This window comes from Roseibium sp. TrichSKD4 (genome assembly GCF_000148725.1).
GTDB lineage: Bacteria > Pseudomonadota > Alphaproteobacteria > Rhizobiales > Stappiaceae > Roseibium.
Window position 1 is genome coordinate 1 of record NZ_GL476320.1, and the last position, 55,302, is coordinate 55,302.

The 55,302-nt window shown below is 49.7% G+C and carries 62 protein-coding genes, 2 tRNA genes, 2 pseudogenes and 1 riboswitch (1 of these 67 only partly in view); of the genes and pseudogenes, 47 read left to right on the forward strand and 19 right to left on the reverse strand.

The window, feature by feature from the left end:
* A pseudogene (gene tnpB, locus TRICHSKD4_RS20455) lies at positions 1-339 on the reverse strand (IS66 family insertion sequence element accessory protein TnpB); the annotation flags it as partial.
* Positions 336-605, reverse strand: a complete 270-nt coding sequence (locus TRICHSKD4_RS20460; protein WP_009465502.1) for a hypothetical protein — start codon at positions 603-605, stop codon at positions 336-338. The gene TRICHSKD4_RS20460 and the pseudogene tnpB, both read right to left, overlap by 4 nt.
* Between TRICHSKD4_RS20460 and TRICHSKD4_RS32410 the strand changes: the two genes are divergently transcribed.
* The 6 genes from TRICHSKD4_RS32410 to TRICHSKD4_RS31300 all read left to right on the forward strand — a co-directional run bounded on the left by TRICHSKD4_RS32410 (position 583) and on the right by TRICHSKD4_RS31300 (position 4,479).
* The gene (locus tag TRICHSKD4_RS32410; RefSeq protein ID WP_009468853.1) at positions 583-840 is read left to right on the forward strand and encodes a hypothetical protein; all 258 of its coding nucleotides are present in this window, start codon (positions 583-585) and stop codon (positions 838-840) included. The genes TRICHSKD4_RS20460 and TRICHSKD4_RS32410 overlap by 23 nt on opposite strands.
* Before the next feature lie 62 nt (positions 841-902).
* Complete coding sequence (locus TRICHSKD4_RS20465) at positions 903-2,351, forward strand: calcium-binding protein (RefSeq protein ID WP_009468854.1); 1,449 nt, start codon at positions 903-905, stop codon at positions 2,349-2,351.
* A gap of 136 nt (positions 2,352-2,487) precedes the next feature.
* Positions 2,488-2,679, forward strand: a complete 192-nt coding sequence (locus TRICHSKD4_RS32415) for a phage tail protein (protein ID WP_083782849.1) — start codon at positions 2,488-2,490, stop codon at positions 2,677-2,679.
* A gap of 240 nt (positions 2,680-2,919) precedes the next feature.
* Positions 2,920-3,127, forward strand: a riboswitch (cobalamin riboswitch).
* 103 nt (positions 3,128-3,230) lie between these two features.
* On the forward strand, positions 3,231-3,452 hold the full coding sequence (gene nrdH, locus TRICHSKD4_RS29610) for a glutaredoxin-like protein NrdH (RefSeq protein WP_040617439.1): 222 nt from the start codon (positions 3,231-3,233) through the stop codon (positions 3,450-3,452).
* Between the two features lie 3 nt (positions 3,453-3,455).
* Positions 3,456-3,809 carry a class Ib ribonucleoside-diphosphate reductase assembly flavoprotein NrdI gene (locus TRICHSKD4_RS29615; protein ID WP_083782850.1) on the forward strand — a complete coding sequence of 118 codons (354 nt, stop codon included), beginning with the start codon at positions 3,456-3,458 and terminating at the stop codon, positions 3,807-3,809.
* Positions 3,772-4,479 carry a hypothetical protein gene (locus tag TRICHSKD4_RS31300; RefSeq protein WP_208993206.1) on the forward strand — a complete coding sequence of 236 codons (708 nt, stop codon included), beginning with the start codon at positions 3,772-3,774 and terminating at the stop codon, positions 4,477-4,479. Before TRICHSKD4_RS29615 ends, TRICHSKD4_RS31300 begins: the two co-directional genes overlap by 38 nt.
* A gap of 339 nt (positions 4,480-4,818) precedes the next feature.
* Here the strand turns inward: TRICHSKD4_RS31300 and TRICHSKD4_RS20485 are convergent, their stop codons facing one another.
* Together TRICHSKD4_RS20485 and TRICHSKD4_RS20490 are read right to left on the reverse strand one after the other, a co-directional pair.
* On the reverse strand, positions 4,819-5,034 hold the full coding sequence (locus tag TRICHSKD4_RS20485) for a hypothetical protein (RefSeq protein ID WP_009468859.1): 216 nt from the start codon (positions 5,032-5,034) through the stop codon (positions 4,819-4,821).
* Between the two features lie 3 nt (positions 5,035-5,037).
* Positions 5,038-5,262: a hypothetical protein gene (locus TRICHSKD4_RS20490; protein WP_040617289.1), complete on the reverse strand. Its 225-nt coding sequence runs from the start codon at positions 5,260-5,262 to the stop codon at positions 5,038-5,040.
* Between the two features lie 587 nt (positions 5,263-5,849).
* Here TRICHSKD4_RS20490 and mobC point away from each other — a divergent pair.
* On the forward strand, positions 5,850-6,269 hold the full coding sequence (mobC, locus tag TRICHSKD4_RS20500) for a plasmid mobilization relaxosome protein MobC (RefSeq protein WP_009468863.1): 420 nt from the start codon (positions 5,850-5,852) through the stop codon (positions 6,267-6,269).
* Positions 6,266-9,103 carry a Ti-type conjugative transfer relaxase TraA gene (gene traA, locus TRICHSKD4_RS28480; RefSeq protein WP_009468864.1) on the forward strand — a complete coding sequence of 946 codons (2,838 nt, stop codon included), beginning with the start codon at positions 6,266-6,268 and terminating at the stop codon, positions 9,101-9,103. The genes mobC and traA overlap by 4 nt, the downstream gene beginning before the upstream one ends.
* Positions 9,104-9,112: 9 nt before the next feature.
* On the opposite strand, the gene TRICHSKD4_RS20510 is transcribed toward traA, so the two are convergent.
* The 5 genes from TRICHSKD4_RS20510 to TRICHSKD4_RS20530 form a co-directional block, all read right to left on the reverse strand.
* Positions 9,113-12,454 (reverse strand): Eco57I restriction-modification methylase domain-containing protein, encoded by a 3,342-nt coding sequence (locus TRICHSKD4_RS20510; RefSeq protein ID WP_009468865.1) that lies wholly within the window; start codon positions 12,452-12,454, stop codon positions 9,113-9,115.
* On the reverse strand, positions 12,451-15,666 hold the full coding sequence (locus TRICHSKD4_RS20515) for a helicase-related protein (protein ID WP_009468866.1): 3,216 nt from the start codon (positions 15,664-15,666) through the stop codon (positions 12,451-12,453). The genes TRICHSKD4_RS20510 and TRICHSKD4_RS20515 overlap by 4 nt, the downstream gene beginning before the upstream one ends.
* Complete coding sequence (locus tag TRICHSKD4_RS20520) at positions 15,650-15,847, reverse strand: helix-turn-helix domain-containing protein (RefSeq protein WP_009468867.1); 198 nt, start codon at positions 15,845-15,847, stop codon at positions 15,650-15,652. The genes TRICHSKD4_RS20515 and TRICHSKD4_RS20520 overlap by 17 nt, the downstream gene beginning before the upstream one ends.
* Before the next feature lie 390 nt (positions 15,848-16,237).
* A complete protein-coding gene (locus TRICHSKD4_RS20525; protein ID WP_139052239.1) occupies positions 16,238-16,945 on the reverse strand; it encodes a hypothetical protein in 708 nt (235 codons plus the stop codon).
* 56 nt (positions 16,946-17,001) lie between these two features.
* Positions 17,002-17,292 carry a hypothetical protein gene (locus TRICHSKD4_RS20530; protein ID WP_208993153.1) on the reverse strand — a complete coding sequence of 97 codons (291 nt, stop codon included), beginning with the start codon at positions 17,290-17,292 and terminating at the stop codon, positions 17,002-17,004.
* A gap of 260 nt (positions 17,293-17,552) precedes the next feature.
* On the opposite strand from TRICHSKD4_RS20530, the gene TRICHSKD4_RS20535 reads away from it, so the two are divergent.
* The 4 genes from TRICHSKD4_RS20535 (at position 17,553) to TRICHSKD4_RS30915 (ending at position 19,210) form a co-directional block, all read left to right on the forward strand.
* On the forward strand, positions 17,553-18,119 hold the full coding sequence (locus TRICHSKD4_RS20535) for a recombinase family protein (protein ID WP_009468870.1): 567 nt from the start codon (positions 17,553-17,555) through the stop codon (positions 18,117-18,119).
* Positions 18,120-18,172: 53 nt separating this feature from the next.
* Positions 18,173-18,442 carry a type II toxin-antitoxin system ParD family antitoxin gene (locus tag TRICHSKD4_RS20540; RefSeq protein WP_009468871.1) on the forward strand — a complete coding sequence of 90 codons (270 nt, stop codon included), beginning with the start codon at positions 18,173-18,175 and terminating at the stop codon, positions 18,440-18,442.
* Between the two features lie 6 nt (positions 18,443-18,448).
* Entirely contained in the window at positions 18,449-18,754 is a 306-nt protein-coding gene (locus TRICHSKD4_RS20545) for a type II toxin-antitoxin system RelE/ParE family toxin (RefSeq protein WP_009468872.1), read from the forward strand.
* 291 nt (positions 18,755-19,045) lie between these two features.
* Entirely contained in the window at positions 19,046-19,210 is a 165-nt protein-coding gene (locus TRICHSKD4_RS30915) for a hypothetical protein (RefSeq protein ID WP_009468873.1), read from the forward strand.
* Between the two features lie 138 nt (positions 19,211-19,348).
* Here TRICHSKD4_RS30915 and TRICHSKD4_RS20555 read toward each other — a convergent pair whose 3' ends face one another.
* From TRICHSKD4_RS20555 to TRICHSKD4_RS20580, 6 genes are all read right to left on the reverse strand, one after another.
* Positions 19,349-19,774, reverse strand: a complete 426-nt coding sequence (locus TRICHSKD4_RS20555; RefSeq protein WP_009468874.1) for a hypothetical protein — start codon at positions 19,772-19,774, stop codon at positions 19,349-19,351.
* Positions 19,771-20,295: a hypothetical protein gene (locus TRICHSKD4_RS20560; RefSeq protein ID WP_040617293.1), complete on the reverse strand. Its 525-nt coding sequence runs from the start codon at positions 20,293-20,295 to the stop codon at positions 19,771-19,773. Before TRICHSKD4_RS20560 ends, TRICHSKD4_RS20555 begins: the two co-directional genes overlap by 4 nt.
* Before the next feature lie 15 nt (positions 20,296-20,310).
* Positions 20,311-20,880 (reverse strand): hypothetical protein, encoded by a 570-nt coding sequence (locus tag TRICHSKD4_RS20565; RefSeq protein WP_009468876.1) that lies wholly within the window; start codon positions 20,878-20,880, stop codon positions 20,311-20,313.
* Positions 20,873-21,439 (reverse strand): J domain-containing protein, encoded by a 567-nt coding sequence (locus tag TRICHSKD4_RS20570; protein WP_009468877.1) that lies wholly within the window; start codon positions 21,437-21,439, stop codon positions 20,873-20,875. The genes TRICHSKD4_RS20565 and TRICHSKD4_RS20570 overlap by 8 nt, the downstream gene beginning before the upstream one ends.
* 487 nt (positions 21,440-21,926) lie before the next feature.
* Entirely contained in the window at positions 21,927-22,334 is a 408-nt protein-coding gene (locus tag TRICHSKD4_RS20575) for an ankyrin repeat domain-containing protein (RefSeq protein WP_040617294.1), read from the reverse strand.
* Positions 22,331-23,245, reverse strand: coding sequence for a hypothetical protein (locus tag TRICHSKD4_RS20580; protein WP_009468881.1), 915 nt, complete (start codon positions 23,243-23,245; stop codon positions 22,331-22,333). The genes TRICHSKD4_RS20575 and TRICHSKD4_RS20580 overlap by 4 nt, the downstream gene beginning before the upstream one ends.
* A gap of 64 nt (positions 23,246-23,309) precedes the next feature.
* Between TRICHSKD4_RS20580 and TRICHSKD4_RS20585 the strand changes: the two genes are divergently transcribed.
* From TRICHSKD4_RS20585 to TRICHSKD4_RS32420, 11 genes and pseudogenes are all read left to right on the forward strand, one after another.
* Positions 23,310-24,098: a hypothetical protein gene (locus TRICHSKD4_RS20585; RefSeq protein ID WP_009468882.1), complete on the forward strand. Its 789-nt coding sequence runs from the start codon at positions 23,310-23,312 to the stop codon at positions 24,096-24,098.
* Between the two features lie 23 nt (positions 24,099-24,121).
* Complete coding sequence (locus tag TRICHSKD4_RS20590; RefSeq protein ID WP_009468883.1) at positions 24,122-25,360, forward strand: hypothetical protein; 1,239 nt, start codon at positions 24,122-24,124, stop codon at positions 25,358-25,360.
* Between the two features lie 2 nt (positions 25,361-25,362).
* The gene (locus tag TRICHSKD4_RS20595; protein ID WP_009468884.1) at positions 25,363-25,905 is read left to right on the forward strand and encodes a hypothetical protein; all 543 of its coding nucleotides are present in this window, start codon (positions 25,363-25,365) and stop codon (positions 25,903-25,905) included.
* 1 nt (position 25,906) lies between these two features.
* Positions 25,907-26,308 carry a hypothetical protein gene (locus tag TRICHSKD4_RS20600; protein WP_009468885.1) on the forward strand — a complete coding sequence of 134 codons (402 nt, stop codon included), beginning with the start codon at positions 25,907-25,909 and terminating at the stop codon, positions 26,306-26,308.
* Positions 26,308-26,616 carry a hypothetical protein gene (locus TRICHSKD4_RS20605; RefSeq protein ID WP_009468886.1) on the forward strand — a complete coding sequence of 103 codons (309 nt, stop codon included), beginning with the start codon at positions 26,308-26,310 and terminating at the stop codon, positions 26,614-26,616. The genes TRICHSKD4_RS20600 and TRICHSKD4_RS20605 overlap by 1 nt, the downstream gene beginning before the upstream one ends.
* A gap of 97 nt (positions 26,617-26,713) precedes the next feature.
* Positions 26,714-28,084: a type IV secretory system conjugative DNA transfer family protein gene (locus TRICHSKD4_RS20610; protein ID WP_247642852.1), complete on the forward strand. Its 1,371-nt coding sequence runs from the start codon at positions 26,714-26,716 to the stop codon at positions 28,082-28,084.
* 1 nt (position 28,085) lies between these two features.
* The gene (locus TRICHSKD4_RS20615) at positions 28,086-28,358 is read left to right on the forward strand and encodes a hypothetical protein (protein WP_009468888.1); all 273 of its coding nucleotides are present in this window, start codon (positions 28,086-28,088) and stop codon (positions 28,356-28,358) included.
* Between the two features lie 3 nt (positions 28,359-28,361).
* Positions 28,362-28,904, forward strand: a complete 543-nt coding sequence (locus tag TRICHSKD4_RS20620) for a hypothetical protein (RefSeq protein ID WP_009468889.1) — start codon at positions 28,362-28,364, stop codon at positions 28,902-28,904.
* Between the two features lie 179 nt (positions 28,905-29,083).
* Positions 29,084-29,803 (forward strand): hypothetical protein, encoded by a 720-nt coding sequence (locus tag TRICHSKD4_RS20625; protein WP_009468890.1) that lies wholly within the window; start codon positions 29,084-29,086, stop codon positions 29,801-29,803.
* Positions 29,804-29,906: 103 nt separating this feature from the next.
* Positions 29,907-30,239: a hypothetical protein gene (locus TRICHSKD4_RS20630; protein WP_009468891.1), complete on the forward strand. Its 333-nt coding sequence runs from the start codon at positions 29,907-29,909 to the stop codon at positions 30,237-30,239.
* A gap of 50 nt (positions 30,240-30,289) precedes the next feature.
* Positions 30,290-30,706: pseudogene (locus tag TRICHSKD4_RS32420) on the forward strand (recombinase family protein); the annotation flags it as partial.
* On the opposite strand, the gene TRICHSKD4_RS31775 reads toward TRICHSKD4_RS32420, so the two are convergent.
* Positions 30,587-30,943, reverse strand: a complete 357-nt coding sequence (locus TRICHSKD4_RS31775; RefSeq protein ID WP_040617298.1) for a hypothetical protein — start codon at positions 30,941-30,943, stop codon at positions 30,587-30,589. The pseudogene TRICHSKD4_RS32420 and the gene TRICHSKD4_RS31775 overlap by 120 nt on opposite strands.
* 874 nt (positions 30,944-31,817) lie before the next feature.
* Positions 31,818-31,892: transfer RNA gene (locus tag TRICHSKD4_RS20650), tRNA-Thr, on the reverse strand.
* Positions 31,893-32,245: 353 nt separating this feature from the next.
* On the opposite strand from TRICHSKD4_RS20650, the gene TRICHSKD4_RS30920 reads away from it, so the two are divergent.
* The 13 genes from TRICHSKD4_RS30920 (at position 32,246) to TRICHSKD4_RS28490 (ending at position 42,887) form a co-directional block, all read left to right on the forward strand.
* Entirely contained in the window at positions 32,246-32,422 is a 177-nt protein-coding gene (locus tag TRICHSKD4_RS30920; protein ID WP_009468893.1) for a hypothetical protein, read from the forward strand.
* A gap of 206 nt (positions 32,423-32,628) precedes the next feature.
* A complete protein-coding gene (gene murA / locus TRICHSKD4_RS20655) occupies positions 32,629-33,918 on the forward strand; it encodes a UDP-N-acetylglucosamine 1-carboxyvinyltransferase (protein WP_009468894.1) in 1,290 nt (429 codons plus the stop codon).
* A gap of 161 nt (positions 33,919-34,079) precedes the next feature.
* Positions 34,080-34,517: a DUF2948 family protein gene (locus TRICHSKD4_RS20660; RefSeq protein WP_009468896.1), complete on the forward strand. Its 438-nt coding sequence runs from the start codon at positions 34,080-34,082 to the stop codon at positions 34,515-34,517.
* A 47-nt stretch (positions 34,518-34,564) separates the two neighbouring features.
* Positions 34,565-35,860: a histidinol dehydrogenase gene (hisD, locus tag TRICHSKD4_RS20665; RefSeq protein ID WP_009468897.1), complete on the forward strand. Its 1,296-nt coding sequence runs from the start codon at positions 34,565-34,567 to the stop codon at positions 35,858-35,860.
* 13 nt (positions 35,861-35,873) lie between these two features.
* Complete coding sequence (locus TRICHSKD4_RS20670) at positions 35,874-36,377, forward strand: UPF0262 family protein (protein ID WP_009468898.1); 504 nt, start codon at positions 35,874-35,876, stop codon at positions 36,375-36,377.
* A gap of 6 nt (positions 36,378-36,383) precedes the next feature.
* The gene (locus TRICHSKD4_RS20675; protein WP_009468899.1) at positions 36,384-36,836 is read left to right on the forward strand and encodes a protein-tyrosine-phosphatase; all 453 of its coding nucleotides are present in this window, start codon (positions 36,384-36,386) and stop codon (positions 36,834-36,836) included.
* Positions 36,837-36,950: 114 nt separating this feature from the next.
* The gene (infA, locus tag TRICHSKD4_RS20680) at positions 36,951-37,169 is read left to right on the forward strand and encodes a translation initiation factor IF-1 (protein ID WP_006939340.1); all 219 of its coding nucleotides are present in this window, start codon (positions 36,951-36,953) and stop codon (positions 37,167-37,169) included.
* 42 nt (positions 37,170-37,211) lie between these two features.
* Positions 37,212-37,838, forward strand: coding sequence for a Maf-like protein (locus tag TRICHSKD4_RS20685; protein ID WP_009468900.1), 627 nt, complete (start codon positions 37,212-37,214; stop codon positions 37,836-37,838).
* A 38-nt stretch (positions 37,839-37,876) separates the two neighbouring features.
* Positions 37,877-38,074, forward strand: a complete 198-nt coding sequence (locus tag TRICHSKD4_RS20690; RefSeq protein ID WP_009468901.1) for a DNA gyrase inhibitor YacG — start codon at positions 37,877-37,879, stop codon at positions 38,072-38,074.
* Between the two features lie 271 nt (positions 38,075-38,345).
* Positions 38,346-39,956 carry a bifunctional UDP-sugar hydrolase/5'-nucleotidase gene (locus TRICHSKD4_RS20695; RefSeq protein ID WP_009468903.1) on the forward strand — a complete coding sequence of 537 codons (1,611 nt, stop codon included), beginning with the start codon at positions 38,346-38,348 and terminating at the stop codon, positions 39,954-39,956.
* Positions 39,957-40,288: 332 nt separating this feature from the next.
* Positions 40,289-40,364: transfer RNA gene (locus tag TRICHSKD4_RS20705), tRNA-Phe, on the forward strand.
* A 301-nt stretch (positions 40,365-40,665) separates the two neighbouring features.
* Positions 40,666-41,568 carry a LysR family transcriptional regulator gene (locus tag TRICHSKD4_RS28485; protein ID WP_009468906.1) on the forward strand — a complete coding sequence of 301 codons (903 nt, stop codon included), beginning with the start codon at positions 40,666-40,668 and terminating at the stop codon, positions 41,566-41,568.
* Positions 41,569-41,978: 410 nt separating this feature from the next.
* Positions 41,979-42,887, forward strand: coding sequence for a LysR family transcriptional regulator (locus tag TRICHSKD4_RS28490; RefSeq protein ID WP_009468907.1), 909 nt, complete (start codon positions 41,979-41,981; stop codon positions 42,885-42,887).
* On the opposite strand, the gene TRICHSKD4_RS20720 is transcribed toward TRICHSKD4_RS28490, so the two are convergent.
* Positions 42,876-43,520, reverse strand: coding sequence for a peroxiredoxin-like family protein (locus TRICHSKD4_RS20720; protein ID WP_009468908.1), 645 nt, complete (start codon positions 43,518-43,520; stop codon positions 42,876-42,878). The two genes, TRICHSKD4_RS28490 and TRICHSKD4_RS20720, sit on opposite strands and share 12 nt — an antisense overlap.
* Positions 43,521-43,764: 244 nt before the next feature.
* On the opposite strand from TRICHSKD4_RS20720, the gene TRICHSKD4_RS20725 reads away from it, so the two are divergent.
* The 6 genes from TRICHSKD4_RS20725 to TRICHSKD4_RS20755 all read left to right on the forward strand — a co-directional run bounded on the left by TRICHSKD4_RS20725 (position 43,765) and on the right by TRICHSKD4_RS20755 (position 50,039).
* Complete coding sequence (locus TRICHSKD4_RS20725) at positions 43,765-44,373, forward strand: cytochrome P460 family protein (protein ID WP_009468909.1); 609 nt, start codon at positions 43,765-43,767, stop codon at positions 44,371-44,373.
* Positions 44,374-44,480: 107 nt separating this feature from the next.
* Entirely contained in the window at positions 44,481-45,425 is a 945-nt protein-coding gene (locus tag TRICHSKD4_RS31780) for a cytochrome P460 family protein (protein ID WP_009468910.1), read from the forward strand.
* A gap of 112 nt (positions 45,426-45,537) precedes the next feature.
* Positions 45,538-46,887 (forward strand): IS5 family transposase, encoded by a 1,350-nt coding sequence (locus TRICHSKD4_RS20735; RefSeq protein ID WP_009465529.1) that lies wholly within the window; start codon positions 45,538-45,540, stop codon positions 46,885-46,887.
* A 42-nt stretch (positions 46,888-46,929) separates the two neighbouring features.
* On the forward strand, positions 46,930-47,388 hold the full coding sequence (locus tag TRICHSKD4_RS20740; RefSeq protein ID WP_009468912.1) for a hypothetical protein: 459 nt from the start codon (positions 46,930-46,932) through the stop codon (positions 47,386-47,388).
* A gap of 86 nt (positions 47,389-47,474) precedes the next feature.
* Positions 47,475-48,824, forward strand: a complete 1,350-nt coding sequence (locus tag TRICHSKD4_RS20745; protein WP_009465529.1) for an IS5 family transposase — start codon at positions 47,475-47,477, stop codon at positions 48,822-48,824.
* Between the two features lie 88 nt (positions 48,825-48,912).
* Positions 48,913-50,039, forward strand: a protein-coding gene (locus tag TRICHSKD4_RS20755; RefSeq protein ID WP_085979641.1) for an IS3 family transposase whose coding sequence is annotated in 2 segments (ribosomal slippage) — positions 48,913-49,177 and positions 49,177-50,039 — 1,128 coding nt in all. Because the reading frame shifts where the segments join, the coding sequence is not laid out codon by codon here.
* 268 nt (positions 50,040-50,307) lie between these two features.
* Here TRICHSKD4_RS20755 and TRICHSKD4_RS20760 read toward each other — a convergent pair.
* Complete coding sequence (locus tag TRICHSKD4_RS20760) at positions 50,308-51,573, reverse strand: hypothetical protein (RefSeq protein ID WP_009468916.1); 1,266 nt, start codon at positions 51,571-51,573, stop codon at positions 50,308-50,310.
* 431 nt (positions 51,574-52,004) lie between these two features.
* Between TRICHSKD4_RS20760 and minC the strand changes: the two genes are divergently transcribed.
* The 5 genes from minC to TRICHSKD4_RS20785 form a co-directional block, all read left to right on the forward strand.
* Complete coding sequence (gene minC / locus TRICHSKD4_RS20765; protein ID WP_040617301.1) at positions 52,005-52,781, forward strand: septum site-determining protein MinC; 777 nt, start codon at positions 52,005-52,007, stop codon at positions 52,779-52,781.
* 68 nt (positions 52,782-52,849) lie between these two features.
* Positions 52,850-53,671 carry a septum site-determining protein MinD gene (gene minD / locus TRICHSKD4_RS20770; RefSeq protein WP_009468918.1) on the forward strand — a complete coding sequence of 274 codons (822 nt, stop codon included), beginning with the start codon at positions 52,850-52,852 and terminating at the stop codon, positions 53,669-53,671.
* Positions 53,668-53,922 (forward strand): cell division topological specificity factor MinE, encoded by a 255-nt coding sequence (gene minE / locus TRICHSKD4_RS20775; protein WP_009468919.1) that lies wholly within the window; start codon positions 53,668-53,670, stop codon positions 53,920-53,922. Before minD ends, minE begins: the two co-directional genes overlap by 4 nt.
* A gap of 165 nt (positions 53,923-54,087) precedes the next feature.
* Positions 54,088-55,239 (forward strand): ABC transporter substrate-binding protein, encoded by a 1,152-nt coding sequence (locus TRICHSKD4_RS20780; RefSeq protein WP_009468920.1) that lies wholly within the window; start codon positions 54,088-54,090, stop codon positions 55,237-55,239.
* Between the two features lie 62 nt (positions 55,240-55,301).
* A protein-coding gene (locus TRICHSKD4_RS20785; RefSeq protein ID WP_009468921.1) for an iron ABC transporter permease crosses the window boundary here: on the forward strand, position 55,302 shows a 1-nt sliver of it. It continues 1,058 nt past the right edge of the window; a 1-nt sliver of its 1,059-nt coding sequence is all that appears in the window; its start codon straddles the right edge of the window (only 1 of its three bases is visible, at position 55,302); the stop codon falls past the right edge of the window.

A 55,302-nucleotide genomic window follows, 5' to 3' on the forward strand; every position in this document is an offset into this window, starting at 1 on the left:
CGACGCTCAGGGCCGCCATGTTTTTGCGGCATCCGCCAGTCTATGCTTCAAGCAACATCGACAATTGCGCGGGCGTCACGCTGACTTACCGTCCTTCGCAGCAGGCCAAACAAACCGGCCCTTCTCAAGGCGCTTGCTGAACAGGCATGCGCCCTGTCGATCCCACCAGATGATCTTCAGCAGATCACCGCGCCGTCCCCGGAACACAAACAGATGTCCAGAATAGGGATCAAGCTCCAGAACCTTCTCCGCCTGAGCCGCCAAAGTGTTGAACCCGCGCCGCATGTCCGTCACCCCGGCAGCCAGCCAAACCCGCGCGTTGGACGGCACGGGGATCACGGCATTAGACCTTCAACCAAAGCCAGCACCGTCGGCAGCGCCGTCGTCCCTTCCACCAATACCCGCCGCCCGTCCGACAGCGTGATATCAACCCGCTGAGCCGACAACGGCATATCCGAGGCAAGCGCCGCGATCTGGTGGCCTGGTGCGGCCTGCGGGCCCTCTATCTCCACTGGTAGAAACGCCGCTCCATCAAGGACGCAATCGCTGTCTTCTGGCGCAAACCGCTCATCACGCAGCCAGTTGTGGATCAGGTTCGCATTCATCGCAGAGCGGCGCGCAACCTGCGCAACCGAAACCCCCGGCACTCTGGCCTGCAAACAGATCGACCGCTTCTCGTCATCCGACCAAAACCGCTTCTTGCTGCCCTTCTTCGTACCCAAAATGTGCCTCACAATGTCCATTAACGAAAATGGACATTATCACCCCACTGCGCTCCCCGTCAGAGCGGGAATACCGAACGCTCACAGACAATTTCTTCTGGCTTGTGACGTTTCGTAGCCATGTTGATCCTCCGTTTTCCTAAACATAACGATGGACCACTTCAAAGGGGGAGGATCATATTGCGCAAAGCTAATGAAGATATCGATGGTACATCTGCTGCAGACACGCTTATTGGAGACGGCAGAGGCTCTGATGAGATTTTCAATGCTATGGATGGAAATGATCTTGTTTATGCGGCCTCTGGTAATGATACGCTCTATGGGGGAAGTGGTTTCGACACCCTGTTTGGAATGAACGGCAATGACTCCATATATGCAGGACTAGGAAATGACTATCTAATTGGTGGTGCCGGTATTGATATTCTGGACGGTGGAGATGGTGCCGATACAGTTGATTACTCTGCTGCGGCATCGGGTGTAACGGTGAACTTGTTAGATGGTGCTGCTTCCAATGATGGTGATGGCGGTTCAGATACACTCATCAGCATTGAAAACGTCATTGGCTCTGAAGGCAATGACACCATTATTGGTGATGTGAATGTAAATATTCTTCGCGGTGAAGGTGGCGATGACGCAATCTACGGAAATAGTAGTGATGATACCTTGTACGGTGGAGCAGGGAATGATGAGCTGCGCGGTCAGGGAGGTCTCGATACCTACTATGCAGGTGATGGTGATGATCTGATCTATAGCGATCAGGGCGACACCGCCTTTGGTGAAGCAGGTAATGATTCCTTCCGTGGCTATGGTGGCACAGGGTTATTTGATGGTGGCGCTGATGAAGATGGTATCTGGTGGCGCGATTATTACCATGCAGGAGATGTAGGATTAAATGTTGATCTTGCAGCTGGGACAGCGACTGATGGTGACAACAATGTTGCAACGCTTGTTTCTATTGAAAACTTCACTGGTTCCTCTTACGCCGATATTTTAGCTGGTGATGATAATGCCAATATTATCCGCGGTGGCTCCGACTTTAATGGAGCCATTGATCAAGCAGATACAATTTATGGTCGTGGCGGTGCAGACTTTCTCTATGGAGATTCAGGGAATGATACCGTTTACGGCGGCGATGATAATGATCTGATCTACGGTAATAATGGTGACGATATCCTTTATGGTGACGCTGGTGTTGATACAATCAACGGCGGTAATGGCAATGATACTCTGTATGGCGGTGAAGGTATTGATAGACTCTATGGCGGCACTGGTGATGACACATTCTACTTCGATGAAGAAAAAGATAGCATGTGGGGGCAAACCGGCGCTGATACATTCATTGCTGAAGAAGAGGCAGATAATAATTATCTGAATTTTGCTTACATTAATGGCTTTAATGAAAGTGAAGATCACGTTGACCTATCAAATCTATTGAGCGGTTATGATCCTCTTGCTGATAGCTTGAGTGACTTTGTGAATGTTGCTCAGGGTAGTAATACAACCTTCCAGATTGACCGTGATGGTGCGGGCACAACATATGGCTGGGACAATATTGTAAGGCTGAAAGGCAATACAACTGTCAGCACCGATGTAGATCAGCTTGTTCTAGATGGAACGTTGATTGTTTAATTAGCGGCGCACTGCAAGCTGTGTTTTGTATTACAAAACGATCTTGGCAAGGGGGCATAGCCCCCGTTGCATCCCTCCGTGGGCAGGGAAAATATGTTTCTAGAGACAATATTGCGAACGCTTACGACAACCAGACATGCGGCTCCACAGCTGTGTCTTGTCGCAGCCCAAACGGGATAAAGTCCACGAAAAGCTCAAAAACCGCGCTTACGTAACCGTCAAAATCGATAATCGCCCCGACAACGCTGCCGTCAGAGTTGCAAACGTCCGTGAAAACGGTCAACCTCGTCGCAACACACAGTTACTTGGGAAATATCCGATTAGATAGAACTGGCCTCCCATTCGAACAGCGGTGTTAAGATATATGGCAGGTAAACTGGCTGTTGCATTAAGGAATGGTGCGCCTCTCAGAATGAAACTGGGCACTCGGAGATCAGGATTTCCAGAATATATTGGCCGGAGGTTGTTTTCGGACGGCCGCCGCTATCTAGGAGCCAGGGACACCGGTTGTCCACGTTGTTGTTTTGCCGCACAGATACAATTTGTTGACACGCGCCCCTGCGCATATACCCTATCTAGTGTTCAAGGTCTGATGATTCCTTCCTGGGAACATCAGCGAAGAGGGAAGCCGGTGCGGAGAGAAACCAATCCCGGCGCTGCCCCCGCAACTGTAAACAGCGAGCCTGCATCCACTGTGCCACTGGGAAACCGGGAAGGCGGATGCACCCGGCACTGACCTGTGAGCCAGGAGACCTGCCTTGAATGGAAAAACGTCCACGGACGGCGGGTCCGAGGTGGCGAGAAAATGGGGTAATTGCCCCGTCGCGCCTCCGTGTCTGCCGTCATCATTTGATTGATCTCTTCGGGGTGCAAGACAACATGACCGTCACCGTTTACAGCAAGCCTTCCTGTGTCCAGTGCAATGCCACTTATCGTGCGCTTGAACAGCGCGGCGTTGATTATCAGGTCATCGATCTGAGCCAGGACAATGATGCATTTGCGCATGTCCTGGCCCTTGGATATGCGCAGGTTCCTGTTGTCGAAGTCAGCGGCGACCACTGGGCAGGCTTCCGGCCGGACAAGATCGCAGCTCTCGGCTAGACCGTGGGGCAGCTGGCCTATTTTTCCAGCGCATCCGGCAACACTGACCGTTTCATACATCGCCTTGGCCATCAGGCCACTCGGATCCCGAGAAACAAGACAGAAGATTTGCCGTCTGTTCTGGGTCCGTTTGTCCTGATCACGCCGACCTTTGCAGATGGCGAAGGCCATGGCGCAGTGCCAAAGCAGGTGATCCGGTTTAAATCTCCATACACAAAGCAAAAGGAGTGTCCCCTTGGGGCCGTCCCATATTGCAATTCTCTCACGCGCTCTAGAAAGCTGCCGAACCTTCCTGTTCAATCGAGGGTACACGGTGCAAATGTTGTTGGATTTTCAGGAGGTAGAGCCGCTTCTTGAAAGTTGCCAGAAAGAGGTGACACCTTTTTTCAAGACGTGTTTTTTTGACTTCAACGCGCACAACGGCTTTTGTCATGCTGCGTATCAGGATGGCCGCCCCGTGTCGTTCTACTGCAGCCAGCTCTTTGATACAGGCGGCTTGTCGTATCTTGAGTACCATCGTCGCCAGCTTGAGCGGATCTATGGGCCTGACTGCCCAATTGATCGAAGTTGGGCTTGCCCTCCAATGGAGCAAATTGTCGGCCCTGTAATCTACAGCGGTGACGCGCTGAATGTTCCCGGCTCTCGTTCGTTGAAGGAGTCTATGCTTCGGCTCCGGGCGCTGGCTAAGATGAACCTTTATGCCAGCTTGTTGAGTTGGCCCGGTGCACAGGCGTCCGTAGGACTGGCTCGTGCAAGTCATGTGTCCAAAGGGCTCGGCAATGCTTACGGCGCCTTCCACACTTACCCCTATGCAACGCGTTGGATTAAGCCGCCATCAGATCGGCTGCAAGACGATGTATTTTTGTTCAGTTGGCAAGCCGACATTCTGTATCAAGCGCAAATAGATGCTCTTGACCTGGAGCAAGAAGCGTCAGGTCAGCCAAAAGCAATGTCCGAGAGAATTGAATTGGCCGGATATAACGATACCAGCGCACCTCAGTTGTTGAACGGAAGCCGGGTAAACTGACTTCCATCTGAACGAGTTCGCAGACCGTGGTTTCTCTCGCTTTGGCAAAGGCCACGGCTGCAGCTTTTTCAAAGTTTGGGTCACGCTCGCGCAATTCTGCAGCTAGGTCGAGATAAAGGGTGCTTTCCAGCAAACGCTTGATATGGCTTTGGTTACCGACATGCCCAATTTGCGGAACGTGTTCCCCATCACATTCAGATGACGTCAAAACCAGTTTATTAAAATAGGGAATGACAGTCCCGAATTCTGAGTTCGAGTAGTTCATATACCTATCGAATTTTCCAATTATTTCGCCCTCAATGCCGCGAATTGATAAAGGATCAATGCGTGTTATCTGCATTACTCGATCCCCTTTGTATTTTCCAAGAGCTTAAACATACGGAGAGCGTTCAATAAGATTTCATCACGCTCATCTTCAGTAAAATCACGATAATCCGTTTTGCCTTCATACCCGTCTATGATACGGGACAAAAACAATGAGAGGCTGCTGCCATCGTCGCAAAATACTTCGCTGAAAATGGCCTCTTCGTCCTCAAAGTTTCGAGGCTCAGCCATTGTTTATCGTTGGCCTCGAATGATCTGAAATGCCTTTAAGATAGTCGCTGCATAGGCCTTCATATCCAGTGGTTCGTTGCGGGTTCTTAACATGCGATCAAATTCAATCCTAAGGTCAACCAACAAATCGGCATCGTCAGGAAAGTCTGAAATTTGTTTCACCGGGACACCTTCCTCATCAACGCGGATGTACAAAGCGGCCAAAGTTCTAGCTGGATCAACAGTCATTTCTGGCGCTTACCAAACGTTAACCGTTTTTGCGAACTTTTTTCCGTGAAACTGCGTGAAATTTCCTTAAAGTCATCAATGTATTTATTGACCAGTGCTTGAATAATATCGTCCATCAGGTGCCCCACTGAGGATCGCCGGTTGAGTCCCGATCAGTATCATACGCAACTTTCGGGAGTAAGTTAGCGTTAATTGACCACGGGCGACACGATCAGGTGAGGCACCCCCTTTTGCAAGCTGGCCTGCAATATATGTCAGCGTGAAGAACACTCTAAGAACAAAGCTGTCGGGGTTTTGCAGAAACTTTGCAGCGTTTCCGTTTTCGTTCCCTGCATGTTCCTGCGGACATTTGCAAGAAGTGCGCGCACTGTGGAACGCAGAAAGCAGCCTAGAAGCGCCAAAAACGCTTGATATTCAATGATTTGAAACTGGAAGAAAATGGTGCGCCCAGAGCACCAAAGTTTGAACTCTTTGGTCAGGGTGTTTTCTGAATGGAATGAGCTGATTGAAGCGGAAGATATCGATTTTGATAGCCTTCCTTCACCTGAAAATAAGGTCCAAAAACCAAGCATGGGAGTACCAAGCCCATGACTTCTACGAATACGGAAAAAAGCAGGTTTTCAAAATACCCGTCACCCATCACATTGCGGCTTTCTCAAAATGAGATTGATCGCCTAGATGGAATGGTTTCGGGTTCATCGCGTAGTGCCTACATTCGAAAGCAAATTTTTGGTGAGAATGCGGAAAAGCGCAAATATCGTCCTAAAACACCCAAAACCGATGATGTGGCAATTTCTCAAATTCTGGCAATGCTTGGTGCATCGCGAATTGGCAATAATCTGAACCAACTGGCTAAAGCGGCAAATTCAGGAGCGCTAATGGCAGATGATGAGGTCATTGCCCAGATTGAGGAGGCCTATGCCTTTCACTTAGCTATTCGATCCATGCTTATGGAAGCTTTGGGGCTTAAAGCTGAATCTAACGATCAGCATTCATCTGACCAATGATTTTGAAAGGCTCGCAACGCTCAGGCGGTGTGCAATTGGCACATCATTTGATGAATACGCACGACAATGATCGGGTGGCCGTTCATGATGTCCGTGGTTTTATGGCGGATAATTTGCTTGGAGCCTTTAAAGAAGCTTATGCGGTAGCTAAGGGAACGCGCTGCACACAATATCTGTTTTCCTTAAGCCTTAATCCGCCTGAAAAAGCCCGTGTGAGTATTGCGGAATTTGAAGCAGCAATTAGCGATATTGAACAAAAGCTAAAACTGCAAAACCACCCCCGCGCGATTGTCTTTCATGAAAAAGAAGGACGCCGCCATGCGCATGTTGTCTGGTCGCGGATAAATCCTGCAACCATGAAAGCGCAACGCATGTCCCATTTTAAATCCAAGCTGCGCGATATGAGCCGTGAATTGTATCTGGAACATGGCTGGAAGCTGCCTGACGGATATCTTGATGAGAATAACCGCGATCCGCTCAATTATGGCTACACCGAATATCATCAGGCCAAAAGGCAGAATATTGACCCCAAGCAGCTTAAAGCGCTGTTATTGGACTGCTGGCAGAAGTCAGATTCAAAATCAGCCTTTGTAAATGCGCTTGTGGAACACTGCCTGTATTTAGCGCGAGGTGACAGGCGCGGCTTTGTTGCGGTCGATCATACGGGTGAAGTCTACTCCCTATCCCGTTGGCTGGATATCAAATCAAAGGATTTAAAAGCCCGTCTTGGCAATCAAGCGGATTTGCCATCTGTTGCAGAAGTTTTGGCGAAGCTAAAAGCCAAGCAAGGCAATGATTATCAGTCAAAAATTACAGAGGCTATTTCTCCGTTCAGTGATGATATGGCAGCGTTTGAAGCCAAGCGTGAAAAACTGAAACGCGATTTTGCTGACCATAAAACTAAAATGGCACTTCGCCATAAAGCGGAGTTGCGCGATTTATACAGTCAATTTTCTTTGCATCCAAAATCCCGATTTCAGGCGAAATGGCAATTTGTATCTGGTTTCACAAATAAGCACCGTGAACAAATTCAATCTGAGATTCGCAATCTCAAGTCGCGCCATACAGATGAGCAGCATGATCTCTGGGATCGCCACTTAGCCAGTACCCGTCAACTCTACAAAGAAAAGCATCATCTCCTTGGACGCAAGAGTCTTGCAGACAAGCTTCTTCGTAAAGAGCTTAGGAGTTACTTCAAACATCACACCGCTGAACTGCTTCCGCTCAAATCTGCTGATGATAACCCTGACTTACGAAAAGAACTTTCTGAGCGTAATGCTGAAATTCTCCTTAACAATTCTGCTTTTATCCCAGAGCGGCTAACTGATCATCAAAGCGTTTTCCGCAAGCGCGACATCGCCCGTGAATTGACCAAATATATTGATGATGCTCACGATTTTCAGACCGTGTTGCATGGGGTTCTGTCAGAGAACGAACTGGTGCGCTTACAAGAAAAAGGTAGCTCCAATTCGCAAGAATATTTTTCCACGCGCTCAATGATCAGAACTGAACGTGAGATGATGGATGGTGCAACCACGCTTTACGAAAATAAATCTCATGGGGTTCATCCAGGTTTTGTCAGCCAAGCCATCACAGAGCAGAACAAGGAATTGAAGACCAAATTTGGCGGCAAGCTCAGCACTGAACAAGTAGTCGCTATCCAACATATCACGGGCAGCGAACGTCTTTCAACATTGATTGGCTATGCTGGCGCGGGCAAATCCACCGCTTTAGAAGCAGCGCGAGAAGCTTGGGAAGCACAAGGCTATAAAGTTCATGGCGCAGCCTTGGCAGGTAAAGCGGCGGAAGGTTTAGAGAAAAGTTCAGGTATTCACAGTCGAACGCTGCACTCCTATCAGTATCGCTGGCAGCACAATATGGAGAAGCTGAATGCCAATGATGTCTTCGTCATTGATGAAGCCGGTATGGTCGGCTCGCGGCAAATGAACTTTTTTATTCAAGAAGTTCAAAAAGCAGGTGCAAAAATTGTGCTTGTTGGCGATAGCGGTCAACTTCAACCCATTGCCGCTGGTGGCGCATTCACCGCCATCTCGGAAATCACCAACCCTGCAAAAATCACAGAAATTCGCCGCCAATCCCAAGAATGGCAGCGCGAAGCTTCGCATAACTATGCAACAGGTAATATTGAGGCCGCGCTGAAGGCCTATAATGATCAAGGCTGTGTAAAAACAGCAGATAGCGAAGCCTCAGCTATGAAAGCGCTCGTTAAAAATTACGTTGCCGATTTAAATAACAACACAAGTGATCAATCATCGTGTTTGATCTTAGCCCATCGTCGCAAAGATGTTGCAAAGCTGAATGCAGAAGTTCGCAAGTCACTTATTAGTGATGGTAATATCAAGGATGAACAAAAATATGAAACGGCAAACGGGTCGAAGAAATTCGCTACTGGTGACCGTATTCTCTTCAAAAAGAATGACAGTAATCTCGGTGTGAAAAACGGAACACTCGGCACAGTTCTAAAAACGAACTCTCATTCCATCACCATCCAGCCAGATGACAAAAAAGCCATGCCAATCGTCGTTGATCTTGAATCCTATAATTCACTCGACCATGGCTATGCCGTCACCATCCATAAATCTCAAGGTGCAACTGTTGATAAGACATGGCTCTTCGCAACACAAACAATGGATCAGCATTTGATGTATGTTGCGGGTACGCGACACAAGGATAAACTCGAAATCTTTTGCAAAGATGACTATGAAAATTTATCAGGCAAATTTCACCGTTCAAAAAACACTACGTTAGAATTCCAGAAGGCAGGTATTAATAAATACAAAAGAAAGCAAATTACGAGGTGGCACCTTTATTAAAATACTCATTCATTGAACAGCCTCCTCGACGATGGCGATTTCTTCAGGGGTGAGGCCATAGAGTTGATAAACCTTTTTATTTATTGCCTTTAATGTTTGTTTTGTATTCGAAAAATCAGAGCTTTGTTTTAGGAGTTTTTCTTCAACAAATTTTGCAATTTCCAAACCATCTTCTCCGCTTAAATCTGAAGGCAGAGGAAACACTTTAAGTTTGCTAACACTTATATCGTATCCAGCACCTCTTTCTTTGCCGTTGTGCTTGAACCAATACATAGCAACATTTGAAATCAAACACCCATATAGAGCGAGAAGATTAGATCCATCTCCTTTTTTCAGAATTACATTCTCAGAAATGCCAAAAAATGATTCTTGGGTTTCATATAAAAAACAATCAGGTTCCTTAAACATGCTTGGAACTACAATTTTTTCTTCTGTAAAGTATTCTTCTTTTCTAGGCCAATGAAGGTGCCACCAATCAAGGCGTCCATCCTTTGTTTCCCTTCTGGACAACATTATGGCCTTGTACTTCTCAAGATGAGATTTGATATGAAGCAACCCTTCCAAACTGGCACAATTCTCTTTGGTAATATACAGCAGGTTTTTCTTCGATTTCCTGTCTAACCCATAGTTCTTTATATTGGCTCCCTCGAAGAATGGCTTTACGTATTCTAGCTCGCTTTCATTTAGGTTTAAGTCTTCAAGTTCTTTATCCGTGAGAACAAAAACTCCTTCTCCTGCCGTTAAATTATATTTCTCAGCAGACTTTTTTGTAACTTTGTCAGGGTTTTGTACTACTCCCTGACTCACTAAGAATTTTGAGGATAAGGGTTCTGATTTAGAAAAATCTATTTCAGGAGTGCGAAAATTTATCTCTTCATCTCGAAACACATCAGATGTCCTTAATGTTGAGATTGTTACATTGTTTCCACTCTCCGTCTCGTTTACATCGCGAACATCATTTTCTAAAATTTTATATCTAAACTCATTCCATAGATCACTTTTAGAATACAAGTGAACCATGTGATGACCAGCAACATTGTCAAAAACTTTGAGTTTACCAATATCCACGACATCCTTAAACACAAGGTTATCTTTAACTCTCCCAATAAGTTTTTTTGCGCCAAAGCTGTTTAACCAGTATCGAGAAGTAATAAAGCAAATGGAACCATTTCTGCGAACCACGTCAATTCCGAGATGTAGGAAATAGAACCAATAATCCATTTTACCTTGATGATATTTTTTACCGAACGGAGAGCTGTTTACTTCCTCAAATACATGTTTATTGTCTCGTTCTTTCAGGTAAGGTGGGTTTGCTATTACTAGGTCAAATCCTTTGTTTTTTCTGAAAACTTCGCTAAAATCTAACGCTACGTCAAACGCCTTTTGCCCCCGACGAACCTGTAGACTTAATTCATCAATCTTATTTTTTAATCTCAGTTTTTCTGAAGGCCGGGTTTCATCAAAATACTTTTCTTTAAGCCCCTCTAATTCTGAAAAAAGAGAATTGTTAAACAAATCTTTCTCAACGCTTAAAAGCGAGTTGCCAGCAACAATTTTATACTCCAAGTTCGGTAGCGGTTTGATTGTTCCGAAATCTTCTTCATCCACCACCAGCGAGAGCCAGAGGCGCAGCTTGGCAATATCCACAGCGGAGGCTTCAATATCCACGCCATAGATAGATTCCTGAATAGCATGGCGCTTGAAATCATAGGGTGTGCGGTCTTCATCACCCAGATAGGCATTGAGCGATCCACGTGCGCGAACAATTTCATTCATGACACCCACCGGGAACGCGCCAGAACCAATCGCCGGATCACAGATTTTTACATGCGCCAGCGCATCATCAATCTGGCTGGCATATTTCCTCACCGTTTCCGGGATTTTGTGTTGATAACGGCCAGCATAGTCTTCCTGCTGCGTTTTTACCTGCGCGGTGGCATCATGTTCCTGCGCGACATCGCCATGATAAATGAATTCAGCGAGGTCATCACGCGGCACCACCGGCGCATACACATCCACATAGTTGGTAAGAAGGTCTGTTTTGCCAAAGTCAGGGATCAGGCTTTGCTGGCCTTTTTCTTCCACCGGGCGGCTTTCGATATTCAGCTTGGCATCAAGGTAGTTAATCAGGCTCTCTTGGCACATGTAATGCACGATCTCACGCGGGGTGTAGTATGTGCCACTACCTTTGCGTTCATTTTCCGGAATCAGGTTTTCAAACACTTTACCCAGCATTTCCGGGTCAACAGCCACCTCTTTATCGAGCGGCTCATCTTCACGAACCGTGAAGTTGTAGAGGTCAAATATATCGAAAATCTCTTGGAAGATGGCGTTATCCAGTAAGATATCGGTATTCACCCAATCATAATTGCGGATAGCTTCGAACAATCCACCATTTAGGAAGGGAATGCGGCATTTCAGATGATCGTAATAATTATCATGCCGCTCGGTGGCCAACGCCTCATAAAACAGAGGTTCTAGCACATCGTTAAAGAAGTTTGGATATTCGCCATATTCGCCTCGGTAAAGCGACTGGAGGAAGTCTTTTGGACCCGATCCCCACTCATAGCCTTTGGCAACACCAAGCCAGCCCTTCTTCTGGAGGAAATAGAGAAAGACGATCTGCCCAAGTAGCCGTTTGGCAAAGTCATCGGTTTTAATGATTTTGGTTTCAAACTCGGTTTTGGTTATGGGGTCTTTTTCGAGATGCTTTTCCAACGCTTCCTTCAAGCTGAGATAGAGCGCCTTATACTTCTCGAAGAATTCCTTAGTGACTGTTTCAATGTTGAACGCGGCCTCAAGCTCAGAAAGGGTCGTTTCAGTGTTCGATTGCAACACCGGCAACAACTGCCTGCGAGCAGTGTGCGTTTTTTCATGTTTCCCAACCAAAAACGAATAGCGACGCGCAGGTGTTAGCTCTTTACGGACTTTCTGCTTTTCCTCATCCAGCACGTAATCCATACGTACTAGTGAGAAGCGCCAATCTTCACAATCATCTGAATAGAAGGCGACAAGTGCCGCATCCTTCATATTCCCGCCACGGCTTCCATTGAGATAACGCGCAATGAAATTCCGCTGCATCGTGCGTGCATTTTCCAAGGTGTTGCGGCGCGGCACTTTGACCGCTAACACATCTATTTCAAGCCCTTCAGGGTCTGTAAATTTTGCTAATCGCTTGTAAGAGTGAATGCCATCTTGAAAGGCCTCCGGAATATAGGTTCCGGACGAAGCCTTTTTTTCCTCCTTTTCATAGTCATGAAATAGCTCATGAATAAAGCGGCGGAACCGAGCCTCATCGTAAGCTTGAGTGAAGGTGTCATTGACTAATTTTTCTGCTTCACTTTTCTTCATGTTTCCTCACCTACCATTAGCTCACTAAGGATTACCTCGCGCACAGAACGTTCTTTTGGCCTATTCATATCCTGATACAGATCGTCGTAGCTGATATTTTCCCTGAAAACATTCAGTATGCCCAGCGGGTTTAAGTTCTTTTTGAGTTTTTGTTTGATACGCTTAGACGTGTTGCGAGGAATAGTGCCATGCTCAAGTGCCTCTTTGACCATCTTCAGGTATTCTTCATCGTCATCTGTATACCCCTGAAACTTGCCTATTACAGCCTTTAAGGTTTTGAGAAGCTGGGCTTCATTTGATGATCCTCCACCACGGCCAGTAGACAAGTCGATGCTGTCATCTCCTGTAATTTCTTCGAGATAATTCTTATTGGACTGCAACAGATCAAAATAACCCGCTGGAATTTTCTCAGCAGGAGTATCCGGTTGGCACTCAAACAAGCGTGCAGCTTCAAGAAAGGTAAGTTCAAGTGGACTGATGTTATCTGCTATAACGAATTTCTTCAGTCTTCCTTTGCGGAAAAAGGTAAGCAACCTGTCATCACGGTACGCTAAATTTTCAGGCAGTTTTCTTGCCGTTCTGGCTTTCTTTGGCAACATTTTTATGCGAGCAAACAAATCAGCATTATTATCCCGAATACCACGTATCTCTTTCAAATACCGTAATTCTGAGTCAGCTTCTGCTTCACCATCTTCAAAAGTATTCTTATCATTCAGCTTTTCATATAAACGTTCGCCAAAAAGCTCATGAGTTGTGAGTTCTTCATCGTCACTAAGGTATTTTGCATCTTCTCCTAACGTATTGTGAAATGCTTGAATCTTGCTCTTGATATTATCTTCTAGGCCTAGATGAGCATCAGACTGCGCTGTAGGGAAAATGTTGAATACATAAACCTCATCATGCTCGGTGCCAACGCGATTTACACGTCCAACACGCTGCAAGACACGTGTCGGGTTCCAAGGCAGATCATAATTGATAATTATATTTGAGCGGTGCAAGTTAATACCTTCCGCCAGAACATCTGTCGTTAGCAATATTTGCACATTATCTTGCGGCTGGGGATGCTTAGGTTGGTAATTTGCTTTGATCAAATCCCTCAAGTGCTCACCCCTCAGGCTCGCACCATCCAAAACGCCCCCATGACTGGAATAGGATAGAACTTTTCCTGAGAAATGCTTATCCAATTCAGATTGCAAATGTTCAACGGTTTCTTTTGATTCACTAAAAACAAGGACCTTTTTCTTGGCAAGGATGGGATTGTTTTTCAATTCCTCTACAAAACTGTCGGTTTTCGGGTCTTCATCGATGTTTCGCCAAAGCCGCTCAATCTCCTGTAGAATCTCCAGATCGAGCAGAAGTTTCTCTCGGTAGGCTGGCTGGAAGTCAGTTGAATCATATTTTTGCGCCTTCTCATCCTCGACAAGCGTCAGCAGTCGATCTTCATTATCCGCATCCAGTAATTCAAACACATCTACTTTATTGCTAATCCAGACGGTTCCTTCATCGTACATCCCAAGGAAACGTTCATAGGAATGTACGAACCGACTTAATGATTTTTTAAAGGCATAAAAGCTGCTCTCAAGCCTTTTCACCAGAATGCCCTTCATAAAGCCACCGACGTTACGTTGGGATTGCTGTTCAAATTCGCTAAGCTGTTTTTTCAAAAAGAGTAAGGGTGTGTATCGCGCATATGAGAAATCTCTAAGCAACTCTATGGTTTCATTAAAAGCTTTCTCCGTCTTGCTATCAAACTGATATACAATTCGCTGGGGGTCGGCCATATCTGGGAATCTCAGCCCTTGTTTGTCTATATCTTCACCAAAATAATTTTTGATTTCAGATCGAGTTCGCCGAACCATTACATGCTTGAGCACCTTATCGCGCACCTTTTCTGAAGTCTCTTTCACAGCATCCAAATACTCAGCCGTGCCCTTTTCGTATTGGTCTAGTTCTTTTTGTTGAGCCTTAAAAAAAGCATCCAAATTCTGAACACCGGGAATGGCACTGTTCTTTGCAGGTTGAAATAGCTTGATCTGTGTTTTGATGTCTTCCAGCTTATTGTTTAAGGGAGTAGCAGAAACAAGAATTACTTTTTTATTTCTGCATATTTTATGTAGTTCTTCATAACCTGTAGTAAGCTCATTTCTAAAGCGGTGTGCTTCATCCACTACGACATAAGTAAACCGCTCAGTTCCCTTCTCCAAAATTTTGTCTAGTTTACCTAGCGACTCAACTTCGAAGCCGGGGACATAAAATTGATGAAGTGTTTCTTTCCAATAATCTTCAAGCACCGGGGGACAAATTATTAGCTTCCGTCCAGGTGGAAGTTTTTGAAGCAGTAATGCTGTAATAAACGTCTTTCCAAGACCAACTACATCTGAAAGAAACACTCCGTTATAGGATTCTAGAACTTTCTTGGCTGACATGACAGCTTGTTTTTGGTAGGCTAAATCCATAAAGCCATCGGGAAGGCTAAACTCTAGTTCTTCATCAACATTTATATCTTCTTTGAAGTATTCATAAAGGAGCTTTAGATATATTTGGTAAGGGGTTATGCGATCATTTAACCATGTCTTATTTTGAATTGTGTCGATGTATTGTTCGCTTAGATCGACACCTTCTGCCCACAATTCCTCAAATCTCTCAAGGGCATACTCGACATCCACGCGATCTTTAAGCTCAACATTAAACTCACGCTGGGCAACTAGACCATTCTCCGAAAAATTACTGGAGCCTGTTACAACTCTTCCGAAATCACGATCATCTTCGTTGAAGCGTGTAATATATACCTTGGCATGAATATTTTGGCTTGGGTGAGCCTTAAGCTGCAATTTTCCAGACTTGATAAATTCTATAAATTTCTTTGCAGCAATTTCTATTTCAGGGGAATCTTCAGTGCTATCCATTTCTGCTGTAAGCGTTTCAGAATATATCTCTCGGCATTTGCGATGCGATTCACCAAAATCAATTTCCATTTGTGATTTGGATTCTTCAAAGAGTTCATAACTTCGTTTATCTACATTTAAACCAACTAATATTCTAATGTTCTCAACGTTTTCAAGTTCTCCATATAATCGATAGAACCCACTCGTCCTGAAATATCCCACTAATATATCAAAATATTGGGCGTCTTTTGTGGTTGAAAGAAAGCGACTGTATAATGAATCGCTATTTGTATTTGTGAAAAATTTAAGATCACTTGATTTGTTCATTTGTATTTTTATCTTCCTGCAAAGCGATCCATTTATCGATTTCACTTTTGCGAAAACGGCGAGCACCTCCTACTTTAAAGCTTGGGATGCTGCCATCTGAAGCAAAGCGGTAAGCTGTTTTTTCTGCAATTTTCAAATAAGAGGCTAATTCCTTGATAGTGAATATCGCATCATCACTCATATTGATTGGCTCCGAATTGAGTACATTAATTGAAAATGATTGAAAATTGAGCATTCTTCAAGTTGTTTGGTCACATGCCCCACAAAATTGTTTTATTGAAAAAAATTGAGCTTGATGACGAAAATTAGTGTTGGCTCAGAATACAGGGGATGCAACGGGGCTTTGCCCCTTGCCAAGAGGCCTTGTTACACGAATGTGTATTACAAGGCACATCTTGCGGCACCCCGTGCTGTGACAAGAGCTTTGCGGTTCAGCTTGGTTCAAGTGAACCTGTCTTGGAATTCCCAAAGCTTTTTCAGGTTATGACAATTTGACGGTCAGCTTAAATATGAAAAATTCAACTGGATAGCTTTTGATCGTACGATCTACTTTCATGAAATTAGTCTGATTTTAATTCATCGGCGTAAAGGTGGCCGCTTGTGACATGCCAGCTTGTGGGGCGAGATCAGCTACTTTCGGGGCAACAGCCTCATAGTCTGACTTAATTGTTGGTGTCGCAGCAGGTTGCATATCAGCTGGCAAGAATTGAGCTGCCGATGGCGGCATATCAGGTTCCAGTTCAGCTTCGAGAGATTCAAGCTCCTCAACAGTAAAACCCTCTTGTGAAGATCGCTCCCGCGCATCATCCAGCTTGCCTTGATAGATAGCTAAAGCTTCTCGCTCTGCGCCCAATCTTTCCTTTTCCAATAGAAGCGGTTGATAGGATTCCCAAGTCGGCGCGTTATCATCAATTGTATTCGGGTCAATGATGTCACGATCTAACTCCGTTCCGAATTCATCAAAAACACGCTGTCCATCTTCTGTTTTGAAAACACGACGACCATCTTCGAGGCGATGCGCTCTGCTGAGCAGTTCATCCATTTTTGCCTGAACAATCTCAAGCGCTCTTTCATTTTCCATCAAGGCTCGGACTGTGGCTTCATCATATTTATCAAGCTTTTCATGGAACGCTTCGATTTGAACTTCTGTGGCGATGGTCATTTCAACCGCTGTCGCCAAGTCGAGGTCTGTCTTTTCTGCTCGCTCTTCCTGCTTTTCTTTGCGTTCTTGCTCATCTTTTGCAGCAATGAACCATTTAAGGCGTTGCACCTCTGCCAATTCAGCAGAGGTAGGTTTGCGACTAGACCCGCGAAAATGGTTCACTGCCAAATGCATTAACTGCCACACTCCTTCTTTGCCAGAACATGAACCAAAGCTGGAACTGGCTTATCCAAATGAAGCTCCATGAATGCAGTGATGCGTTTCCACGTATCAGCTCCGCTTTGATAATACCATTTGTTGATACACTGCATGCCCGATTGGTCGGGTTTATCTTTAAGCCAACGGGCATATGCCAAGCCGCTCGCAATTCCATTCACGTAGAAAATACGTTGATCTGCATTCATTTTATTCAGCACTTCATCAGCGGTGAATGCGTTGGCTTCGTTTATCGATGTATTCGTCATAAACATTGCTATTAAAATAGCAAAAAGTAATGAAGATTTACTTAATGTTAACGAACTCTTAATTCGCATAATCGTTCGATTTCGCAGTTATTTTACTTCCACATCTTCATTTTGCTATAATTAAATTGTAAGTATGGGAAATCAACGGGTTAGTCGAAAATCGGCGGCTGGCTTTAGTTTGATCCCACCTTGACGCTGAAAGGAACGTTTTTGCCAGAATTCTGGCAGGTTCTGAGGATGCGACAAGGTTTTGGGAATGGATGAAACGCATTGGATATCTGCGGGTTAGCACCGAAGAGCAAAAACCAGATCGACAAATCGATGGGCTAAGCCCGCTTTGCGATGAGCTTTATATTGAGTGCGTTTCCGCTGCCGCCCAAAAGCGCCCCATATTTGAACAGGTAATGACTGAGCTTAAATCGGGTGATACGCTTGTTGTGTGGGATTTAGACCGCGCTTTTCGGTCAACCCTTGATGCGCTCACCCATACAAAGCGGCTTCAAGAACGCGGCATTCAGTTTCAAGTCGTGACCATGAATATCGATACATCCAAGCCAATGGGCGAATTCTTCTTTACCATTGTTGCCGCTTTTGCGCAGCTTGAACGGCGGACGATTTCCGAACGTACGAAAGAAGGCCTTCGCGCCGCTGTCAAACGCGGCACTGTTTTAGGGCGCAAGCCAAAGCTGAGCAAATGCCAAACCCTCTCGGCGCAACAAAAGCTGGCAACCAAAGAAATGAGTTTGAAAGAGGTGGCGGCATTTTACGGCGTTGATCCGACGACAATCTCCCGCTCCATCAAGCGGCTTGAGGGGAGTATGAAATAATCATACCGATATCCGTTTTCCTGTGATATACTGATTATAAAGGAGATTTTGTGATGTCGGGAACTGAAAAACGCACCGTGAGCCTTGCCCCTGAAAACGCGGCTTTCATTGATGCTAAGGTCAAATCGGGTGGCTATGCCAGCACAAGTGAGGTTATTCGCGCAGGTCTTCGCGCATTGCAAGAACGCGATGCCGCCGTTGAACGATGGTTAGAACAAGAAGTTGCACCAACTTATGACGCTGTAAAATCTGGCGAAATGGAAACTCATGCTGTTGGCGACGTTTTTGATTCAATTCGTACCCGACATGCCAGCCGACAATAATCCTTTATGAAGAAACGAATTGTCGAAATTGCTGATGATGCACGGTTGGATTTACTTGGTATTTATGACTGGATTGCCAATGCTGGTAGTCCCCAAAATGCTCTTTCCTACATTGAGCGGATAGAAGCCTATTGCAAAGGTTTTGACTTAGCGAGCGCACGTGGAACGGCACGTGATGATATCAGACAAGGGTTGCGCATTGTTGGTTTTGAAAAAAGCGCCACAATTGCATTTATGGTTGAAGAGGATCGTGTTGTTATCTTGCGCGTTTTTTATGGTGGTCGCGACTGGGAAACGATGCTGACCAATTGATGGCTTTTGCTGGCCTCATGCTGCGATTTGTTGTCGACGCCTTATGACGTCAAAAAACCCATGTCACGTTCTGAATAACACGTGGATAAGTTTATGCTTTTCCTTTGAAAAGATCGCTATAATTGAGAGACTTACTCCGTGCGGGGCGTTCTCGCATACGGCTTAGAAACCGTTTGAATCACCGACTCCAATAGGGGCGGATAGCCCCGATCTAAGGCGTTGCACGAATAAGGGGCGCGTTTGATTCAAACGTTTCTAATGTCCGTCCACCCGTCAAAAAAGGAGTCTGCCATGTCAGAAATTCACGATCATTACGAAGAAAAACTAACCCGCTTGAGCATGAATGTGAAACATTCGCTTGGGATGCTGGAACAGGAAATCTCCACCCATATCCAAAGCGAAAAAGAGGTTATTCAAGATATGTTAGAGGAAATAAAAGCGAGCGCTCCCCGATAGGGCTAAGGGGGTGCTCGCGAACATTAAGTTTGTTTCAAAACGCATTTTCTAAATCCTATCGATTATCAAATATTTAGGTATTGTGACCTGCGCTTGCAGTCGCGCGGTTCTCAATTTGAGAAACCCGCGCTGTGCGGATTAGACATCAAATAAATCGCCTTGCCGTGAAAGAAGATCATCGAGATAGACCAGATGCGCAAAATCATTGATGAGATGGGAAAATTTGAGGCTCATCGCGGTATGCGTATCATTGCAGCTTTGAAGCGGCTCGCGGGGCGGCTCTTGGGCTCGCTCTGCGTGCAATTGCCTGACGAGCGCCCGATAGCGTGAGAGGTCTTGCTTTAAATCGGCTTCGAATTTTCGCTGAAACTTGCGCAATTCGGATGATCGTTTCGGTTCATGTTTATGGTCGGCAGCTTTTATATCGGCCTCGGCATAGCCGCGATAATCGCCTAATCTGACCAAGTTCAGGATTTGTTTTGGTTTTGCAATATCCCCGCCGAGAAGATAATACCAAGGGTGTCCCGCGTGATATCCGCGATGTTTTTTAAGCGGTGCAGTCATGATAGCACCTCCTCATTGAGGCGATAGATCACGGTTTCCCCAGCGATGTCGGTTTTTGTATATTCGCGCATCAAATCACGGGCGAAGGCCTCAAGATCAACATAGGCCTTCATCACCATAGGCATGTCGCCCAGAACATCGTGTTCTACAAAATAGCTGGCAAGTTCGTAATGGGATTTGACAAAGTAGAGACTGATATCAAAGCTCGCTGAACCAACCGCTTTGGGGTCAAAGCTTTGGTGATGGTGCTTCACAGCTATGATAAAGCTTATCTTTGCATAGGCGTCCCATGCTCTTAGGGCTTTGAAAAACGGCTTGATGGTGTCGGGGGTAAGTTGCCATGCCTCAGCAAAAGCCTGATCAAGCGGGCTGCCCGCGATACAGGCGATGTCAAAGTCACAAGAGCGATAGCCAAAGGCGTGACTAAGGGGGATAAAATGGCTTTCAAATTCTTCTTCTGATGTGAAATAAAATCCTTCTCTTATAGGGTTGGATGGGTGTGCGTGACATATAAAGGTCATGATATTTTCTTTCTTTTATTTGGTTTGAAATGGAGTAGTTCGAGTCAAAAATGTCGCAATTTGAATGGCTTGATCGATGCTCAAGCGGCGCAAATCCATGCTGACCTCTTGGCTATGTCCGTAAATGGTCGCTGTGCCATATTCAAAATAGACAGCCTTTTGCGCGTCTGACCATTGATGCGCAATTTTGCGACCTTTGGAGGCTTTGAGCAACAAATGCGCCACGTTTGTGAGCAATTCGGCCTGTTTTTCATTCTCAAGATAACGCGCGCGCGCCTTGTCAAACGCGGGCAGATAAGCGGGCAATAGCCGCCGCGCTATATCAGCGGCGATTGCTTTTGGGCGGCGGTTTATGCTGACACCGATAGAGCAAAATTCGCTCTGCTGCGGGTCTGTGATGCGTTTGTCAAACCGTCCTGATATTTTGAATTTGGGCTGGTTATATTCCTTTGAAATAATCAGGCCGCGCCCTTGTCCATCAATGATCTGGCGTTGCCAGCAAGAGGCTTGTTCAAGCGCGTTGAATTTCCAAGGTCGCCCTAAATATAGGGCGATCTGTTCGATTAAGGCGGTATGTTCACGCATGGGAATACCTCCCATTTTTATTGCCGTTGGCCTTACTGCGAAAACCGCCTTGCACTTTTGGGGGCGCACTAACGCGCTTAAACCCATCCCCGCTTGGTTTTTTGCTGCCGTATTTGGCGCGGATTTCGTCTAGCGATGTTTGACCACGGGAAAATGAGCGGTGATTGCTGGGACGAAAATGCCAAGCTTTCTTCTTTGATGCCCATTTAAAGCCTGCTTGTTTCAAGTGATCTTTGTGTGTTCTGGTATCGCCCGTCACCCAAATCCACACGCCGCAAATCTCAATGATGAGCCCATCAAGCGCCATGATGCTATTGAGCGCGGTGTTGAATTCCTCGCCATAATCGGATTGTTCTTCTTTGATTTCGCCTGAGTGATCTTTCAATACCGCAAAGGCCGCATTGACGACTTTCATCATCTCTTCGCCTGCGGGATTGATGTCGGGGTGATATTTTTTGCAAGCTTGTTTGTAGGCTGTTTTGACAAGCTCTGGGGTTACGCTTCCGCTTAGGGATAAGATTTTTGCAGCATCATAAATGTTCATGACTTCCTCGCTCATGTGTTAAAGTTCAAATTCCGCGAGGCTCTTTTCTGTCTTTGAAAAACAACACCGCGCATGAACCCTTGCCCAGCGGCGAGCGTCCTTTAAAAACCCAACGAAAAAAGCCGCCCGCGATGTCAATCGGGGGCGACCAAAAACAAGGACGGTCGTAAACACGGGTGACAAAATACCCCAAAGACCAACCGCTTGCGGCGATGACGGGCTTACGTCATCGGTCCGACCACACGGGAGCCTGGCTTGCTGTGCAAGCAAGGCGAATGGAGCGGGCCCGTCGGACTTGGTCTATTGGAAAGGGATTTTTCACCTGTGTTAAGCTTGGAATTGGGTTCAAGCGAGGCGAGACGCCGAAGCGCGAAATAGAAGCGGCATGACATGCCACAACTCAACCGTCAGGGATTGAAGCCTTTTGGTGAAGACCGATTTTATCGGGCTTCCGACACTTGTAGACTGAATAAAAAATTAAATCCTAGTGTGTTTGAAAGCCCTATTTGGGATGTGGGAATTGTGTTGGTCCATTTGACCTTGGATCATCAGGTTCCCCATCATCGTCTTGATGTCGGAAAGCAAAAAGTGATTGAACTATTTTCTGATTGCCGCTCAGGATCGCAACATCCAGAACATCTCTTTCCCAACGGTCTTTCAGATCGATGTTCACACCGTCCTGCTGCAATAGATAGTCAACCATGTAGGCATTTCCTTTAGCGGCGGCGTAATGAAGTGCGCTCAGTCCGTAAATTCCGTCCTGTTTTGTGATGTCATGGCTATTAAGCTCAAGTGCTGCCTTCACTTCAGATAGATCATTGTTTTTAGCTCCCCTGATAATATCGGGCTTCACTCCTTTGTAGCCTGTATCCTTCCCTGACTCTGGTTTTGTTGATTTAGGTGATTTCATAATACAATATTCCACCTAAAATTGTCTATAAAATCATGCAGTTGGACGTCTTTCGTGCGCAAAATCTCAATGAAGTGTTTGTCAGGATCAATAAATTTCAGCTTTCTGGTCGCACCTGAAAATTTCTCAGTTAAAAGGCTGTTCGATGCTTCTTTCAAAATGGATGGAGTAAGAACAGCAAAGCCGTGTATTTCATCCTTCAATTTTTCCTTATTTGGAATGAGGAAAAATTCTTCCGTGAGAGGAATTGCAACATCTTTGACATGGAGCCTAATTCTGTTTGAGATCGTGCAAAAACCAGATTGTCGCTCGATATTCCAATCATCTTGATAGCGCTCTGCGTCATTCGGCCATTTTAGGATATGTGCAACGAAGAATGCCTCTTGCTTGTATCGATCTAGTGAAAGGCAAAAAGTATGACCTTCAGCTTGCCCTAAATAAACTCCTACAAATGTGTTCAGTTTTTGATCAATCAATTCTTGATCAGGCGTTTCAGATGAAAGCCTTCTATGAAGATACCCAGAAAAATTTTCATCCGAAAAGAACTCTGAAAACGCTGATCCAAAACGCTCAATCGTCCCAAATTCAATCAAATCTTGTGCTTTCGAAAATTCTGGCCGCGCCAAAGTATTCGGATGAGTAAGAAAAGCATACACGTGCTGAAATTTGATATCTCCGATTATACTTTTTCCCTTGGCCCAGCTTTCAAGGTCTTGGCGTGTAATCAATGGCGCTTCCTCGGTGACTTCGAGTTTAAGCAACCCAATTATTTCAGATCGGATGGCTTGCCACTTGCGACCTGTTGAAACCGAATAATCACTCAAGATTTTGAGTGCTTGGTTTTTGACAAATAGAGAATGCTGGCTTGCCTGAGCGTTCTCATCTTGATCGAGCAGCTTCAGTTTTTGCATTTCTTTGCATTCTCACAAGGCAGCGCACTTTGTAGCTTTGAGTAAATTTCTCAGGAGCGATTTTGTGCAAAACGACAAATATTCAAAAGATAGCGGAAATAAAAAGACGTTTCATCACAGTCTATCTTCGTCTTCCGATTCAAATAACACGGGCGATGGATTGAATTCAAATGTACGATCGAATTCTCTTAATCCCACTTCTGAAATCTATGCGGATTTTGTAACAGCATTTGAGCATTTTAATGCCGCTCTGTTTGATGGCGAATTATCCGAACCCGTCTTTACCTTGCAGAATAAACCGAAGATGAGGCTTTCATTTCATGAAAACCGCTTTGCAAATAATCAAGATATTCGAGCCCATGAAATCCAATTCAATCCTGTTATTTGCGCGGGGCAATCTGACTATGAAACGCTTGGCTGTGTCGTGCATGCGATGGGTTTGCAATGGCGATATGATTTTGGACCTGCGAATGCTAAGGGGGTAAAACCTTCTCGCGGCTACCACGACAAAACGCTTGCCGTTCAGATGGCTAAGATCGGTGTGAGGCTTTCCGATACCGGAGAATCTGACGGCAAAAAAACGGGTTACAATTTATCTCATTACACCATTGAAGGTAGCCCATTTGATCTGGCGGCACGTGATCTTTTGATTACGGGTTTTTCCTTTCGCTGGCAGGCAATTGTTCAAAAGCCAGCCTCCGATGCGGATGAAGACACTCCAAATGCTGCACCCAAATCCCGCGTGAAATACACCTGCGAGATTTGCGATCTGAATGCATGGGCAAAAGCCGATGCACAGTTGAGTTGCACCATTTGCGCAATCCCCCTTTCGCCAAACTTTTCCACCCAATGAAAACTAGATCAAGGAGATTTATTGTGACTGAACACATGAAGGACGATCTGTCCAAAATCCATCCAAGACGCAGAAAGAAAAATCAAGCGTTTACCAACCAAGGCCCATCGAATGGTGTCGGGGACACACAGTTTGAAGCGTTTGAAGATTTTGAGCCAAAGGACTTGCCGCCTGTAAAATACAAATCGGACACCAAGATCAATTGGGCGTCTTGGATTGTGCCGACCTCGGCTGTGATGACGGGGGCTTTGGTTGCGCTTGCTGCGCCGCAATTGATCGATACATCGGGTATTCTGGGCACGTTAAAAATGGCGCTTCTGGGAAGTGCGGCCAGTTTTATTTCATGGGTGGTCAATCATCATGCGATCAAACATGGCACCGAGCTTGCGGCGAGTGGATTAAAGAGCGCGGGCTTTGCAAGCCTTTTGGCCGTCACAATCACAGGCGCGGCGGCTTTTTCCTTTAGCTATGCAGGATTGGTTTTACCGCGCGTTGATGCGCTCAATCAAGCCGATCACGCTCAGGAACTGGCGGCCTATGTTGATGACATCAATCAAAATTCTGCCCAGCTTTACCAATTGCGCGCGGTGCTTGCGACAACGGCAGCGGACTTGCAGGCGAAAATCGAATGCGAAATAAAGAGCGGCTGCTTGAGTGGCAATGGCGGCGGCGAAGGGGCGATCTATCGCGGTATTTTGCCTCCGACACAGCGCGCGCAAAAGATTTCAGTCCAGCTTATCGCCAGCGATGATGAGCGGCGCAATCAACTGGCCGAGATTAACAACGCGCTGGATGAATACCATGCCATTTTGGGTGAGACCACGGCAGACAGTGTTGAAAAAAACCGCCAACTCACGGCCAAATCGGGTCAGATCAAACAACGCGCTGCTGACTTGCGCGAAAGCTCTCCTTTGCTTTTGCTGCGTGGATATCAATCTGAACTCTCTGCGGGGTTGATTATTGAAGACGAGCCAGAAGGCACGGCCAAGGTCAATGGTATTTTGAAACGCCATGCCGAAACCCTGCGCACAGCATTGGACGATATTGAGCTGGATCAATCCGTTGCACCGACATTTCCCAGCAAGGCTGGCGTTGGCGAGGCATTTTCGCGGTTCGCGCATTTTTGGCCGCTGGGGATTTTTACGGCTGCGATTGAACTGATCATCCCTTGGACGCTTTGGCTTCTGACTTACGCCGCCATCGTTCTCAAACTTTTCCGCCAGACTCACGATTATTCACAAACACCAAAGATGGAGGGCTAACCATGGAAGGATATGGCACCAACCTGCTTGGCAGCAGCGCAATTTTGACTGTCTTAGGTGTTGCGGCATTCTCGGCCTATGTCTCGGGGCCGCTGATCATCGAGCGTCTGTCACAAAAAATGAATTGGCGTGATGAGTGTATTGAGAACGTCGAACGAGAGATCAGAATTACAACGCCCCAAGCACCCGCCATGCCGCGCATGTCCTGCAACAGCGCCATGCGTATGGCGGGGCGAGATTTGGCCGAGCTTGCCAGAGCGTTTGGCATTGAGCAGGCCTGTCAGAGCCTCGAATATCAAATCGAATTGAAAGAATTTAACGCGCAAGAGCGCCTTGCCGCAAAGCTGGAAAGCGCCCCATCGCGCTGTGAATGCGCGGTCTCACGGATGATTTCTGAACACCGTGGCGCGGTTGCGCTCCATGCGGCCTCAGCGCGACTGGTCACGCCGCTGCCCATCCAAAATCTCACATCGGAATTCACCGCGTCGCTGAATTCCCCAAGCTGCGCATCCATTGCAAACCTTAGGGCAAAGATTGGAGGATAAAATGATCTTTGGCACCATTACGGTCACAGATGATGTGGTGAGCACGCATCGCAATAGTTATCTTCTGGGTTCACTGACGGTTGTGTCCGTCAGACGCCCGATACTCATTCCCTCTTTGATCATTGGCGCATCAGGTGCCGCATGGGGGCTGGCCTTTTCCGATCTGCTTTTCCTATCTGAAATGATTGCAACAGGCATCGTTTCTGCTGGTGCGCTCTTTTTGGGTGTTCAATGTGGTCAGCTTCAATTGGTGAGCCGTGATCTTAAAAACACCGAGCTTTCCTCTGCGGTGTGGGGGCAGTATCACGATCTACACCAACATCGCCACGCGATTGTTGAAGGCGTGCGCAAGTCCAAAACACACCAAACGACCTATCCTGCACCAACCGTGGAGGGGCTGTGATGAATATTCACCAGCATCGTTTTGGCAAAATTCTGGGCGTGAATGGCAATTTTCTGGGCGCGGTCGGCTGCTTTGCTTATGGCTGGTTCCTCTGGCCTGACGATCCCAGATGGTATGGGTTTTACATTATTGCCACCCTGTCCTTTCTGGGCAGTCTTGGCTTTGTCATCCGCGCCTTTGGCAGCATGAAGGCGCTTTTTCGTCAAGACAAGATTGTTGCTGAATACCAATCAAAGGTGAAGCCGCAAAAAGATGCGGAAATGGCCTCTGATCACTCTCTCAAAAACGCAGGCATGATCGATGGTTAGGGGGCTTAAATCCTATATCGCCAAGCATCGCCAAAAACGTAAAGGCGGTGCCAAGCCGATCTATGTCACAGGCAGGGCAGGATGTCGGTTGTTGGGGATGACGCTTGATGGCAAGCCCATCTTTGAACCAAAGCCCACGCATTCGATTTTGACCAGCGCCGCGGGGGGTGGCAAGACAACATCTGGCGCTGTCCTTTGGCTGCAATCCATGTTGGCGGATAAAAGCCGCACTGTCATTATTGCCGATTTTAAACAGGGAGAAATATTCGCGCAAACAGTCGAGATGTGCCTCAAAGCTGGCCGCAAGGTCGCGCTTTTGGATGATACGTTGATGTTTGGCGTGGATCACCCGCTGCGCGTTGATCTTAATCCCTTTGGCAGCATCCTTGCGGCCCATGCCTTACAGGCAGAGCAAGGCGAGTTGGTCTTTGTGACCGACAGTGCAAATCATGCGCTGATCGAAGAGCCAAATAATGATGAACGCAATGCGTTTTGGCGTTATGAACCCCGCGCGATGATTGAATATGCGCAAATGTCGTTGCTCGCCAATACGCGTGGCGGCTGCACGCCTGGCGCGGTTTGGTCATTACTCTCTGACGCGCAAGACCTTGAGCGCGCGCTCAAAATCGATCTTGAAGAGGGCGACGCGGTTTTAAAATCGCTCGCCGCGCATATGCAGGCGGTTCGATCACACCCCGAACATTACGGTCAACATTTGGGTGCCGTTAAAAAAGCGCTGAGGATATTTTCGGCGGGCAGTCCGCTCCATTATGCGGGCTCTGACGTGGATATCACCCATAAAGAGCTGCTGGAAGACGGCTATATTGTCTTTCTCACGGGGCCGCAGCAGCATGTCGAGCGCTTCGGACCCTATTTTGCGCTGCACTTGCAGAGTTTTATGCATGCGTTGTTGTCTTCGAACTTAGCGGCGCAAGGGCGCAAGGTTGATTTTCTACTAGATGAATTCACCAATACCCCCGCGCGCGAAATAGTCTCAAAACTGACAACCATCCGCGCATATGGCGGGTCTGTCCATATGATCTGCCAGTCGCGATCAGAGATCGAACGCAAATATGGCGAGAAAGAAACGCTGACCATCGAAGAAAACGCGGTGGTCAAACAATGGTTCGGCTTTTCGAGTTTTGATGAGGCCGAGCGCGTTTCAAAGGCCATGGGTGAAGCGCTTTATTACAATCAAGGCATTGGCACATCGAGCGACAAAACCGATGTCAGCGGCAATTACAATACTGTGCGCGAGCGGCTTTATACGCCTGCTGAGCTGATGATGCTGCCCAAGGATGAGCAGATCATCCACGTCAAAGATGTGGGCTTTATCCATGCCAAAAAGCTGCGTCAAAACGAGGTCTATCCATACGCCGAGCAGCTTTTGGACAATCCGCTTGAGGGGGGACGGTTACCGCCTGTGCCCAAAGTGATTTTGCCCACTGATGATGACGGGGGCGAGTAAGATGCGCGTTCGTTTTTTAAAACCAGCTTATTTTATATGGCTGATCATTCTTGGCGGTGCTTATGGCGCATCGCAAATTGTGGGCCTGCCTCATTTGCGGTTTGTGTATGATTTTCAAACTGCTGGGAACCCGTTCGACACATTCGCTGACCGCTATTTTACGCGTTGTTCGTATTGGGGGCCAAACGGAAAATTCACAATCCATTTTCCTGCACATGGGGAGTGTGCGCTGTTTCGTTTCTTCACCGCCAATTCCGAATATGCGGAGCGCTAGACCATGCCGCGTGACGGAACAAAAAACAATTTACATTCTTCTGGGCGCGATATCTCAAAAGAAATGCGTGACAGCTTTCACCTTAAGGGGCTGCGTCGGCTGGCGGAATTAGGGCTTAAAGGCCATCACAAGTTAGACGCGCTCAGGGTCATCAATGACTACGAGCATGCGCGGCAGGAGGAAAAAGCACACTTCAAGGAAAACTATAAAGCCCGTGTCAGCAAAGCGGTCAAAAGGCTGCAAGCCAAAGCTGGACAAAAGGCGCGTGAATTTAATCACCCTTTTGCGTTTTTGGATCGTTTTGAAAAAGGCCAGATGATTTTAACAGCGCGCAAGCAAGTGCGCCAAGCGCATGAAGTCACTCTGTCCCTTCTTGATCGGCAGGAAACACGCGAGCTTGAAAGCATCGCCCTTAAAGCTGGTCGCGGTGACATCGACCCTGAACTTCTCTCCAAAGATTTTGATCGTGCCTCTGATCGTCGTTCCAAGTCTGAACGCAGGAACCAGATGCAATCGCGTCTGCGCTCCAGAAGTCGATCAAGATGAAGAACTGCAACCTTATGGAAAGAAAGGAGAAAATAGAAATAAAATAATGAGTTAAGCCAAAACAACGCAATGAAGTTACGTGCTTTTTCATTGATATAAATAGGAATAAATACCTATCATGTTCACTTATTGTTCTCAATTTAGGGAACGCAACCACAACTGTCAAGAAAGGAAAAAAGATGACAACAACACAAGAAACACCAGTTCCAGAACAGCAATTTAACGGTGCTGTTATGGGGAAAACCAACGGCAACTCATCTGTTAATGCAGAAGAAGCTCATCAGCATGGCTTGAGCAAAGCGAGAGAAAGCTTTGCTGGTCGCTTGCTAACGGATGCTCAATTCAGCGAGGCCATTCACATTACAGAAATTCTTGAGCGCGAGATTTATAAGTCTGGCAGTTTCAAAGATAAGCTTGGCGATTACGCCTATGCCATGGGGCGCTCTGAGAATATTGATCCCAAGCGATTGGAAACAACCATTCGCGACTTGTATCGCGAACGCTCAGGGCAAACCATGTTCCAGCTTTGTGAAAGCCTCAAAGATCGCGAGGCGGCTGTTCAATCAAAAATACAAGATGTTGCTTTGAATGCTGTTCATGAAATTGAACCCATGATGGCAAACGGCAATAAAATAACGTTCAACCGCGCCCTTTCAGAAAAAGCGCAAATGGTTGCCGATGAATATGGCGTTCGTGACAATCATGCGAAAAAACAGATGGCAGATAGCTTCATTGCTGAACAACGTGCCACAGGTGTTGAAGAACCTATGGAACTTCGTGATTGGGGCAAGCAATTGGATGAACAATATTACCGTCCCCAAATTGAGCAGGAAAAGCAGGAACGCGCTGCTGCCAAGCAAGATATGCAAGCGCCAACCCGCTCATTTAGTCGCCGCTAATGAATGCGAAAACTGACCTGCCTGATAACGCACCCAAAATCGAATTCTATCAGGCAGGCCTTATAAGTCCTTTATTCACAACACCAAATCCGAAAGCCAAACAATGAAAGATGAACCAACCAACAATTATGGACATGATCCAACCTACAATATCAAACCTCAAAAGCCGCAAATGCTTGTTGACTATGCTCGCTATGCCAAAATGCTTGATCACCCTGATCTTAGCGAGCAGCAGAAAAAAGAGTTTATCGATTGCCTTTGGAACCTCATCACCGAGATGATTTATCTTGGATTTGAAGTTCTACCGCATGAGGAAAATCAGAACCTCTCACATGAGGATAGATTTGAAAACATGCTCGAATGCATGCAGCTAAACATGGTAGACTTGCACACAGATCAATCCAACAAAACGCCTAGCAAAAGCCCTGCATCATAGATGGCAGGTGTACTATTGATTCAAAAGGAGAAGGAGAAATGCCTCAAAATATGACAGAAAAAATCCCAGCTGCACAAAAAGCAGTTATCTATTGCCGTGTTTCATCCAAGAAACAATCAACTGATGGGGCTGGCCTTGAAAGCCAAGAGCATCGCTGCCGTGAATATGCGGAAAGTAAAGGCTATCATGTCGAAGCTGTATTTCCTGATGATACATCGGGCGGCGGCGATTTTATGAACCGCCCCGGAATGGTGGCGTTGCTCGCCTATCTGGATGCCAAACCACAAGAAAACTACGTGGTCATCTTTGATGATCTGAAACGCTATGCCCGTGATACGGAATTCCATTTAAAACTCACTCGCGAAATGGCGCAAAGGAATGCCAAGCGTGAATGTCTGAACTTCAATTTTGAAGATACGCCTGAAGGCAAGTTTATTGAAACGATTATTGCCGCCCAAGGCGAACTGGAACGAAAACAAAATCGCCGCCAAGTCATCCAAAAGATGAAAGCCCGTGTTGAACAGGGCTTTTGGATATTCCGTGCGCCTGTCGGCTACAAATATATCAATTCCAAGCGTGGCGGTAAGGAGCTGATCATTGATGAACCTGTTGCCAGTACCGTGCGGCAAGCCTTGGAAGGGTTTGCATCTGGTCGCTTGAATACACAATTTGCGGTGCGCAAATTCTTGGAAGAGTGTCCTCACTTTCCAAAAGACTTGCCCAATGGGGAAGTTCGCCGCCAGACGGTAGTGCGTGTTTTACGTCAAGTTGCCTATGCAGGTTTTGTTCAAGCTCCAAATTGGAATGTAAAGCCGCGTCTTGGCAATCATGAACCGCTCATCTCTTATGAAACCTACACCAAAATACAAAACATACTGGATGAAGGCGTTTACGCGCCGCAGCGCAAAGACCTGCATCATGACTTTCCACTTAGGGGAGCGGTTTGTTGTTCAAGCTGTTCAACCCCAATGACCGCTGGATGGAGTAAGGGCAAGACCAAGAGCTATCCATATTTCTGGTGTCGCACAAAAGGCTGCGATCAATATGGCAAAGTGATCAATCGCGATAAGATGGAAACTGAATTCAAGACTTTGCTCAAAGGCATACAGCCTACACCATCGCTGCTCAATTTGTTCAAAACCATGTTCAATGATGCCTATGAGATGCATATGGCACAGGCTCAAGATCGCCTTAAAGCGTTCAAACAGGAATCAATTGATTTAGAGAAGCAAATTGCTGGACTTGTAGAGCGCGTTATGGATGCTTCAAGTCAGACCGTGATTGCGGCTTATGAGAGCAAAATCGATCTTTTGGAGAAAAAACGCCTTGTCGCGTTGGAAAAATCCAAGCAACGGACATCAAACAATGACACCCAAAGCAATTTGTTTGAACTCTCGTTTCAATTCCTCGCAAACCCTTGTAAAATATGGGAAAGTGGTCGTTTCGACCTACAGCGATTAGTGCTGAAATTGGTGTTTTTAGAGCATCTACCCTATACCAAGGGTAAGGGCTTTTTGAACTCGAAAAAATCATTACCGTTCAATGTGTTAGGGGATTTTAGTTCAATGAAATGTCAAATGGTGCTGCCGGAGAGATTTGAACTCTCGACCTCTCCCTTACCAAGGGAGTGCTCTACCCCTGAGCTACGGCAGCAAAGCCGGTTATGGGTTGCGCTTCAGGCAACAGACCGGGATGCCCAACCGACAGTGTCGACTGGAATGACGCGGCTTTTGCCACAACTGGCCTGTTGGTGCAAGTCGGCAATTTGCTTTTTTTGGAACAATGACAAGGTGGTTCACAGCGCAATGAGCACCTCATCAAATGCGCATCATCTGCCATAGCCCGTTTTCCTCGCGTTCACATCCGTAAACGACTTGCCAAACAAAAGATGCAGCGATTGTGGAAAAGAGGCGGCTGCACTTATTGGGCGCAGCCTTCTGGTGCTTTCGGATTTGAAGGTGAAGCGCTATGAAAGGGCAAGTTAGCAACAGTCAGAAAGAACAAAGATGACCGACGATAGCCAGCGTACGGCTGATCGGGAAGAAGAAGGCAGCCCGTCCAAGGTCCGTGCGGCAAAAAAAGACGCTGAAAAATCAAAGGACGAGCGGTTGGCGGAAGCCTTGCGTGCCAATTTGAGGCGCCGAAAGGCGGCTGCGAAGAAGACAGCGGAACCAAGGGACTAGGCGCAAGCCGGTCTCGCCGTGTGCAGGCCCACTTTGGCTCTTAACTGGAAAAGCGGCGAGAATGGGCGGAATATCGCCCCACTCTTGCCAATCCCTCGTCTTGCATGCGCCCCATCTAGCGTGTAGACCCCGTTTCTGTTTCAAATTTGCAAATAATGACACCTGCAAGGGGCAGGCGGGTCACGATATCGGGTGGATGAAAGAGCATGGATAGCATCAAGGTTACGGGCGGCGGCGAACTGAACGGCGTTATTCCGATTTCCGGCGCAAAGAACGCCACATTGCCTTTGATGATCGCATCGCTTCTGACAGACGAAACCTTGACGCTGTCCAACGTGCCGCGCCTTCGGGATGTGGCTCAGCTGACGCAGATTCTCTCCAATCACGGTGTTGATTATTCGGTCAATGGCAAACGCAGCGGTCAGGATGATCTGGAAGGCCAGACCATCAATCTGACAGCTCGTGAAATTGTCGACACAACCGCGCCGTACGAACTGGTTTCTAAAATGCGTGCAAGCTTCTGGGTGATCGGCCCGTTGGTTGCTCGCATGCATGAAGCGCGCGTGTCCCTGCCGGGTGGCTGTGCAATCGGCACACGGCCAGTTGACTTCTTCATCGACGGTCTTGCTGCGCTGGGCGCGGATATCGAGATTGAGGGCGGTTATGTGGTCGTCAAGGCACCGGGTGGCCTCAAAGGCGCTCGTGTTGAATTCCCGAAAGTCTCTGTTGGCGCAACCCACACCATCATGATGGCTGCAACGCTTGCAAATGGCGAAACGGAAATCGTCAATGCAGCACGTGAGCCGGAAGTCAGCGATTTGGCGGCCTGCCTGCGCGCCATGGGTGCGCGCATCGAAGGCGACGGCACGTCCACGATCCGCGTTCAGGGCGTAAAGCGTCTGCATGGTGCGCATCACGCCGTTCTTCCGGACCGGATTGAAACGGGCACCTATGCCATGGCGGTTGCCATGACGGGCGGAAATGTACTTCTGAAAGGGGCTCGGGCTGACCTTCTGGACAGCGCACTTGACACTCTGCGCCAGACCGGAGCTGAAATCACCGAGACGCCAGACGGGCTGAAAGTCTATCGCAATGGCAACGGCATTCAGCCGGTAGATGTAACGACCGAACCGTTCCCCGGGTTCCCGACAGACCTTCAGGCGCAGTTCATGGCGCTTATGACAAAAGCTGGTGGAACCAGCCACATCACGGAAACCATCTTTGAGAACCGCTTCATGCACGTGCAGGAGCTGGCACGCCTTGGCGCGCAAATCCATATTGACGGGCATACGGCAACCATTGATGGCGTTTCAACCTTGCGCGGTGCACCGGTCATGGCCACGGACCTGCGTGCATCCGTCTCTCTGGTGATCGCCGGGCTGGTTGCCGAAGGCGAGACCACAGTCAATCGGGTCTACCATCTGGACCGCGGCTTTGAGCGCCTTGAAGACAAGCTGGACCGCTGTGGCGCGAAAATCGAACGGATTTCCGGCTAAACGCCTCTAGGCCTGACGTCTGGTCGGGCCAAGGAAACGGGCTCGGTCAGTTCTGCATTGCCAAATCGGGCGATCCCCGTTAGGTCAACAGGCCTGAAAACCTGTTTTGGAGCACGCATGGGGTGCGCTCCTGCCATCGATCCGAGTACGATTTGACCAGTATGGACCAATTGAAACTTGCCGCACTTGATGCCGAGGACCTTCAGGTTCTGTCGGCCCATGTCCAGGATGCCGTTCTGCTTGTAGGCGACATCCGTTACCTGCCAAAGGAAAACAAGGCTGTGTTCGTGATGAACCGCTTTGTGTGGGACAAGGACGCAGACCGTCGGACCAAGGAACACGAGCGCCGCCGCGCTGCTTTGTCATTTGCTCAAGTCAAGGCGATGAAGGCCAGCAAGCTGCGGCAGGATAGCAAAGATGCCGTGCTCGAGCTGCTTGCCATCACCTTTGAGGCCGATGATGAGCCGTCCGGCAAAATCCGCCTTGATTTCGCTGGTGGCCCTTCCATCCTTCTGGAAGTGGATTGCATTGAAACCCAGCTCGCCGATCTTGGTGCTGCTTGGGGCACGCCCAACAAGCCCGAGCACGATCTGACCTGATCCGATCACTGATCGACCAGCCGACAAGAACAAACAGGAGCCGTAGTTTGGTCACTCGCCTCAACCAGAATGACGCCGATTTCGAAGCCCGCTTTGCCGAGTTGCTGGCAAGCAAGCGAGAGGTTTCCGAAGACGTCGATCACGTTGTTCGCGATATTCTGGAAGATGTTCAAAAACGCGGCGATGCGGCTGTGATGGACTACACCGCCCGGTTTGATCGCTTAAGCGTTTCTGCCATGGCAGATCTGCGCGTGTCAGCAGTTGAGATCGAGGCCGCGCTTGCGGATGTTCCGCAGGACGTTCTGGACGCTCTACAGCTTGCGCATGATCGCATCGCCTCCCACCACAAACGCCAGCTCCCGCAAGATGACCGCTATGTGGATGCGGTCGGGGTTGAGCTTGGCTCCAAGTGGACGGCGGTTGAATCTGTCGGGCTTTATGTTCCTGGCGGTCTTGCCAGTTATCCAAGCTCTGTGTTGATGAATGCTGTTCCGGCCAAGGTTGCCGGTGTCCAGCGCATCGCCATGGTGGTGCCAAGCCCGGATGGAGTTTTGAACCCGCAGGTGCTGGCCGCAGCAAAAATTGCCGGCATCTCCGAGATCTACAAGATTGGTGGAGCACAGGCTGTCGCCGCTTTGGCCTATGGCACAGAAACAATTGCCCCCGTTGCCAAGATCGTTGGACCGGGCAATGCCTTTGTCGCAGCGGCCAAGCGCCGTGTGTTTGGCACTGTCGGCATTGATATGATCGCAGGCCCCTCCGAGGTTCTTGTGGTTGCTGATGGCGAAAACAATCCGGATTGGCTGGCAGCTGATCTTTTGGCGCAGGCAGAACATGATCCGGTCGCCCAATCGATCCTGATCACCGACACCCAAAGCCTTGCGGATGATGTGGAAGCGGCCGTTGAGCGCCAGCTGACTACCTTACCGAAAGAAACGGTGGCGCGGGCCAGTTGGACAGACTTTGGTGCCGTCATCGTCGTCAATGATCTGGAAACGGCCTTGCCTCTGATCAACCGGATTGCAGCAGAGCACCTGGAGCTGGCAGTTGCTGATCCAGATGCTATGCTGGACAAGGTCCACAACGCGGGATCAGTCTTCCTTGGCCGTCACACGCCCGAAGCCATTGGAGACTACGTGGGGGGCTGCAATCACGTGCTGCCGACCGCACGGTCTGCGCGGTTCTCCTCCGGCCTCTCCGTGCTTGATTTCGTCAAGCGCACCTCAATTCTCAAATGTACACCCGAAGCCTTGCGCGAAATCGGGCCAGCTGCCATCACCTTGGGTGAAGCAGAAGGCTTGTCTGCGCACGCACGGTCTGTTTCCATCAGGCTGAACCTTTAGACGGATCTGTCACATGGCTGATATCGAAGATCAGAAGTCCGATGAGACCACCGGCGGCAAGCTCGTCGAAGTGGTGCTGGATGAGGCTTCGATCAGCCGTTCAACGCCTGATGTTGAGCATGACCGGGCCGTTGCGATCTATGATTTGATTGACGAGAACGAATTTCAGCCCTCTGGACAGGACCCCGGAAATTTCGTGCTCAAGCTGTCCGTCGTCGAGAAACGACTGGTGTTTGATATCTGGTCAGACGCAGGCCAGCAGCTGGTGACCCATGTTCTGTCGCTCACCCCCTTGCGCAAGGTGGTGAAGGACTATGACCTGATCTGCCAGAGCTACTATGATGCCATACGTCACGCGACCCCAAGCCAGATCGAGGCGATCGATATGGGACGGCGCGGGGTGCACAATGAAGGCTCGGCGATCCTGATGGAGCGACTGGAGGGCAAAATTACGGTGGATATGCAGACGGCTCGGCGTCTTTTTACCCTCGTTTACGCCTTGCACTGGAAGGGCTAGGCCACGATGGCGGAGCTTGGGGTGCGTCCCTCTGCTGTTCTGTTCGCGTGCGGTATGAACTCTGTTCGCTCGCCCATGGCCTCTGCCATCACACGTACGCTTTTTCCACGTCAGATCTATGTCCGTTCAGCCGGTGCGCGGCAGGGAGAACTTGACCCGTTTGTTGATGCTGTCATGGCAGAGATTGGTGTCGACATGGCAAGCCACAGGCCGAAAACCTTTGAACAACTTGATGAATCTGGTTTCGACCTGATCATCACACTCGCCCCCGAGGCGCACCACAAGGCGCTGGATATGACACGGGTGGATTCGGTCGATGTGGAATACTGGCCGACCATGGACCCCACACTGGCAACCGGAAGCCGTGAGCAAATTATGGATTCGTACCGCTCTGTGCGCGATCAGCTGATGATGCGGATCAAGAAGCGTTTGGACTGGTCTGCCGCCCCAAGCGGTTGATTTTGGGGGTGTAAGACCCATATTTCGCCAAAACGACGGAAATCAGCGGTTCCCTTTCCCGATCCAATCCGTTAGGTTCCCGGCTCGTTTAGAAGCCTTATCTCAGGAAAACATATGGCAAAAGAAGAAGCTCTGGAGTTTCCGGGCGTTGTGACGGAATTGCTTCCGAATGCAACTTTCCGGGTGAAACTTGAAAACGACCACGAAATCATCGCCCACACGGCTGGCCGCATGCGCAAAAACCGCATTCGTGTTCTGGCTGGGGACAAAGTTCTGGTTGAAATGACCCCTTATGACCTCACCAAGGGTCGAATCACCTATCGTTTCAAATAGGTTTTGACCGTCCGTTCCCGGGCATAGAGGGTTAGCTCTGTTATGGCTTCGGCTCCGCCTCTTATTCTGGCGTCTGCATCTCCGCGCCGCTTGGCACTGCTTCAGCAAATCGGCCTTGAGCCTGATCACTTGATGCCAGCTGATTTGGATGAAACACCCAAAAAGCAAGAAACACCTCGTGCTTTGGCTGTGCGTCTGGCCGGAGAAAAAGCAGCAGCTGTGCGGTCTATCGCATCTCAAAGCGATGAGCTGAAGCCGGGCGTGATCCTGGCGGCAGACACCGTTGTTGCCGTAGGACGGCGGATCCTGCCCAAAACTGAACTGACCGATCAGGCTGTTGCTTGCCTGTCCTTACTGTCGGGCCGAGGGCACCGGGTCTATACCGGTGTTGCGGTATCTGTGCCCGATGGCAAGTTGCGCACCAAGCTTGTGGAAACGCGCGTGCGCTTCAAGCGCCTGTCCCGTCAGGAGATGGATGACTATCTGGCCTCTGGCGAATGGCGAGGTAAGGCGGGCGGCTATGCCATTCAGGGCCTCGCCGGCAGCTTTGTTGTGAAACTTGTCGGCTCGTATCCTTCCGTTGTCGGCTTGCCTTTGGCTGAAACAAGCACACTGTTGTCGTCAGCCGGATATCCGCTCCGCAGCGGCTGGGACAGCGCGATCAGCTGACCACGTTTCAGATTTGCTTGAGAGGGAGGAGCATCAACATGAGCGTTGAAACAGGCAAGGCGGAACGGCGTATGCGCCCATGCCCGATCTGCTCTAAGCTCTCCAGCCCAGAAGATTATCCCTTTTGTTCCGAGCGCTGCGCCAAGGTGGATCTGCATCGCTGGTTTTCTGAAGGGTATTCCATTCCGGCCGTTGAAGACGACGAGCTGGATGACGATGACGACACGCAGCCGTAGCGGAAAGCTCACCTCTCGGCTTAGGTGGTAAAATTTTAAAAATATTCTCTTGTCGTGCAGAATTTTTCACGTTCATAATAGCGTCGTGGAACAGCAATAAGTGTTCTGTCCGGATTGATTTGATTTGCCGCCTTGAGAGTGCAATCTCAACGCAGCGTGGCGTTGCCCGATTGGCGCACGCGGTTATGGCAAAGGTCACAACGATCCGAAAATTTATTGGGAGCGACGCCGGAAACGGCACTCGAACCCCGTCTTGACTGGCGAGGCTTTTATGAAAAAGACACTGTTTGGCGCAGCTACGCTGGCACTCACCACTTCCATGTCAACTTCGGCTTTTGCGGACTATTCGCTGACCGTGTTGCACATCAATGATCTGCATTCGCGGATCGAATCGATCAACAAGTACGATTCAACTTGCGACGCTGAGTCTGAAGCGGAAGGTAAATGCTTTGGCGGCGTTGCGCGCATCAAGACCGCGATTGATGACCGCAGGGCTGCGCTGAGCGGTGAGGGCAAGAACGTTCTCGTTGTTGACGCTGGCGACCAGTTCCAAGGCTCCCTTTTCTATACGACCTACAAGGGCGAAGCCGCAGCTGAGTTCATGAACGGCATCGGCTTTGATGTCATGGCTGTTGGCAACCACGAATTTGATGATGGCCCGGAAGGCCTCGCCAACTTCATCGAAAAAGCAGATGTCCCGGTCATTTCCGGCAACATTGACGTCTCCGACGATCCGCTCCTTAAAGGCAAAGTACCGGGCGTTCTGATCGTTGAAAAGGGCGGCGAGAAAATCGGTATTGTATCTGCACTGGCAGAAGACACCGGCGAGACCTCTTCTCCGGGTGCCGGTGTGCGTTTCATTCAGGCCGAAGACTACCTGAAAGGGGCGGTCGAGGGTCTTGAGGCGGCTGGCGTCAACAAGATCATTGCCGTGACACACATGGGTCTTCCGCGCGACATGGAAATCGCTGCCGCCGTTCCGGGCATTGACCTCATCGTAGGTGGCCACTCTCACACTCTGCTGTCCAACACATCGGATCGTGCCAAAGGCCCGTACCCGGTCATGGTCAAAAACCCTGACGGCAAAGACGTGCCGATTGTCCAAGCTTATGCCTACGGCAAATACCTTGGCGAAGTTGAGGTCACCTTTGACGATGCGGGCAATGTGACCAAAGTTGCGGGTGAGCCGATCCTGCTCGACAATTCCGTTCAGCTTGATGAGGGCTTTGCAGCTCGTGTGGCCGAACTGGGTGCGCCAATCGAAGAGCTGAAAGCGCAAGTCATCAGCTCCGCAGAAGCTGCAATCGACGGCAATCGCGACAGCTGCCGAAGCGGTGAATGCCAGATGGGCAACCTCGTGGCTGATGCCATGCTGGCCCGCACCAAGGGTCAAGGCGTTCAGATCGTGATCCAGAACGGCGGCGGTCTGCGAGCATCCATCGATGCTGGTGAAATCACAATGGGTGAGGTTCTGACTGTTCTGCCGTTCCAGAACACTCTGGCCACTTTCCAATTGAAGGGCAGTGACGTGATCGTTGCTCTGGAAAACGGTGTGTCTCAGGTGGAAGAAGGCAAGGGCCGCTTCCCGCAAGTCGCTGGCATCAAATACTCCTGGACGCGCAAAAAGGCGCCGGGTGAAGGCCGCGTCCTGCTTGTTGAAGTGAAAGACGGCGACAGCTGGACTCCGATTGACCCGGACAAGGTCTACGGTGTTGCGACCAACAATTACATGCGCTCCGGCGGTGACGGTTACAAGGTTTTTGCCACAAACGGTATGAACGCTTATGACTTCGGACCGGGCCTTGAAAAGGTCGTGGCAGACTATCTGGCCGAAACCGGCGGTTACACGCCTTACACTGACGGCCGTATCGTCGAGCAGTAATCGACTGCGAATGAAATACAGAACGCGCTGGAGATGCTCCGGCGCGTTTTTTGTATGCAAAGTGCATGGCCAGACCGTGTGGGGGAGCGCATTCACGGAGCGCCGGACATTCATCGATACGCCTGCTGACACCGGAGCCAAGGGCGACTTTTCCACGAGTGGAATCTTCGAGAATATCCTATGGGAAACAGTCGGTTACGTGGAAATCACGCCAGGGTGTGAAAAAAGTGGCAAGGGGCTCGAAAAACTTTGCCGGGGCGCTGGACAAGCCGGAAACCACCCACTATAAGAGCCTCACTCCAGCGCAAGGACAAGATGGTTCAGCGCTCGAAGCCCAGATAGCTCAGTTGGTAGAGCAGCGGATTGAAAATCCGCGTGTCGGTGGTTCGATTCCGCCTCTGGGCACCACTCTTCTTTTCCATTGATAAACTAAATACACCAAGCCGTTTTGGTCCGTGTCTTGCGCATGTGTTGTTGCACGCTGCGGTGGAGTGATTTGACCCCACTCACAATCAATCGCGTTAATATAGTTGCTAGTAATAATATTGAGGCTACCGAGTAATACTTATAACGTAAGGTAACTCACGAAAATGATACCTAAATTCTTATATTAATTATAAATAATTTCGTGCGTTTGTGGCCTTGATGTTGTAAGCCGCCTCACACTAAAATTCTAATGCAACCAAAAAGTAAAGTGAGGAGTCTGCGGGTGGAGCTACGGCAGATACGATATTTTCTGTCTCTCGCGCAGACGCTGAATTTTACGCGGGCGGCTGAAGAGTGCAATGTCACTCAGCCTACGCTGACGCAATCTATCAGAAAGCTGGAAGATGAACTGGGTGGCCCGCTTCTGCTCAGACAGAGGAACAGAACGCATTTGACCCATCTGGGTCAGACAATTCTGCCCTACCTGCAAAACGTCTATGACGGCAGTCAGGCTGCCCAGGAAGTTGCGGAAGATATAGCAAAAGGCGAGCGCATGCCGCTGCGAGTCGGCGTGTTTGAAGACTTCAAAACTGATTTCTTGGGAGATGCAATCCGGGAGGTCAGCGCTTCGGTGGAGGGGCTGGAGCTTCATATCGTTATTGCGAAAGAGAAACAGCTCACCGAGAGGCTACAGAACGGCGAGGTGGATATCGCTATTCTGCCTCAAGTCGCTGTCGACGAGACCTTATTTCGGTTTGCGCCTCTTTATTCGGAAGGCATGAGAGTCGCATTGCAGGAAGAGGCTGTCTTGGCGCAAAAGGAACGCGTTTGCCTATCCGACCTTAAGGATGAGACTTACATTTGCATTCGAGCGTCTACAACACACAGCGATATTGTTACTTACAGCGGTGAAGCTGGTGTGGAGTTGCGGCCAATTCACTGGGCGCATGACTGCCACACTGCTCAAGTGATGGTAAGGTCAGGACTGGGTGTCGCATTTGTAGGTGAGTGCCAGCCTGCCATTAACGGTATTGTGCTGCGAGATCTTGTCGAGCCGATCCCGCACAGAGCGGTCGGATTGGCAGAGTTGCGGGGCAAACCTTCCTCTGGCGCAGTGATCACCCTAAGCAGCATTTTACGGTCTCGCGGGAAATCCGAATTCTGTTCGTCTCCCAACATTGACTAAGAAACTGAAAATTCGAGGTGTCTTAACCGGGGAATTTTCAATCACAGAGAATAGTTCACGAAGTTGTGAACTATTTGGCTGTTTATTTTGAGTGGTCTCGCCCCGAAGGCCTGAAATTCAGGCAAGTCTCAGTTTTCAGCGGAAACCCGCCAAAAACTTTACGCGCGAAAAATATTACAAATCAGTATTACAATTGAAACAAAAATCCGCACAACCTTGATGATGCAATTTTAACGCTATATAAGGTTGTATAGATGCGGTTGGGGTGAATTAATAGATTTCATCTATAGTTCTTTATGATAGGTACGATCTATGTAAACCAGCTTGTGAAAACTAACAATTGCAAATGCTTGCCCTGCGGCATTTTTGCAAGTGGTTGCATTATCATTCCTGCGCTTTGGGGGAGGAGCATGGAGCTTCGGCAGATCAAATATTTTCTGGCGCTTTCGCGTACGCTGAATTTCACGCGTGCGGCAGAAGAGTGCCGCGTAACACAGCCGACGCTCACACAGTCCATCAAGAAGTTAGAGGAAGAACTTGGCGGGCAGTTGTTGCTTCGCCAAAGAAACAGGACCCATTTGACGCATTTGGGACAGATGATCCTTCCTTTTTTGGAGCAAGTCTACGAGAGCAGCGAAGCCGCTCAAATGATCGCGGAGGATCTGAGCCGGGGAGATCGAACCCCAGTTCGCATAGGCGTGAGCGACGCATTCAATATTGCACACCTTTTGCAACCGGTTTCAGAGATCAAGCGCTCGGTTCCAGGGCTGGAGCTGCATGTGATTGTTGGGCCCGATGAACAACTCAGTGAGATGGCTCTGGATGGCCATCTTGATCTGACAATAATCTCCCAGGCATCTACTGACGAAAAGCATTTCCGGTTTATGTCGCTCTATACGGAAGTGATGCGCGTTGCTGTAAAAGGGGATTCAACGTTAGCAGGGCGCGAGATCATCGACCTCTCGGATTTGGATGATCAGCACTGCATTTGCCTGAAGGAATCCGACATCCACTCGGATTTTGTCAGCTTTGCGTCCAAAAACGGGGTCAATATCGCTCAGCAGCATTGGGCAAAACGGTCATCTGATGCTCAAATGATGGTTCTTGCTGATCTAGGGGTAGCGCTTGTTGGGGATCGTGAAGCGTTGGTTGACGGCGTTGTAACGCGAAAGATCGGGCAACCGATTCCCATGCGCACAATAGGATTGGCGGAGTTGCGCGGTAAGCCACTGTCGGGGGCCGTTCTGGCGCTCAGTAGGCAGCTACGAGCAAAGCATTATCCGGCGATCGAATGCCCAGTTGAGAGCTTAGATAGCTGACGTCGTGAGCCCTTCAATGACCCTGTCAGGGCCAATCCGCCAACGCTGGTCACTTTCACCGTACACGGCCTGAACAGTCAGCGAGCCATCCAAAACGAAGATGCTCGCAAGAGGCATGAACCAAGCCTCGGATCCATATTTCTCACGCAGGTCAATTCCTTGAGACAAATAGAATTCCTGATCCTCTTCTGGTAGCCGGAAGAGGCATCCGTATTCCAGAGTCGTAACGGCAGCGACGTCGCATAATACCTCGAACGGCAAATCATGCCGTTGCTTGATGACGGACGTGCTGCCGTTAAGTTCCGGGGTGATTATCGCCAGATTCATTCCCATATCATGGAAAGAGCGATAGGCGTCGCGGAACGCGTCAATTTGAGCTGCGCAGTAAGGGCACCAGGTGCCTTGGATAAACAGAAGAATCAGCCCGCGCTGACCTGTTAGATGTCCAAAAGAGACAAGTCGTCCGCCCGTGTCCGGCAGCATGAAGTCGGGTGCCGCACTGCCAACCGAAGGCCGGTTATCTGTTTGTTCAATGTGAGACAGAAACTTGGTCAGACGAACATCATGCTCATCATAAACCGGTTTTCTTTCTTCTACGATCTTCTGAACTCTAGCCGCTAGACCATCCGTCACAGGTGGCTCCTATTGGGACATGTAATGTATTCACACACGCATGGGTGTCTCTGGCGTATTTATACGTATTTCACCTAGCAAGTATAGGCATTTTGACTATTTGGTTCAAGATTTCCAATGACCTCGCAAAGTTTTGAAATGGTTGGTCAATTGACGGGCTATCGAAACGATAAAGCAAACCAATTTCAGAAAAGGGGCAAGTACCTCTAGATATTTGACAGTGTCATATCGGGAGAGGACCCAGATGAAATACACACTAATCGCCGCAACCGCACTGGCAGCTGTCGTTACACTTGGAGCTGCCGTAACTGCACAGGAAAGCCAAAACACATATGGTGTTTCCATTGTGCCTGAATGGAACGAAAAGGGCGAATTGATCCGTCCTAAGGGGTTCCGCCACACTTGGGTATTCCTTGGCTCTCCGTTTACGCCGAACGCATTGAACGGTGGGGAAGCAGGTTTTCCTGAGTATCACAATGTTTACGTCCAGCCGGATGCGTTCCACGCCTACCGCGCGACTGGAAAGTGGCCTGAAGGCACCATGTTCCTGAAAGAGCTTCAGCTGACAGACAAGCCAGGTGAAGAGGAAGATGGGTCTCGCTACGAAGTTTCCGGTCGTGGTTACTTCCCGGGCGCTGTAAACGGCATCGACATCGCCGTGAAGGATTCCAAGCGTTTTGCAGACACGCAAAACTGGGGTTACTTCAACTTCGGTCACCATGCGCCTCCTTACAAGGCGTCTGCACCGGCTGCTCCAGCTGAAGCATGTGCCCAGTGTCACATCGATAATGCCGATGAAGACATGGTCTATGTCGACTTCTACAAGCCGATCCTGACGCCGCTGCCGAACTAATCGTTCGCACGAACGTCTGAGATGCACTGGCTTCCGCCGTCGAAAGTGAAAATTCGGCTGCGGAAGCCAACTCATTTCTAAAGACATCTCTGGGGAAGGAACTTCCGATGAAAATGCTTCGCTCAATTGGCGGAAAACTGGCACTGGCAGCGGCCTTGTCAATTGCTGCCATTCAAGGCGCACAGGCCGACATAGTGTCTGCCTATGGAAAATATGTCGACGACAAGGGCAACATCGCTCTACCAGAAAACTTCCTGCTTGAGTGGGTCCATATGGGTAGCTGGGCAGTCCTAGAAGGCGATAAAGCCAGTGGTCTGCACAATGTCTACGCACCTCGTGATGTGGTTGAATACTACCAAAAAAATCAGGCGTTCCCTGACGGAGCGATGATGATCAAGGAAGTACGTGGCGCGCGTGGCTCAACGCATACAACCGGCGAAGCCTTCTGGGCGCAGGATGTTGCCGTTTGGTTCATCATGGTCAAAGACACGCAAAACCGCTTCCCGGACAATGCTTTGTGGGGCGAAGGCTGGGGCTGGGCCATGTATGAAGGCAAAGATCGCACCAAGCAGGTGGCAACGGACTACGAGAGCGATTGTCTGGGGTGTCACGTGCCGGTTCAGGACAATGACTGGACTTATGTCTACGGCTATCCTGTGCTGGGTGATGTGTCCAAATACGCCCCTAAAGCAGAACCTGCGGCTGATAAGGCGGAAGCTGCGAGCATGAGCGAAGTGGATGAGGCAACCTTGAAGCGCGGAGAAAAGGTTTTCCGCCGTTGCAAGGCCTGTCATTCTCTTGATGCTGGCAAGCACCGCACAGGTCCATCACTTGCCGGTGTTTTTGGTCGCAAGGCCGGTGGTGCGGAAGGCTACAAATACTCTGATGCGATGCTCAATTCAGATGTGATTTGGGATGCCACAACGTTGGATGTCCACCTCAAAGACGTGCCAAACTTCATCCCGGGCAACAAAATGGGCAAGGTGTTTGCCGGTGGCGTGAAGAAGGGTGAGGATCGCCTTGCAGTTATTGAGTTCTTGAGAACGCAATAGTTCGCGCTGAAAAACCCCTTAACTGATTGAAGAGTATGGATACCCATTGGGTTTTGGATGTGTGAATATGCCGGTTAGTTGATCCGAAGCACGCATTTTCTGGCATATTCTCATGAGACCTTCAAAACGCAACAAACGGTGTGGCGATCTGTTCAAGGAACGCCTGGCCGCAATCATCGATATGAACCATTCGTTGGTGCGGCTGTCTGGTCTGATGCCTTGGGATGAATTTGATGCGGAGTTCGGCAGGCATTATCGCCCCTTGGGACGACCGGCCAAACCAACGCGTCTGATGGCCGGGCTGCACTTTCTCAAGCACATGTACGATCTTTCCGATGAAGAGACGGTTGAGCGTTGGGTTGAAAACCCCTACTGGCAGTCTTTCTGCGGTTTTGAGTTTTTCCAGCACCAATTCCCCATTGATCCCTCAACCATGACCCGCTGGCGCAAACGGATTGGTCCTGAGGGAATGGAAAAGCTTCTTTCTGCTACGGTAGGTGTTGCGATTGAGAGCGGGACGATCAAGAAGAGCAGCCTTGAGCGGGTCTTGGTTGATACGACCGTTCAACCCAAAGCCATTGCCCATCCCACCGATAGCCGTCTTTATCACAAGGCCTTGCAGCTTCTGGTGCGCCAGGCCAAGAGGGCCGGCATCATCTTGCGTCGCAGCCATACCAGAGTTGCCAAAAAGGCGGCCTTGATGGCGGGCCGTTATGCCCATGCCAAACAGTTCAAGCGGATGCGCCGGGAACTCAAAAAGCTGAAGACCTATCTGGGCCGGGTCTATCGCGACATCTCCCGCAAGATCGCAGGCAACGAAGGTCTTGAGCACCGGTTCTCCCGTCTGCTGGGACTGGTGGAGCGGCTTCTGGCCCAGACCCCCAAGGACAAAAACAAGATTTATTCCATGCATGCGCCGGAAGTGGCCTGTATTGCCAAGGGCAAGGCGCGAACACCTTACGAGTTCGGGGCCAAGGTTGGCATTGCCACGACCAATCGGGAAGGATTGGTTCTTGCGGCGAGGGCTTTTGAGGGCAATCCCTATGATGGGCACACCTTGAATGACACCATCAGTCAGGCTGAGAAAGTCTGCGGCACCAAAGCTGAGCGTGTCTATGTGGACCGTGGCTATCGGGGGCATGATTATGAGGGCGACGCCAAGGTCATGATCTCCGGCCAGAAGCGCGGGCTGACGGCACAGATGAAGCGTGAGCTGAAACGACGATCAGCGATCGAGGCCACCATCGGCCACATGAAAACAGATGGACGACTTGACCGGAACTTCCTCAATGGCAAAAATGGCGATGCCATCAACGCCCTGCTGGCCGCAGCCGGTCATAACCTGCGTCTGATCCTCAATGCACTGATCATTTTGCTGCTCTGGATCACAAACCCCATCCCCAAACCGGTCAAATCGAATATTTGCGTATTGCTTCGGCCACGCGCAACATCAATGGCTTAGACGTTGTTCAGGGCGGACGCAATAAGCTTAGATGCGCTGAACATGGCAGAACGACAAACACAAGCGGATGGCCGGTCTCTGGCTGTCCGCTTTATTCATTTTGGCCTCCTGTTCACCATGGCGATTGCCTATGGCGCGGGCATTTTTGCCTTTGACTTCGATACAAGCATGCTGATCCGAACTCGCGACCTTCTGTTCAATATTCATCGCTTGGCCGGTGTGCTCGCGGGCGTCTTGGCATTGTTATGGATGGGGGTGTGGAGTGTTGGTGCTATAAGAAACGCAGCGAACGGTCACGCGGATGTCCGGTTAACTTGGCTGGGGCTTTATCACGCGGGTCTGTTGATCATTGGATTTCTTATTCCGCTGCTTCCATGGTTGGCGCGCGGCCAAGAAGGGAGATGGGATGAGTTATACGTTCTTGTTTCCCCGTTTAATCTGGTCGCTCATCCAACAACAGATTTCGCCTATTTGGTTCGCGCTGAAAAACCCCTTAACTGATTGAAGAGTATGGATACCCATTGGGTTTTGGATGTGTGAATATGCCGGTTAGTTGATCCGAAGCACGCATTTTCTGGCATATTCTCATGAGACCTTCAAAACGCAACAAACGGTGTGGCGATCTGTTCAAGGAACGCCTGGCCGCAATCATCGATATGAACCATTCGTTGGTGCGGCTGTCTGGTCTGATGCCTTGGGATGAATTTGATGCGGAGTTCGGCAGGCATTATCGCCCCTTGGGACGACCGGCCAAACCAACGCGTCTGATGGCCGGGCTGCACTTTCTCAAGCACATGTACGATCTTTCCGATGAAGAGACGGTTGAGCGTTGGGTTGAAAACCCCTACTGGCAGTCTTTCTGCGGTTTTGAGTTTTTCCAGCACCAATTCCCCATTGATCCCTCAACCATGACCCGCTGGCGCAAACGGATTGGTCCTGAGGGAATGGAAAAGCTTCTTTCTGCTACGGTAGGTGTTGCGATTGAGAGCGGGACGATCAAGAAGAGCAGCCTTGAGCGGGTCTTGGTTGATACGACCGTTCAACCCAAAGCCATTGCCCATCCCACCGATAGCCGTCTTTATCACAAGGCCTTGCAGCTTCTGGTGCGCCAGGCCAAGAGGGCCGGCATCATCTTGCGTCGCAGCCATACCAGAGTTGCCAAAAAGGCGGCCTTGATGGCGGGCCGTTATGCCCATGCCAAACAGTTCAAGCGGATGCGCCGGGAACTCAAAAAGCTGAAGACCTATCTGGGCCGGGTCTATCGCGACATCTCCCGCAAGATCGCAGGCAACGAAGGTCTTGAGCACCGGTTCTCCCGTCTGCTGGGACTGGTGGAGCGGCTTCTGGCCCAGACCCCCAAGGACAAAAACAAGATTTATTCCATGCATGCGCCGGAAGTGGCCTGTATTGCCAAGGGCAAGGCGCGAACACCTTACGAGTTCGGGGCCAAGGTTGGCATTGCCACGACCAATCGGGAAGGATTGGTTCTTGCGGCGAGGGCTTTTGAGGGCAATCCCTATGATGGGCACACCTTGAATGACACCATCAGTCAGGCTGAGAAAGTCTGCGGCACCAAAGCTGAGCGTGTCTATGTGGACCGTGGCTATCGGGGGCATGATTATGAGGGCGACGCCAAGGTCATGATCTCCGGCCAGAAGCGCGGGCTGACGGCACAGATGAAGCGTGAGCTGAAACGACGATCAGCGATCGAGGCCACCATCGGCCACATGAAAACAGATGGACGACTTGACCGGAACTTCCTCAATGGCAAAAATGGCGATGCCATCAACGCCCTGCTGGCCGCAGCCGGTCATAACCTGCGTCTGATCCTCAATGCACTGATCATTTTGCTGCTCTGGATCACAAACCCCATCCCCAAACCGGTCAAATCGAATATTTGCGTATTGCTTCGGCCACGCGCAACATCAATGGCTTAGACGTTGTTCAGGGCGGACTATTTGGAATAGCCCCCTGAAAGTGGTCCACCAACTGGGATAGTTTATCCCTCAAATTGGAGGATCAGCGATGGCTGGGAAAAGAGAGAAGCCCGAAGAGATTGTATCGAAGCTTCGGCAGGTTGAAGTTTTGCAAGGACAGGGAGCGACGATTGCCGAAGCGGTTCGCCAGATTGGTGTGACGCAGCAGACATTCTATCGGTGGCGGAAGCTGTATGGTGGGATGCAGCGATCACAGCTTACGCGTCTGAAGGATTTGGAGAAAGAGAACCAGCGGCTCAGACGTGCGGTGTCTGATTTGACTTTGGACAAACTCATTTTGAGCGAAGCAGCGAAGGGAAACTTCTGAGCCCTTCGCGTCGTCGCAAGTGCATCGACCATGTGCGGCAGGAGCTTGGCGTGTCTGAGCGCCGCGCCTGCCGTACACTTGGGCAGCATCGATCCACGCAACGAAAGGTCCCGCAAGGCCGCGCCGATGAAGAGCGTCTAACCGGCGACATCATCGAACTGGCTGACCAATACGGGCGCTATGGATATCGCATGGTGACGGGTCTGCTGAACAATGCGGGCTGGTGTGTGAACCACAAGCGTGTGGAACGCATCTGGCGACGTGAAGGGCTGAAGGTCCCACAAAAGCACAAGAAAAAGGGGCGGCTCTGGCTGAACGATGGCTCTTGCGTCCGCCTGCGGCCAGAACGACCGAACCATGTCTGGTCCTATGACTTCGTCCAGGATCACACGGCTGATGGGCGTGTCTATCGGACGCTGAACATCATTGATGAATACACAAGGGAGGCGCTCATGATCCGCATCGATCGCAAGCTCAACTCCACGGACGTGCTGGATGCATTGACTGACCTGTTCATCCTGCGGGGGCCACCGGAGTATATTAGGTCAGACAACGGACCCGAATTTATCGCTCAGAAGGTGCGGGACTGGATCGCAGCAGTCGGGGCGAAAACGGCCTATATCGAGCCCGGATCACCCTGGGAAAACGGATACTGTGAAAGCTTCAACGCTCGGTTCCGGGACGAACTCCTTGATGGCGAGTTGTTCTACACCCTGCGGGAAGCTCAAATCCTGATCGAACAATGGCGCATTCACTACAACACGGTCAGGCCGCATAGCTCATTGGGCTATCGTCCGCCCGCGCCCGAAAGCATCGTGCCAATGGACCAGAGGCCCACGATGCACTAACAATTAAACCGGACCACTCAATGGGGGCACGACATATTGGCTGCTGGATAAACACAAGGTCTTGGTTGAACTCATGGCCTATCTGCTGGCGCTTCATATTCTTGGAGCGTTCTATCATGCGTTGGTCAGGAAAGATCGCGTTTGGGCCGGAATGTTTTCGCTTAAGCGCTGATGAAATAACGCGAGAAGGCTATTCGGTCCTCAGCAAAAACGCCCCGGTGACTGTAGGCACCGGGGCGTTTCTATGTTGTGCGAATGAGAGCGATGATTAGTCGATCGCAACCATGCCATAGGAACCCAGTTCTGGCAGACCGCCAAGCATTTGGGTCGGTTGCAGTACATTGTTCTCGTTGATGTTAATCACCATCACCTGACCGGTGTTGCTGATCAACTGATAGATCTGATCTCCGTCTGGGCTCAGTGTTGCATCGCCGAAGAACAGGGTCTCAGGACGGAGCTTCAGTGCTTGTGCCTGGTTCAAACGAGCAAAACCATCCTCAGCAATATCGAAGGAGCTGTAGGAGCTGGAAAGTGGGTTGATGGACCAAAGAGTGTTGCCATCCTTGGAGAGAACCACCCAGCAGTTTGAAAGCTCACCGCCTTCAATGCCGTTATAGCCGGTTAGAACGTCACCAGAGATCAGTTCCAGTTGGCCATCCTTGGTCAGGCTGTAGGTTGACAGGGAGCTGGTCTGCCAGCTGAAACCCGGGCTTTGAAGAACTTCGCCGCTACCAGGGCGCAGCATGAAGTCTGGCGTCAGGAAACGGGCCTCAGACATCAGAACGATGTCCTTATCGCCACGCTGCGTGATTGTGAAACCGACCGGAATTGCCTGAAAGCGGCCTTCGCTTACCGGAGAATTGACAGTTGATACCGGCTTCTCGGACAGGGTTTTGCCATCGTGGGCAAACGCGTGAATTTTTCCAGTCACCAATTCGTTCACGATGACGTGGTTGCCATCGGAGCTGAAGCGAATGGTCGATGGGCGAGCCATCAGGTCACGGCGGGAGCCCTCAACTGCAACGAGTTCGCCGTCTTTCAGTTCAAAAGCACCGATGCTGCCGGAACCATTGTCTTTACCAACGCTGGCCACAACAACTTTGCTGCCATTAATCGCGATGGAGATCGGGAACTTGTCGCTGGCTTTGACGGAGTTCACTGCTGCAAGGGCGCCGTCTTCGGCAACCTTCAAAAGCGAGATGGTGGCATCGCCCGGATTGACGACAATCAGATGTTTGCCATCTTCAGTCCGCTCGATTGAGTTTGCAGAAATAAGCGGGTCGTCACCGTTGAGCAGCGGGTGGTTCGGGTCTTTTTTAAGGGCGGGAATTTCCAGATCACCAGTACCTGTGCCGCCAGTCTTGTATTCGCCAAGGATAGAAAAAGAGCCGTCAGAACCGGATGTGTAGGCCACAACGGTGTTGCTGTCCGCCTTGTTGGAAACACTATAGAAGGTTGCAGCGTGCGAAGCGGCAGAGCCAAGGAGAGTTGTGCAGAGAAGAGCCCCGGCTACTCGCAGAGATAAGGAAGTCATTCGGTTTCTCCCGAAGGTTATCGACTGACCTGACAGGAGTTTCGAAACGGCCGAGTGTAACAGTCACGGCTTATTGTTGTTTCCCGAGCGCAGTCTTCATGGAGCATTGCCTCTCAAGCAAATGAACCATGATCCAGACGCCGCTCTTTTCTGAAAGTCCCCATCAGGCAAGTGGTATCCTGTCAATTGCGCCCGGAGAACTGAAATTGGAACTACGGATACTTTCAATAAGAAACAATAATTCCGTAAAGTTACCTACATCAAAGCGATGAGGTAGGAAGCCAGTCGAGTGTTCTGGATAAGCTCTAACCCGCTGAAAACCGCGGTATCCTTTTGATATCGGTGGAAAACCGTTTGTGAGGGAGAAGGGCGGGTTAATAGGTGGTAAATTTGCAGAGTCGTCCATTGATTTGCGAGCTCTGCAGACCGGAATGAAATTCAAGGGAAAATCCTTCATAGCAATTGTCCTGACACCGGAACAGCCGTTCGCGGACTGGTTCGGCGAGATCGACAGGATTATCTCGCGCTCGCCCGGCTTCTTCATTGATCGCCCGATTATTCTGGATGTTCGCGGTCAACGGATTGCGATAGAAGATCTGGAAACCGTTTTGGCCGGTTTGGCTGAGCGGTCTGTTCGCGTGATGGGAATTGACGGCGTGGCCGGTACTCGGCTGAAACCCGGTATGCCACCGAGTTTTTCCGGAGGCCGTTTGACTTCCGATGTTGAAGTGCCGGATGCGCAGGCTGCAGCAGCGCCCGCAGACAAGGACGAAAAGCAGGGCGCTTCAAATGTCGCGTCCTCTGCTGAGCCTAAGGATGCAGCTGAAAAGAAAGCGGCCAACGGGACACAGTCTGCCAAAAGTGACCGGGAGAACGAGCCGAAGGCACTGGTTGTTTCAGAGCCGGTTCGCTCTGGCCAGCGGATCATGCATCCGGAGGGCGATGTCACCGTGATCGGGGCTGTAAGCTCGGGTGCGGAAGTGATCGCCGGGGGATCGATCCATATTTACGGAGCTTTGAGGGGGAGAGCGCTTGCAGGCGTTGCGGGTGATGACGATGCCCGCATTTATTGCACCAAGCTGGACGCGGAACTCGTCTCCATTAATGGCCTTTACAAGGTCGCTGATGATTTTGACGAGACCGTCATGAATGAACCCGCGCATATCCGGTGCGAAAAGGAAGCGCTCATTTTTGAGAAACTCGGCTGAGGGAGTGCCGGGGTGGAGCGCGATCCACCTCGCATAAAGGCCGGTATGAGAAAGAATAGGAACTGACCATGAGCAACGCCACAGTCGTCGTTGTGACCTCCGGTAAAGGAGGGGTGGGAAAGACCACATCCGCTGCTGCCCTCGCCACGGCGCTTGCCAAGCAGGGCTATCAAGTCTGCGCCATCGACTTTGATGTCGGGCTGCGGAACCTCGATCTGATCATGGGCGCAGAACGCCGGGTCGTGTTCGATCTGGTGAATGTCGTCCGCGGCGAAGCCTCTATCAAACAGGCTCTGGTTCGCGACAAGCGGCTGGACAATCTGTACTTGCTGCCTGCGTCCCAAACCCGCGACAAGGATGCGCTGACCGATGAAGGCGTTGCCAACGTCATCAACGAGCTGCGCATGTATTTTGATTGGATCATCTGCGACAGCCCGGCGGGTATCGAGCGTGGAGCCACCTTGGCCATGCGCTATGCGGACGAGGCCATTATCGTTTCCAATCCGGAAGTGTCTTCCGTGCGTGACTGTGATCGGATTATCGGGCTTCTCGATGCCAAGACTGTGGTCGCCGAGCGCGGTGAGCGTATGCCAAAGCACCTTTTGATCACCCGCTTTGACACGGACCGGGCGCGGCTTGGCGATATGCTCAGCGTGGATGACGTCGTTGACATTCTCTCTGTTCCGCTCATCGGGGTAGTGCCGGAAAGCAAGGATGTGCTCAAGGCCTCCAATGTTGGTATGCCAGTGACCATGGCGGATGAGGACTGTCCGCCGTCGCGGGCCTATTCCGAGGCGGTGCAACGTCTGCTCGGAGAAGACTTGCCCGTCACAATCCCGAGCGAAAAGAGAGGCTTCTTTGGCAAACTCTTCAAGGGGAGGGCTGCATGAACATCTTGAGCTTTTTCGCAAGGAAAGAGCCGAGTGCATCCGTGGCGAAAAGCCGCCTCAAGATTCTCTTGGCGCATGAGCGGGGGAATGATGGCGCGGATGCGGCCCTGATTTCCTCTCTACGTGAGGACATTCTGGAAGTGGTCAAGAAGCGGATCGAGATCGATGCGGACGCCGTGCATCTGGAAATGGACCGCTCTGGCGACACGACGACCCTCGGCATCGATATTGAGCTGCCCCGCAGCGCCTGAAGTTTTTTCTAAAACCTGAACATAAAGAACCGGCCCACGTGGCCGGTTTTTTCGTTTCAAGAGGAGCCGTCAGATTTTTCAAAAATAAACTTGAATATAATACTCAAGTTAAATAGGCTGCGCGCAGCATCAGGAACACACCTCATGCGCACACAGGAGAAACCCATGTTTGTCAAATATTTGACACGCGGTTTCTGTCTTGCCGTCGCAGCCATCGCCTTTAGCGCGTCAGCCCCGTACGCTTCTGCAGAGACCATTACCATCACCGACATCGCCGGACGAACTGTGGAGGTGGAGAAGAACCCATCTGCCATCGTTCTTGGCGAAGGTCGCATGATCTATTCCATCGCCCTTCTGGACCGCGAAGACCCGTTCAAACGAGTTGTCGGCTGGAAGAACGACATGATCCTTTATGATCCGGACGCCTGGCGTAAATACGAAGCCAAGTTCCCGAAATCGACTGATATTCTGCGTTTGGGAAGTCCTTATTCTGGCGAATGGAACCTGGAGGCGGTTGTCGCCGCTGGGGCCGAGGTCGTTTTCATGAACCTCGGCAATTTGTTGAGAGCTGAGGAAAGCGGCATCATTGAAAAGCTGGACGAAGCGGGAATTGCGACCGTCTTCATCGACTTCCGGCAAGAGCCGACACAAAACACCATCCCATCGCTGCAAATTCTTGGCCGTATTCTGGATCAGCGGGATCGTGCGGACGAGTTTACGGACTTCTATAATGCTCAAATGAAGAGCGTTTATGGGAAGGTGCAGGAGATCAAGACCAAAGATCGTCCGACCGTTTTCATTGAGCGCGCCGCCGGATACAATCCCAACAAGTGCTGCAGCACCTTTGGATCTGCCAATCTTGGCCGCTTGGTCGAACTTTCCGGCGGCCTGAATTGGGGCTCAAGCAAGTTTCCCGGATATGGCGGTAATGTCAGTCTGGAAGCCGTGTTTGCCGATGATCCGGATGTCATAATCGGCACTGGAGCGAACTGGGCCGAAGCCAAACCGGACACCACAGCCGTGCCCTTTGGTTATGACGCTACGCCGGAAGCTGTTCAGGATAGACTGTCGGCACTTGCGAACCGGGAAGGTTGGAACGAGCTGAAAGCTGTCAAGGATGGCCGTTTCCACAGCGTCTACCATCAGTTCTACAAGAGCCCCTATCACTTCGTTGCGGTTCAGGCTTTTGCCAAATGGCTGCACCCCAACGCGTTTCAGGATCTCAACCCGGATGAGACGATGAAGGACATTCACGACAAGTTCCTTCCCATCGACTTCTCTGGCGTGTTTCTGGCGACATTGAACAGCGGCAGCTGATCCCCCTTCAATCCCATCAAACGCGGGCGGGGCACGTCCGCGTTTTCCTTTCGGAGGCGATCA

Bases quoted from the DNA above. Each gene is read 5' to 3' on its own strand.
- TRICHSKD4_RS20570 (WP_009468877.1), bottom strand. From the start codon at position 21,439: ATGAGCGAGGAAGTCATGAACATTTATGATGCTGCAAAAATCTTATCC.
- nrdH (WP_040617439.1), top strand. From the start codon at position 3,231: ATGACCGTCACCGTTTACAGCAAGCCTTCCTGTGTCCAGTGCAATGCC.
- TRICHSKD4_RS20605 (WP_009468886.1), top strand. From the start codon at position 26,308: ATGAATATTCACCAGCATCGTTTTGGCAAAATTCTGGGCGTGAATGGC.
- murA (WP_009468894.1), top strand. From the start codon at position 32,629: ATGGATAGCATCAAGGTTACGGGCGGCGGCGAACTGAACGGCGTTATT.
- minC (WP_040617301.1), top strand. From the start codon at position 52,005: ATGAAATTCAAGGGAAAATCCTTCATAGCAATTGTCCTGACACCGGAA.
- TRICHSKD4_RS20545 (WP_009468872.1), top strand. From the start codon at position 18,449: ATGAAGAAACGAATTGTCGAAATTGCTGATGATGCACGGTTGGATTTA.
- TRICHSKD4_RS31300 (WP_208993206.1), top strand. From the start codon at position 3,772: ATGTTGTTGGATTTTCAGGAGGTAGAGCCGCTTCTTGAAAGTTGCCAG.
- TRICHSKD4_RS20615 (WP_009468888.1), top strand. From the start codon at position 28,086: ATGCGCGTTCGTTTTTTAAAACCAGCTTATTTTATATGGCTGATCATT.
- TRICHSKD4_RS28490 (WP_009468907.1), top strand. From the start codon at position 41,979: ATGGAGCTTCGGCAGATCAAATATTTTCTGGCGCTTTCGCGTACGCTG.
- TRICHSKD4_RS20530 (WP_208993153.1), bottom strand. From the start codon at position 17,292: ATGACGAATACATCGATAAACGAAGCCAACGCATTCACCGCTGATGAA.
- TRICHSKD4_RS20780 (WP_009468920.1), top strand. From the start codon at position 54,088: ATGTTTGTCAAATATTTGACACGCGGTTTCTGTCTTGCCGTCGCAGCC.
- TRICHSKD4_RS32415 (WP_083782849.1), top strand. From the start codon at position 2,488: ATGCGGCTCCACAGCTGTGTCTTGTCGCAGCCCAAACGGGATAAAGTC.
- minE (WP_009468919.1), top strand. From the start codon at position 53,668: ATGAACATCTTGAGCTTTTTCGCAAGGAAAGAGCCGAGTGCATCCGTG.
- TRICHSKD4_RS20625 (WP_009468890.1), top strand. From the start codon at position 29,084: ATGACAACAACACAAGAAACACCAGTTCCAGAACAGCAATTTAACGGT.
- TRICHSKD4_RS20565 (WP_009468876.1), bottom strand. From the start codon at position 20,880: ATGCGTGAACATACCGCCTTAATCGAACAGATCGCCCTATATTTAGGG.
- TRICHSKD4_RS20675 (WP_009468899.1), top strand. From the start codon at position 36,384: ATGGCGGAGCTTGGGGTGCGTCCCTCTGCTGTTCTGTTCGCGTGCGGT.
- TRICHSKD4_RS20670 (WP_009468898.1), top strand. From the start codon at position 35,874: ATGGCTGATATCGAAGATCAGAAGTCCGATGAGACCACCGGCGGCAAG.
- TRICHSKD4_RS20685 (WP_009468900.1), top strand. From the start codon at position 37,212: ATGGCTTCGGCTCCGCCTCTTATTCTGGCGTCTGCATCTCCGCGCCGC.
- minD (WP_009468918.1), top strand. From the start codon at position 52,850: ATGAGCAACGCCACAGTCGTCGTTGTGACCTCCGGTAAAGGAGGGGTG.
- TRICHSKD4_RS20695 (WP_009468903.1), top strand. From the start codon at position 38,346: ATGAAAAAGACACTGTTTGGCGCAGCTACGCTGGCACTCACCACTTCC.
- TRICHSKD4_RS20740 (WP_009468912.1), top strand. From the start codon at position 46,930: ATGGCAGAACGACAAACACAAGCGGATGGCCGGTCTCTGGCTGTCCGC.
- TRICHSKD4_RS20520 (WP_009468867.1), bottom strand. From the start codon at position 15,847: ATGAGTGATGATGCGATATTCACTATCAAGGAATTAGCCTCTTATTTG.
- TRICHSKD4_RS20535 (WP_009468870.1), top strand. From the start codon at position 17,553: ATGAAACGCATTGGATATCTGCGGGTTAGCACCGAAGAGCAAAAACCA.
- TRICHSKD4_RS20490 (WP_040617289.1), bottom strand. From the start codon at position 5,262: ATGACTGTTGATCCAGCTAGAACTTTGGCCGCTTTGTACATCCGCGTT.
- TRICHSKD4_RS20630 (WP_009468891.1), top strand. From the start codon at position 29,907: ATGAAAGATGAACCAACCAACAATTATGGACATGATCCAACCTACAAT.
- TRICHSKD4_RS30915 (WP_009468873.1), top strand. From the start codon at position 19,046: ATGTCAGAAATTCACGATCATTACGAAGAAAAACTAACCCGCTTGAGC.
- TRICHSKD4_RS20575 (WP_040617294.1), bottom strand. From the start codon at position 22,334: ATGAAATCACCTAAATCAACAAAACCAGAGTCAGGGAAGGATACAGGC.
- TRICHSKD4_RS20610 (WP_247642852.1), top strand. From the start codon at position 26,714: ATGACGCTTGATGGCAAGCCCATCTTTGAACCAAAGCCCACGCATTCG.
- TRICHSKD4_RS20580 (WP_009468881.1), bottom strand. From the start codon at position 23,245: ATGCAAAAACTGAAGCTGCTCGATCAAGATGAGAACGCTCAGGCAAGC.
- TRICHSKD4_RS20560 (WP_040617293.1), bottom strand. From the start codon at position 20,295: ATGACCTTTATATGTCACGCACACCCATCCAACCCTATAAGAGAAGGA.
- TRICHSKD4_RS20460 (WP_009465502.1), bottom strand. From the start codon at position 605: ATGAATGCGAACCTGATCCACAACTGGCTGCGTGATGAGCGGTTTGCG.
- TRICHSKD4_RS20725 (WP_009468909.1), top strand. From the start codon at position 43,765: ATGAAATACACACTAATCGCCGCAACCGCACTGGCAGCTGTCGTTACA.
- TRICHSKD4_RS20745 (WP_009465529.1), top strand. From the start codon at position 47,475: ATGAGACCTTCAAAACGCAACAAACGGTGTGGCGATCTGTTCAAGGAA.
- TRICHSKD4_RS20595 (WP_009468884.1), top strand. From the start codon at position 25,363: ATGGAAGGATATGGCACCAACCTGCTTGGCAGCAGCGCAATTTTGACT.
- TRICHSKD4_RS20515 (WP_009468866.1), bottom strand. From the start codon at position 15,666: ATGAACAAATCAAGTGATCTTAAATTTTTCACAAATACAAATAGCGAT.
- TRICHSKD4_RS20735 (WP_009465529.1), top strand. From the start codon at position 45,538: ATGAGACCTTCAAAACGCAACAAACGGTGTGGCGATCTGTTCAAGGAA.
- TRICHSKD4_RS20760 (WP_009468916.1), bottom strand. From the start codon at position 51,573: ATGACTTCCTTATCTCTGCGAGTAGCCGGGGCTCTTCTCTGCACAACT.
- TRICHSKD4_RS20620 (WP_009468889.1), top strand. From the start codon at position 28,362: ATGCCGCGTGACGGAACAAAAAACAATTTACATTCTTCTGGGCGCGAT.
- TRICHSKD4_RS20510 (WP_009468865.1), bottom strand. From the start codon at position 12,454: ATGAAGAAAAGTGAAGCAGAAAAATTAGTCAATGACACCTTCACTCAA.
- TRICHSKD4_RS20600 (WP_009468885.1), top strand. From the start codon at position 25,907: ATGATCTTTGGCACCATTACGGTCACAGATGATGTGGTGAGCACGCAT.
- TRICHSKD4_RS20660 (WP_009468896.1), top strand. From the start codon at position 34,080: ATGGACCAATTGAAACTTGCCGCACTTGATGCCGAGGACCTTCAGGTT.
- infA (WP_006939340.1), top strand. From the start codon at position 36,951: ATGGCAAAAGAAGAAGCTCTGGAGTTTCCGGGCGTTGTGACGGAATTG.
- TRICHSKD4_RS31780 (WP_009468910.1), top strand. From the start codon at position 44,481: ATGAAAATGCTTCGCTCAATTGGCGGAAAACTGGCACTGGCAGCGGCC.
- TRICHSKD4_RS30920 (WP_009468893.1), top strand. From the start codon at position 32,246: ATGACCGACGATAGCCAGCGTACGGCTGATCGGGAAGAAGAAGGCAGC.
- TRICHSKD4_RS20485 (WP_009468859.1), bottom strand. From the start codon at position 5,034: ATGGCTGAGCCTCGAAACTTTGAGGACGAAGAGGCCATTTTCAGCGAA.
- TRICHSKD4_RS20555 (WP_009468874.1), bottom strand. From the start codon at position 19,774: ATGACTGCACCGCTTAAAAAACATCGCGGATATCACGCGGGACACCCT.
- traA (WP_009468864.1), top strand. From the start codon at position 6,266: ATGATTTTGAAAGGCTCGCAACGCTCAGGCGGTGTGCAATTGGCACAT.
- TRICHSKD4_RS20690 (WP_009468901.1), top strand. From the start codon at position 37,877: ATGAGCGTTGAAACAGGCAAGGCGGAACGGCGTATGCGCCCATGCCCG.
- mobC (WP_009468863.1), top strand. From the start codon at position 5,850: ATGACTTCTACGAATACGGAAAAAAGCAGGTTTTCAAAATACCCGTCA.
- TRICHSKD4_RS20540 (WP_009468871.1), top strand. From the start codon at position 18,173: ATGTCGGGAACTGAAAAACGCACCGTGAGCCTTGCCCCTGAAAACGCG.